This is a genomic window from Amycolatopsis pigmentata, assembly GCF_042684065.1.
In the GTDB taxonomy this organism is placed as follows: Bacteria; Actinomycetota; Actinomycetes; order Mycobacteriales; family Pseudonocardiaceae; genus Amycolatopsis_E; species Amycolatopsis_E pigmentata.
Genome location: NZ_JBHUKR010000006.1, coordinates 394015 through 450171, shown reverse-complemented (window position 1 = coordinate 450171; position 56157 = coordinate 394015). Strand labels below are relative to the sequence as shown.

At 68.5% G+C, this 56157-nt stretch carries 51 protein-coding genes and 1 pseudogene (1 of these 52 only partly in view); 27 read left to right on the top strand and 25 right to left on the bottom strand.

Translation table 11 applies throughout. From position 1 onward, the window contains the following. Window positions 1-683, bottom strand: the 5' portion of a protein-coding gene (locus tag ACFSXZ_RS09945; RefSeq protein WP_378263621.1) for an oxidoreductase. 256 nt of this gene lie to the left of the window's left edge; the window shows 683 of its 939 coding nt (coding positions 1-683); the start codon lies at window positions 681-683; its stop codon lies off the left edge, out of view. 239 nt (window positions 684-922) lie between these two features. Between ACFSXZ_RS09945 and ACFSXZ_RS09940 the strand changes: the two genes are divergently transcribed. The 3 genes from ACFSXZ_RS09940 to ACFSXZ_RS09930 are packed head-to-tail and all read left to right on the top strand — an operon-like array spanning window position 923 to window position 4084. Further along, window positions 923-2038 (top strand): acyl-CoA dehydrogenase family protein, encoded by a 1116-nt coding sequence (locus ACFSXZ_RS09940; protein WP_378263619.1) that lies wholly within the window; start codon window positions 923-925, stop codon window positions 2036-2038. Between the two features lie 13 nt (window positions 2039-2051). Continuing rightward, window positions 2052-2894, top strand: a complete 843-nt coding sequence (locus ACFSXZ_RS09935) for a phosphate/phosphite/phosphonate ABC transporter substrate-binding protein (protein ID WP_378263617.1) — start codon at window positions 2052-2054, stop codon at window positions 2892-2894. Beyond that, window positions 2891-4084 carry a ferritin-like domain-containing protein gene (locus ACFSXZ_RS09930; protein WP_378263615.1) on the top strand — a complete coding sequence of 398 codons (1194 nt, stop codon included), beginning with the start codon at window positions 2891-2893 and terminating at the stop codon, window positions 4082-4084. The genes ACFSXZ_RS09935 and ACFSXZ_RS09930 overlap by 4 nt, the downstream gene beginning before the upstream one ends. Here ACFSXZ_RS09930 and ACFSXZ_RS09925 read toward each other — a convergent pair. Both ACFSXZ_RS09925 and ACFSXZ_RS09920 read right to left on the bottom strand, forming a co-directional pair. Further along, entirely contained in the window at window positions 4077-5180 is a 1104-nt protein-coding gene (locus ACFSXZ_RS09925; RefSeq protein ID WP_378263613.1) for an enolase C-terminal domain-like protein, read from the bottom strand. The genes ACFSXZ_RS09930 and ACFSXZ_RS09925 overlap by 8 nt on opposite strands. Window positions 5181-5294: 114 nt before the next feature. Then, window positions 5295-5555 (bottom strand): YrhK family protein, encoded by a 261-nt coding sequence (locus ACFSXZ_RS09920; RefSeq protein WP_378263611.1) that lies wholly within the window; start codon window positions 5553-5555, stop codon window positions 5295-5297. Between the two features lie 186 nt (window positions 5556-5741). Between ACFSXZ_RS09920 and ACFSXZ_RS09915 the strand changes: the two genes are divergently transcribed. Together ACFSXZ_RS09915 and ACFSXZ_RS09910 are read left to right on the top strand one after the other, a co-directional pair. Then, window positions 5742-6356, top strand: coding sequence for a class I SAM-dependent methyltransferase (locus ACFSXZ_RS09915; protein ID WP_378263609.1), 615 nt, complete (start codon window positions 5742-5744; stop codon window positions 6354-6356). A gap of 30 nt (window positions 6357-6386) precedes the next feature. After that, a complete protein-coding gene (locus tag ACFSXZ_RS09910) occupies window positions 6387-8057 on the top strand; it encodes a phospholipid carrier-dependent glycosyltransferase (protein ID WP_378263606.1) in 1671 nt (556 codons plus the stop codon). A gap of 4 nt (window positions 8058-8061) precedes the next feature. Here the strand turns inward: ACFSXZ_RS09910 and ACFSXZ_RS09905 are convergent, their stop codons facing one another. The 7 genes from ACFSXZ_RS09905 to ACFSXZ_RS09875 form a co-directional block, all read right to left on the bottom strand. Further along, a complete protein-coding gene (locus ACFSXZ_RS09905; RefSeq protein WP_378263604.1) occupies window positions 8062-8853 on the bottom strand; it encodes an SDR family NAD(P)-dependent oxidoreductase in 792 nt (263 codons plus the stop codon). Between the two features lie 64 nt (window positions 8854-8917). Next, the gene (locus tag ACFSXZ_RS09900; RefSeq protein WP_378263602.1) at window positions 8918-9385 is read right to left on the bottom strand and encodes a MarR family winged helix-turn-helix transcriptional regulator; all 468 of its coding nucleotides are present in this window, start codon (window positions 9383-9385) and stop codon (window positions 8918-8920) included. A 224-nt stretch (window positions 9386-9609) separates the two neighbouring features. Then, window positions 9610-10428 (bottom strand): BKACE family enzyme, encoded by an 819-nt coding sequence (locus ACFSXZ_RS09895; RefSeq protein WP_378263600.1) that lies wholly within the window; start codon window positions 10426-10428, stop codon window positions 9610-9612. A 13-nt stretch (window positions 10429-10441) separates the two neighbouring features. Then, entirely contained in the window at window positions 10442-11215 is a 774-nt protein-coding gene (locus ACFSXZ_RS09890) for a cyclase family protein (protein WP_378263598.1), read from the bottom strand. Then, complete coding sequence (locus ACFSXZ_RS09885) at window positions 11212-12225, bottom strand: amidohydrolase family protein (RefSeq protein WP_378263596.1); 1014 nt, start codon at window positions 12223-12225, stop codon at window positions 11212-11214. Before ACFSXZ_RS09885 ends, ACFSXZ_RS09890 begins: the two co-directional genes overlap by 4 nt. Then, window positions 12222-13229, bottom strand: coding sequence for a fumarylacetoacetate hydrolase family protein (locus tag ACFSXZ_RS09880; protein ID WP_378263594.1), 1008 nt, complete (start codon window positions 13227-13229; stop codon window positions 12222-12224). Before ACFSXZ_RS09880 ends, ACFSXZ_RS09885 begins: the two co-directional genes overlap by 4 nt. A 70-nt stretch (window positions 13230-13299) precedes the next feature. Beyond that, window positions 13300-14220: a LysR family transcriptional regulator gene (locus tag ACFSXZ_RS09875; RefSeq protein ID WP_378263592.1), complete on the bottom strand. Its 921-nt coding sequence runs from the start codon at window positions 14218-14220 to the stop codon at window positions 13300-13302. A gap of 165 nt (window positions 14221-14385) precedes the next feature. Between ACFSXZ_RS09875 and ACFSXZ_RS09870 the strand changes: the two genes are divergently transcribed. The 4 genes from ACFSXZ_RS09870 to ACFSXZ_RS09855 all read left to right on the top strand — a co-directional run bounded on the left by ACFSXZ_RS09870 (window position 14386) and on the right by ACFSXZ_RS09855 (window position 18888). Next, the gene (locus ACFSXZ_RS09870) at window positions 14386-15405 is read left to right on the top strand and encodes a VOC family protein (RefSeq protein WP_378263590.1); all 1020 of its coding nucleotides are present in this window, start codon (window positions 14386-14388) and stop codon (window positions 15403-15405) included. 17 nt (window positions 15406-15422) lie between these two features. Then, window positions 15423-16679 (top strand): FAD-dependent oxidoreductase, encoded by a 1257-nt coding sequence (locus ACFSXZ_RS09865; protein ID WP_378263588.1) that lies wholly within the window; start codon window positions 15423-15425, stop codon window positions 16677-16679. Between the two features lie 26 nt (window positions 16680-16705). Beyond that, window positions 16706-17884 carry an amidohydrolase family protein gene (locus ACFSXZ_RS09860; protein ID WP_378263586.1) on the top strand — a complete coding sequence of 393 codons (1179 nt, stop codon included), beginning with the start codon at window positions 16706-16708 and terminating at the stop codon, window positions 17882-17884. A 104-nt stretch (window positions 17885-17988) separates the two neighbouring features. Further along, the gene (locus ACFSXZ_RS09855; protein WP_378263584.1) at window positions 17989-18888 is read left to right on the top strand and encodes an alpha/beta hydrolase; all 900 of its coding nucleotides are present in this window, start codon (window positions 17989-17991) and stop codon (window positions 18886-18888) included. Here ACFSXZ_RS09855 and ACFSXZ_RS09850 read toward each other — a convergent pair whose 3' ends face one another. Next, the gene (locus tag ACFSXZ_RS09850) at window positions 18889-19773 is read right to left on the bottom strand and encodes a LysR family transcriptional regulator (RefSeq protein ID WP_378263582.1); all 885 of its coding nucleotides are present in this window, start codon (window positions 19771-19773) and stop codon (window positions 18889-18891) included. A 166-nt stretch (window positions 19774-19939) separates the two neighbouring features. Here ACFSXZ_RS09850 and ACFSXZ_RS09845 point away from each other — a divergent pair, with 166 nt between their 5' ends. Beyond that, window positions 19940-20668: an SDR family oxidoreductase gene (locus tag ACFSXZ_RS09845; RefSeq protein ID WP_378263580.1), complete on the top strand. Its 729-nt coding sequence runs from the start codon at window positions 19940-19942 to the stop codon at window positions 20666-20668. A 25-nt stretch (window positions 20669-20693) separates the two neighbouring features. Here ACFSXZ_RS09845 and ACFSXZ_RS09840 read toward each other — a convergent pair whose 3' ends face one another. Then, the gene (locus ACFSXZ_RS09840) at window positions 20694-21266 is read right to left on the bottom strand and encodes a TetR/AcrR family transcriptional regulator (RefSeq protein WP_378263578.1); all 573 of its coding nucleotides are present in this window, start codon (window positions 21264-21266) and stop codon (window positions 20694-20696) included. Window positions 21267-21346: 80 nt separating this feature from the next. On the opposite strand from ACFSXZ_RS09840, the gene ACFSXZ_RS09835 reads away from it, so the two are divergent. Further along, a complete protein-coding gene (locus ACFSXZ_RS09835) occupies window positions 21347-22276 on the top strand; it encodes an NADP-dependent oxidoreductase (protein ID WP_378263576.1) in 930 nt (309 codons plus the stop codon). Between the two features lie 99 nt (window positions 22277-22375). Here ACFSXZ_RS09835 and mptB read toward each other — a convergent pair. Beyond that, window positions 22376-23704 (bottom strand): annotated as a pseudogene (mptB, locus tag ACFSXZ_RS09830) (polyprenol phosphomannose-dependent alpha 1,6 mannosyltransferase MptB); the annotation flags it as partial. 111 nt (window positions 23705-23815) lie between these two features. Here mptB and ACFSXZ_RS09825 point away from each other — a divergent pair. From ACFSXZ_RS09825 to ACFSXZ_RS09795, 7 genes are all read left to right on the top strand, one after another. Then, entirely contained in the window at window positions 23816-24475 is a 660-nt protein-coding gene (locus ACFSXZ_RS09825) for a response regulator transcription factor (protein ID WP_378263574.1), read from the top strand. Continuing rightward, complete coding sequence (locus ACFSXZ_RS09820) at window positions 24472-25560, top strand: sensor histidine kinase (protein ID WP_378263572.1); 1089 nt, start codon at window positions 24472-24474, stop codon at window positions 25558-25560. The genes ACFSXZ_RS09825 and ACFSXZ_RS09820 overlap by 4 nt, the downstream gene beginning before the upstream one ends. Before the next feature lie 68 nt (window positions 25561-25628). Next, window positions 25629-26381 (top strand): TetR/AcrR family transcriptional regulator, encoded by a 753-nt coding sequence (locus ACFSXZ_RS09815; protein WP_378263570.1) that lies wholly within the window; start codon window positions 25629-25631, stop codon window positions 26379-26381. 422 nt (window positions 26382-26803) lie between these two features. After that, window positions 26804-28537: a hypothetical protein gene (locus ACFSXZ_RS09810; protein WP_378263568.1), complete on the top strand. Its 1734-nt coding sequence runs from the start codon at window positions 26804-26806 to the stop codon at window positions 28535-28537. 49 nt (window positions 28538-28586) lie between these two features. Beyond that, a complete protein-coding gene (locus ACFSXZ_RS09805; RefSeq protein ID WP_378263566.1) occupies window positions 28587-30377 on the top strand; it encodes a hypothetical protein in 1791 nt (596 codons plus the stop codon). Between the two features lie 37 nt (window positions 30378-30414). Next, window positions 30415-30639 (top strand): hypothetical protein, encoded by a 225-nt coding sequence (locus ACFSXZ_RS09800; RefSeq protein WP_378263564.1) that lies wholly within the window; start codon window positions 30415-30417, stop codon window positions 30637-30639. Next, a complete protein-coding gene (locus tag ACFSXZ_RS09795; protein WP_378263562.1) occupies window positions 30636-31898 on the top strand; it encodes a CHAT domain-containing protein in 1263 nt (420 codons plus the stop codon). Before ACFSXZ_RS09800 ends, ACFSXZ_RS09795 begins: the two co-directional genes overlap by 4 nt. Before the next feature lie 10 nt (window positions 31899-31908). Here the strand turns inward: ACFSXZ_RS09795 and ACFSXZ_RS09790 are convergent, their stop codons facing one another. Continuing rightward, window positions 31909-32307, bottom strand: a complete 399-nt coding sequence (locus ACFSXZ_RS09790; protein ID WP_378263560.1) for a hypothetical protein — start codon at window positions 32305-32307, stop codon at window positions 31909-31911. A gap of 49 nt (window positions 32308-32356) precedes the next feature. On the opposite strand from ACFSXZ_RS09790, the gene ACFSXZ_RS09785 reads away from it, so the two are divergent. The 3 genes from ACFSXZ_RS09785 to ACFSXZ_RS09775 all read left to right on the top strand — a co-directional run bounded on the left by ACFSXZ_RS09785 (window position 32357) and on the right by ACFSXZ_RS09775 (window position 38695). Next, entirely contained in the window at window positions 32357-37180 is a 4824-nt protein-coding gene (locus ACFSXZ_RS09785) for a hypothetical protein (protein WP_378263558.1), read from the top strand. Then, window positions 37164-37787, top strand: a complete 624-nt coding sequence (locus tag ACFSXZ_RS09780) for a hypothetical protein (RefSeq protein ID WP_378263556.1) — start codon at window positions 37164-37166, stop codon at window positions 37785-37787. The genes ACFSXZ_RS09785 and ACFSXZ_RS09780 overlap by 17 nt, the downstream gene beginning before the upstream one ends. A gap of 80 nt (window positions 37788-37867) precedes the next feature. Next, on the top strand, window positions 37868-38695 hold the full coding sequence (locus ACFSXZ_RS09775) for an FAS1-like dehydratase domain-containing protein (protein ID WP_378263554.1): 828 nt from the start codon (window positions 37868-37870) through the stop codon (window positions 38693-38695). A 24-nt stretch (window positions 38696-38719) separates the two neighbouring features. Here ACFSXZ_RS09775 and ACFSXZ_RS09770 read toward each other — a convergent pair whose 3' ends face one another. The 3 genes from ACFSXZ_RS09770 to trxA form a co-directional block, all read right to left on the bottom strand. Next, on the bottom strand, window positions 38720-39709 hold the full coding sequence (locus tag ACFSXZ_RS09770) for a cation diffusion facilitator family transporter (RefSeq protein ID WP_378263552.1): 990 nt from the start codon (window positions 39707-39709) through the stop codon (window positions 38720-38722). 108 nt (window positions 39710-39817) lie between these two features. After that, window positions 39818-40435, bottom strand: a complete 618-nt coding sequence (locus tag ACFSXZ_RS09765) for a cation transporter (RefSeq protein WP_378263549.1) — start codon at window positions 40433-40435, stop codon at window positions 39818-39820. A 168-nt stretch (window positions 40436-40603) separates the two neighbouring features. After that, a complete protein-coding gene (gene trxA / locus ACFSXZ_RS09760; RefSeq protein ID WP_378263547.1) occupies window positions 40604-40966 on the bottom strand; it encodes a thioredoxin in 363 nt (120 codons plus the stop codon). Window positions 40967-41056: 90 nt separating this feature from the next. On the opposite strand from trxA, the gene ACFSXZ_RS09755 reads away from it, so the two are divergent. After that, the gene (locus tag ACFSXZ_RS09755; protein ID WP_378263545.1) at window positions 41057-41446 is read left to right on the top strand and encodes a DUF302 domain-containing protein; all 390 of its coding nucleotides are present in this window, start codon (window positions 41057-41059) and stop codon (window positions 41444-41446) included. Window positions 41447-41615: 169 nt separating this feature from the next. Here the strand turns inward: ACFSXZ_RS09755 and ACFSXZ_RS09750 are convergent, their stop codons facing one another. From ACFSXZ_RS09750 to ACFSXZ_RS09730, 5 genes are all read right to left on the bottom strand, one after another. Next, complete coding sequence (locus ACFSXZ_RS09750) at window positions 41616-42188, bottom strand: TetR/AcrR family transcriptional regulator (protein WP_378263543.1); 573 nt, start codon at window positions 42186-42188, stop codon at window positions 41616-41618. A gap of 291 nt (window positions 42189-42479) precedes the next feature. Further along, window positions 42480-43445: a caspase, EACC1-associated type gene (locus tag ACFSXZ_RS09745; protein ID WP_378263541.1), complete on the bottom strand. Its 966-nt coding sequence runs from the start codon at window positions 43443-43445 to the stop codon at window positions 42480-42482. Continuing rightward, entirely contained in the window at window positions 43432-43785 is a 354-nt protein-coding gene (locus ACFSXZ_RS09740; RefSeq protein WP_378263539.1) for an effector-associated constant component EACC1, read from the bottom strand. The genes ACFSXZ_RS09745 and ACFSXZ_RS09740 overlap by 14 nt, the downstream gene beginning before the upstream one ends. Before the next feature lie 81 nt (window positions 43786-43866). After that, the gene (locus ACFSXZ_RS09735) at window positions 43867-44697 is read right to left on the bottom strand and encodes a hypothetical protein (protein ID WP_378263537.1); all 831 of its coding nucleotides are present in this window, start codon (window positions 44695-44697) and stop codon (window positions 43867-43869) included. A gap of 87 nt (window positions 44698-44784) precedes the next feature. After that, a complete protein-coding gene (locus ACFSXZ_RS09730) occupies window positions 44785-45003 on the bottom strand; it encodes a hypothetical protein (protein WP_378263535.1) in 219 nt (72 codons plus the stop codon). Here ACFSXZ_RS09730 and ACFSXZ_RS09725 point away from each other — a divergent pair. Further along, window positions 45002-46495, top strand: a complete 1494-nt coding sequence (locus ACFSXZ_RS09725) for a carboxylesterase/lipase family protein (RefSeq protein ID WP_378263533.1) — start codon at window positions 45002-45004, stop codon at window positions 46493-46495. The two genes, ACFSXZ_RS09730 and ACFSXZ_RS09725, sit on opposite strands and share 2 nt — an antisense overlap. A gap of 111 nt (window positions 46496-46606) precedes the next feature. Beyond that, window positions 46607-49336, top strand: coding sequence for a helix-turn-helix transcriptional regulator (locus ACFSXZ_RS09720; RefSeq protein WP_378263531.1), 2730 nt, complete (start codon window positions 46607-46609; stop codon window positions 49334-49336). Here the strand turns inward: ACFSXZ_RS09720 and ACFSXZ_RS09715 are convergent. From ACFSXZ_RS09715 to ACFSXZ_RS09705, 3 genes are all read right to left on the bottom strand, one after another. Continuing rightward, entirely contained in the window at window positions 49305-50753 is a 1449-nt protein-coding gene (locus ACFSXZ_RS09715; RefSeq protein WP_378263529.1) for a M81 family metallopeptidase, read from the bottom strand. The genes ACFSXZ_RS09720 and ACFSXZ_RS09715 overlap by 32 nt on opposite strands. A 69-nt stretch (window positions 50754-50822) precedes the next feature. Beyond that, window positions 50823-52487 carry a dihydroxy-acid dehydratase gene (ilvD, locus tag ACFSXZ_RS09710; protein ID WP_378263527.1) on the bottom strand — a complete coding sequence of 555 codons (1665 nt, stop codon included), beginning with the start codon at window positions 52485-52487 and terminating at the stop codon, window positions 50823-50825. Further along, on the bottom strand, window positions 52487-53866 hold the full coding sequence (locus ACFSXZ_RS09705) for an FAD-dependent oxidoreductase (protein WP_378263525.1): 1380 nt from the start codon (window positions 53864-53866) through the stop codon (window positions 52487-52489). The genes ilvD and ACFSXZ_RS09705 overlap by 1 nt, the downstream gene beginning before the upstream one ends. Before the next feature lie 67 nt (window positions 53867-53933). Between ACFSXZ_RS09705 and ACFSXZ_RS09700 the strand changes: the two genes are divergently transcribed. From ACFSXZ_RS09700 to ACFSXZ_RS09690, 3 genes are all read left to right on the top strand, one after another. Then, window positions 53934-54572 carry a GntR family transcriptional regulator gene (locus ACFSXZ_RS09700; protein ID WP_378263523.1) on the top strand — a complete coding sequence of 213 codons (639 nt, stop codon included), beginning with the start codon at window positions 53934-53936 and terminating at the stop codon, window positions 54570-54572. A gap of 96 nt (window positions 54573-54668) precedes the next feature. Beyond that, window positions 54669-55607 (top strand): MBL fold metallo-hydrolase, encoded by a 939-nt coding sequence (locus ACFSXZ_RS09695; RefSeq protein ID WP_378263521.1) that lies wholly within the window; start codon window positions 54669-54671, stop codon window positions 55605-55607. A 28-nt stretch (window positions 55608-55635) separates the two neighbouring features. Further along, window positions 55636-56151: an SRPBCC family protein gene (locus tag ACFSXZ_RS09690; RefSeq protein ID WP_378263519.1), complete on the top strand. Its 516-nt coding sequence runs from the start codon at window positions 55636-55638 to the stop codon at window positions 56149-56151. Window positions 56152-56157 lie beyond the last annotated feature (6 nt).

The window sequence follows — 56157 nt, the reverse complement described above, 5'->3', positions numbered from 1 at the left end:
ACGCGCAGGAAACCACCACTGTTGCGGCCGAATTCGGTGGAGGCGGCGCCGGGGTGTGCCGCGACAGCGATCGCCCGCTTCCCCTCCGCCGCCAACCGTCGTTGAAGTTCGAAAGTGAACAGGACATTGGCGAGCTTCGACTGCGAGTACGCGCTCCAGCGGCTGTAGCGGCGCCGTGCGTAAGCTAGGTCGTCGAGATCCAGCCGGCCCATTTCGTGGTTTCCGCTGCTGACCGTGACAACTCGTCCGGTGGGAGCCGCCAACACACTCCGCAACAACAAGCCGGTGAAGGCAAAGGGTCCCAGCTGATTGGTGACGAAGGTTCGCTCCGTCCCATCGACCAGGGTCAGGGTGCCGAACGAGGCCCCGGCATTGTTGATCAGCAGGTCGATCCGGTCGAACTCGGCGCCGATCCTCGCCGCCGCCGCACGGACGGACGGCGCGGACGCCAGGTCCAACTCGACCGTCCGCAATTCGGCATCCGGCACGGTCGCGCGGATCAGGTCGCAGGCCGCGGCCGCTTTGGCGAGGTTCCGGCATGCCAAGACAACTTGTGCGCCCCGCTCGGCGAGAAGCCTCGCGGTCTCGAATCCGACTCCGGAATTCGCGCCGGTCACCACCGCGATGCGACCTCGCTGATCGGTGATGTCGGCTGCCGTCCATCTCGAGGTCGGCCTCGTCATGAATCGCTCCCCGGGGATACGCGCAACGAGCGTATTCTGCCTCCACCTCCGCGCCGATGTCCGGGAGGGTATCGACGGGTATCAGGGCGAATTGCGTCACTGGGCCGGCGCGACGCGATCGACACCGCGGCGACACCGCCCGGCTGGTCGAGACTGCCGCGCGGCTACCGGTTTGGGCCGGTCAAGCCCGGGTACTCAAGATCGGTTCTCTCGGTTCCCATTCCAGGGGTGGTGGCGTTTTGGCGTATTCCGTCCGTCTTGGCCAGGTCATCGATCAGGTAGTGGCTCCACGCGCCGTGGAGGTGGATCGCTCGGGACGATTTCCGCGCGATGCGGTGACGGCACTCGGTGACGCGAAGTTGCTGGGCCTGCTCAGCCCGGCCGAAGACGGCGGTGGCGGTGAGAGCCTGGACGCGGCGGCGCAGGTGATCGAGCGGCTGGCCGGGGTTTGCGGGTCGACGGCGATGGTCGTGGTCATGCATTACGCGGCGGCCGCCGTACTGGAAGCGCATGGCTCCCCCGAGGTACGGCGGGCGATCGGCGAAAACCGGCACCTGTGCACCCTGGCGTTCTCCGAATTCGGGTCACGCAGCCATTTCTGGGCTCCCGTGGGTACGGCCAAACGGCACGACGGCCATATCGTCCTCGACGGTTCGAAAAGCTGGGTCACCGCGGCCGGCGAGGCCGACAGTTACGTGTGGTCGAGTCTTCCGGTGGGCGACAGCGGCCGGATGACGTTGTGGCATCTGCCGAAGGACACGCCGGGTTTGACCACACGCGGCGAGTTCGACGGCCTCGGTCTCCGGGGGAACGCCTCCAGCCCGATGACCGCCGAAGGCGTCGAAGTACCGGCCGACGCGATGCTGGGCACCGATGGTGACGGTCTCGACATCGCGTTGGCTACCGCACTGCCACGGTTCCTGGTCCTCAACGCGGCGTTCTGCCTCGGCCTCATGGAGGCGTTGCTGGCCGACGCGAAGGCTCATCTGAGCCGGACGAAGCTGTCCCACCTGGATCAGACGCTTGCCGAGCAGGCAGGCCGCCGAGGCGAGTTCGCCCGGCTGCACACCCGCACCGCCGAGGTGCGGCTCTTCCTGCGAGACACCCTCGACGCGCTCGCCTACGGGCGGGAAGACGCCATGCTGCGCGTGCTCCAGGTCAAACTCGTCGCCGGCGAAGCCGCCGCCGAGGTCGCGGACGGGGTCATGCGCCTGTGCGGCGGTACGGCATTGCTCCGGGACACGGGCATCGAGCGGCGGTTCCGCGATTCACTGGCCGCGCGGGTGATGGCTCCGACGAGCGAGGCGTTGCGGGATTTCACCGGGCGCGCCCTGCTCGGCCTGCCGTTGTTCTGACCGAGGAGGACCTGTGACTTTGCTGATGGGCGGGGTCGCCTACGACCCCAAGGTGGTCACCATCTGGACCGGCTTCCGGGACTGGTTGCGCCAGGCCGGGCTGCCGTTCGATTTCGTCCTGTACTCCAACTACGAACGACAGGTCGAAGATCTTGTCGCCGGAGCGATCCACGCCGCGTGGAACTCGCCGCTGGCCTGGGTCCGCGCTCGCCGGATGGCCGGGGAACGGGTCAGGCCGCTCCTCATGCGTGACACCGACCAGGACTTGACCTCGGTTGTCGTCGTCCGCTCCGACTCTCCCTTCCAGCGACTCGCCGATCTCAAGGGCCACACCGTCGCGACCGGCGCGCTCGACTCGCCGCAAGCCACGCTCGTCCCCGGTTCTTTCTTGCGGCACAACGGACTTCCCCCCGGTGAGGCGGTCACCATCCGCAGGTTCGACATCGGGATCGGTTTGCACGGCGACCACATCGGCGGGGAACGCGAAGCCGCGCGGGCGATGCTGGCCGGTGAGACCGACGCCGCGACGATCATCGACGCGAACCATCTGCTGTTCGTCAACGAAGGCACGGTGCCACCGGGAAGCACCCGTGTGCTCGCCTCCACCGACCCCTACGACCACTGCAACATGACCGTCGTCGACACCGCGCCACCGGATCTCGTCGAGCGTTTCGGGCAACTGCTGTTCTCGATGTCCTACGGCGATCCCGGTCTACGGCCCCTGCTGGACCTGGAGGGCCTCAAAAAATGGGTGCCCGGCCGCACCACCGGTTACGGGGCACTGGAAAGCGAAGTGGATGCCACCGGCTTCTACTCCGCGGACGGCGCCGTGACGGCAGCGGACTACCAACCGTGACAGAAGTTCTCGACCTCGGATGGTTGTCGTTCGAACAGGGCGCGCATCTCCTTCTGCGGCGAGCGCTCGACTCGCTCCGGCCCGGTGAGCACCTCGCCGTCACGGGCGGAGATCCGGCGCTCCTGCCGCATCTTCGTGCCTGGTGCCGGAACCAGGGTCATCACGCCCGGTCCGTCGAGGACGAGCCCGGGATCAAGGCACACGTCATCCGGGGCACGGCGGACGACGACCGGTGGGCCGGTGCCGAACGCGCCGGCCGTCCCGGTCCCGGCGGCATCGCGGCCTCCGCGCCCCGGCACTGGGGCCTGGCCGCCCGCGGCGCGCTCGTCGAGCCCGGCGGTCCCGAAGCACCCTTCGACCTCACCGACCGGGACCTGGTCTGGGCCGAGGTGGCACCCGCGCTCTACCGGCACGCCGCGTCCGCCCAATGGGACCCGGAAACCGCGGTGGCCTGGGACGCCGAATTCACCCTGCCCGGCGAAATCGAGCATGCCGTGGTGCAGGTGATGACCTACCTGGTGGAAAACGAACAGGCCGCGCTGGTGATCCCGGCCAGGCTGCTGACCCGGATTCACCCCCACTTCCGCGAGGTCATGCAGTTGCTCGCGGTGCAGGCCGCCGACGAGGCACGGCACGTCGAAGTCTTCACCCGGCGCGCGCTGCTGCGCGGCGACGAAATGGGCACCTCCTCCGCCGGAGGCCGCCATTCCCTGGCCACCCTGCTCACCGAACCCGACTTCTCCCTGGCCTCCTTCCTGTTGTCCGTACTGGGGGAAGGCACCTTCCTCAACCTGCTCGACTTCCTCGAAACGCACGCTCCGGACCCGGTCACGCGGCAGGCGACCGCCCTCGCCCGCAGGGACGAGGCCAGGCACGTCGCTTTCGGTGTCGCGCACCTGCACCACCTCGGCACCGTCGACCCGGGGCTGCGCGGACGGTTGCGCGCCGCGATCGAACGGCGTCACGATGCCCTGCTCGACACCGCGGGACTCAATTCGAGTGTCTTCGACTCGCTGGTCGTCCTCGCCGCCGGAGCCTGGACCCCCGAGGCGATCAGCCGTGGCTGGCAGGCCGTCGGCCGCCTTCAGTCCGAAATGGACGACGGTCGCCAACGGCGGTTGGCACACCTGGGTTTCCCCGCCGACGAGGCGGCGGAACTGTCCCGTTTGCACACTCGGAACTTCATGTAGTGCCGGGATATACGCGGTAACGTTCGACGTCGGGCCATTTGACCGTCAGTCCCAGGCCCGGCCGCGCGGGGTCCGGACGCAGGGCACCGCCCTTGGGCGAAAGCGTTCCGTCGAACACCAGGGATTCGAGCCGGACGTGATCGTGGAAGTATTCGAGATGACGCAGGCGGCGCACCGCGCAGAACGCATGCGCCGAAACCGCGGGGGCGCAGTGCGCGGACAGGTCGATCTGGTGCGCGGCCGACAACCCGGACACCGTCAGCACTCCCGTGATGCCACCACATCGCGTGACATCCGCCTGCAGGCAGTCCACCGCACCGAGCAGGTTGGTGAAATCCCGCGGGACGAACGCGTATTCGCCCGCCGCGATCTCTATCCCACCGGGTCCGCGCTCGCGCACCAACCGAAGACCGTCCAGTTCCCCCGAACTCACCGGCTCCTCGAACCAGGTCACACCCCACTCGTCGTGGAATCGCCGCGCCCAGTACAACGCCTCTTTCGGGGTCAACGCCCCGTTGGCGTCGACGAAGAGTTGCGACTCTTCCCCGATCGCGTCCCGGACCGCCGAGAGGCGTCCGGGGTCGGCGGCGGGTTCGCGGCTCGTCTTCAGCTTGACCCGGCCGATGCCCTGCCCGACCCAGCCACCAAGCTGCTCGCCCAGCCGCCGGAGCGGGTAGTTGGTGAACCCGCCGCTGCCGTAGACCGGCACCTCGTCGTGGAATCGCGGCAACACCGCCGCCAGGGGTTGACCGGCCAGCCGCGCCTTCAGATCCCACAACGCCACGTCGACGGCCGAAACCGCCATCGCACCGAGTCCCGGCCGCCCGGCGTTGCGGATCGCCGTGAACATCTTTTCGGTCACCGCGGGCGGCGACAGGACGTCCGCGCCGAGCACCAGCGGTGACAGCTTCGACTCGATGAACGAGGCCACCGAGACGTCACCGTAGGTGTAACCCAGCCCGGTCTCCCCTTCGCTGTGCACCCGCACCAGCACCATCGTGGTCGAGTCCCAGGTCAGCGTGCCGTCTTGTTCGACGCCGTCAGGGCCGTCCGTGGGCACCGTGAAGGCGTGGATGTCGACCTGGTCGACCTTCATCGATTCACCCGCTTCCTCCTGTGCCGATCGTTACCAATCCGACTACAGCCACGGCGGAAATGGTTCTCTGCGAACAGATTGGTCGCCTACCGTCTCCGCCTACTTCTGGTCGGATTAGTAACCGGCGAAGGCCTCGCGGTCCTGCCGGGGCCGGCCGGGCGCCCCGTTGAGCCGGTGCCGTTCGTAGATGTACACGGCCTGGCCGACGGCCCCGAGCATCATGCCGAACGATCCGGCGATGAACAGCCAGATGGCGATCATCTCCAGCGCCGACCACAGGAACAACACGCTGCCGACAAAGAAGATGACGTTCCCCACCACCCCGATGGCCAGGTGCACCGCCGGGAACTCACGAACGAATGTCCGTGGTGTCATGGTTCTCCTCTCGCGAACACGCCGGTGGCCGGCGTTCTGCTTCCGGGGTACCCGCGATGGCGAGATTTCCACTCGTGCATACAGCAACTTTTGTCGCGTACAGGGTCAGACGTCCTTCTCCGCGCCGAGGACGCGGCGAAGCACTACGCTTGCCACCACGATCACAGGAGGCAGGGTGAGGCAAGGGTGAGTTCCTTCGACGAGAAGGCCGCGACCTGGGACGACGAAGGCAGGATCGAACGTGCCCGGGTGCTGGCCGCGGCCGTCCGCCGGGCCGTGGCCCTGACCGGATCGACGCGTCTCTTCGAGTACGGAGCCGGCACCGGGCTCGTCTCCCAGGAACTCGCCCCCGGCGTCGGTGCGATCACGCTCGCGGACCCGTCGGCGGGCATGCGAGAGGTCATGCAGGACAAGGTGGCGAAGGGAACCCTGCCCGCGACCACGCGCGTCTGGGACTTGGACCTCTCCGCCGGAAGCGTCCCCGACGAACACTTCGACGTGGTCGTCACGGTGATGGCCCTGCACCACATCCCGGACCTGACACCGGTGTTCGACGGCTTCGCGCGGCTTCTGGACGACCGCGGACATCTGTGCGTGATCGACCTCGTCCAGGAGGACGGCTCGTTCCACGACGACCCCGACTTCCACGGCCACCACGGTTTCGACACCCGTGATCTGTCCGTCAAGCTGGAAGCGGCCGGGTTCACCGATGTCCGCGTCGAGCAGATCTACGAAGTGGCCAAGGCCGGAGCCACCTATCCGCTCTTCCTGGCCACCTGCACGAAGCCTGCCCGGCCCTGAGCGGCCTTCGCACGGAAAGACCTCGGGGTATTGCCCCCTCTAAGCCCGTTACCCAGCACCGAGGACACACCGGCGGACGGCGGACGTCCGCCGGGCCGGCCCCGGCGGTGGCCGTTCGCGCTCGTCGTGATCGCGCTCCTCGCCCAGATGGCGGTCGCCATGATCACCACGGCCGTCGAGCAGACCCCGACCATCGACGAGCCGGTCTACCTGGGCACGGCGGTGGTCTACCTGGAGCAGCACAGCGTGCGCTACAACACCGAGCATCCTCCGCTGGGCAAGCTGATCATCGCCGCTGGGCTGGCCCCCGCCGCGCCGCATCTGGACCCCGCCTTCGCGGGCGACCAGACCCAACTCGGCCGGCACGTGCTGTACGAGTCCGGCAACGATCCGGGACGGTTACTCCTGCTGGCGAGGCTGCCGATGATCGTGCTCACCCTGCTGTTCGGCGTGGTCGTCTTCGCGTTCGCCCGCGATCTGGCCGGCCCGGTCGGCGGGTCGGTGGCACTCGCCCTGTACGCGTTCTCTCCCGACCTCATCGCGCACGGGTCACTGGCCACGCTCGATGTGCCGGTGGCCGGTTTTCTCCTGACCTCGGTCTGGCTGCTGTGGCGGGCCCGGCGCCGCCCCGCCCTCTACCTTCCCCTTGCCGGACTTGCCCTCGGCGCGGCCGTCGCCACGAAGATGATCGCGCTGGCCGCGGTCCCGGTGCTGGTACTCCTGGCCGTGCTGTCCGTGTGGCACGCCCGCCGCCCGCGCGACCCCAGGATCGCCCGGGTTCTCGGAGCCGGTGTGGCGGCGGCCGCGGGCATGGCGCTGATCGCGGTCGCCGTGGTGTGGGCGTCCTATCTTGCCGTGGATCCGCGGATGCGCTGGGCGACACCGCAGGGCCTTCCGGCCGCTCAGGGCGTGCGCGCGCTCGTCGACCGGCTGCCGTTCCCCGCACCGTACCGGGCCGGAATCCATGTGCAGTTCGGCTTCGAGAACGAGTTGTGGGACGGCTTCCTGTTCGGCCGGCACTACGTCGGTTCGCTTTGGTACTACCTGCCGGCCGCGCTGCTGGTGAAGACCCCGTTGGGCACGCTGGCGCTGTGGCTGGCGGGCGTCATCGTGATGGTGTCCGTCCCCCGGCTACGCCCGGCGGCACTCTACGTACTCGTTCCCGCCGCCGTGCTGATGGCCGCGGCCATGACCGGCAACCGCGACCTCGGCGTCCGGTACGCGCTGTTCATACCGATGTTTCTGGCTGTCGCGGCGGCTGGAGTAGTCGCCCTACACCGACGGTGGGCGACCGTCGCCGCGGCCGTCCTGGTCGTCTTCGTCGCGGTCAGTTCGCTGCGGACATTCCCGTACTACCTGCCGTACTCCAACGAGGCATTCGGCGGCCCAGCGAACACCCATCTGCTCCTGTCCGACTCGAACGTCGACTGGGGCCAGGACCTGGGGAGGCTGGCAAACCGACTGAGGCAGCAGTACCCCGGCGAGCGGATCTGGCTGGTCTACAAAGGCAGCGGCCTACCGTCCTACTACGGCATCGACGCCGCCGACCCGCTCACCGCGCCATCCGACCAGGTGCGCGGACTGCTCGTCGTGTCGGACTCCGCCATCGTGAAGGCCGATGACCACCTTCACGCGCTGATCGACGGCAGCACGCCGGTCGACGAGGTCGGCCACTCCATCACGATCTTTCACCGGCCCTGACCGGTCACAAAGCGAGGGCGGAGGTCAGTCCGCCGTCGATCAGGATGTCCGTGCCGGTCACGAAGGCGGACAGGTCGCTCGCGAGGTAGAGAACGGCGTTGGCGATGTCCTCCGGGGTGCCCACCGTGCGCAGCGGGGTGCGGCCGGCGACGTGATCACGCTGATCGTCGTCGGAGAGGTTGTCCCGCGTCATGCCGGTCAGGACCATTCCCGGGCTCACCGAGTTGACCCGGACACCGTCGGGCCCGAGTTCACCGGCGAGTTGCCGCGAGAGGGCCAGAATCGCACCTTTCGTGGCCGTGTAGGCCGGGAACGCGATGCCGATATGTCCCATCATCGAGGATATCTGGATCACGCTGCCCGGACGGTTCAGGCGAGGGACAGCGGCCTTGAGCACGTTGAAGTACCCCGTCAGGTTCACCGCCAGCACACGATCCCAATCGTGGCCGGTGGTCGTCGCGAGCGAGTCCGGCGCCATGATTCCCGCCGAGTTGACGACTATGTCGAGGCTTTCGTCGCTCAGGACGCTCTCGATCGCGCCATAGTCGGAAACATCGACTGTCTCGACGTCGAACCCCAGCTCCGAAACCCGGAGAGCGGCGGCCTTCGTCTCCGAAAGACCCTCTTCGTTGATATCAAGGGCAAGAACCGAAGCGCCAGCTTTCGCCAGGACGACGGCGGCCGCCCGCCCGATGCCGGACCCGGCCCCCGTCACCACGGCCCGACGGCCGCCAAGGCTGATGACTTCGACCAGGGATTCATGGACCGTCCGCGGACGGTTCTCCGTTGTGACCACGACGGAAGCTTAACACAACATCTTGTTTCAACAAGGTCTTGTCATTACCCGCCTCAGCTGACGTCTACCGTTTGAGGCGGAGCAGCTCGCGGCTTTCGACGAGCAGCTCGCGCAGGGCTTCGTGGTTCTTCTTGCCAAGGATTCCGACGAGCTGCTCGTCGACGGAACGTTCGCGCTCGAAGGCATGTTCGGCCATGGTCCGGCCCTCGCCCGTAAGGTGCAGACCGACACCGCGGCCCGATTTCAGGCGGCGTTCGATCAACCCGATCTTCTCGAGGCGGGCAACGATCTGGCTGATGGCCTGCTGGGTTCTCGGCATGCGGCGGGAAATCTCGGTGACGGTGATGCCGGGTTCGGCGTAGACGGCCATGAGCATCCCGCTCGACGCCGTGGTGATCGGCAGATCAGCGAGCCGCGCTTCGCCCAAGAGCTCGACGTACGCCGAAACTTCCCACAACAGGTCGCTGAGCATCGCGCTGCCGGTCCCTGGGGTAGGCAGCGAAGTGGCTGCTGTCTCATCCTCACGGGTCATGCTGTTGCCTCCGCGATCTTGCGCGCCCCCGCGATCGTGTCGACAGGGCGCTCCTCCCCAGCACACGTCAGGTCAGACTGATGGGCGCCCTGCCGCCCCGATAGCGGCAAGAAAAGGCGCGCTTTGTAGGCACCTTGACAGCCGCGGGTTGGCACAAGGGGTGTCATGCGTGGACGGTACCTTCTCGGCGTCCGGTGGCGGCGAGGCGAGGGGACCCGAGCGAGTCAGCGGACAGGAAGGTTCAGGATCTTTTCGGCTTCGTCCGGGCCGGCGATGGAGAGATCGAGGTCGTGGGCGAGGCGGATCGCGCGTTCGACCAGGGGCAGGTTTCCGGGACTGAGTTCGCCTTTTCGCACATACAAGGCGTCTTCCAGGCCTGCGCGGGCGTTGCCACCGAGGGCGAGGCCCATCGCGGTCAGAGCGAGATTGGAGCGCCCGATGGCGATCACCTGCCAGACCGCGTTTTCCGGTAAACGGCGGACCAGCGTGAGGAGGTTGTCAGGGGTCGCTGCCATGCCACCGGCGACGCCCAGGACGATCGAGAACTGCATCGGCTGGTCATCGAGGAGGCCTTCGTCGCGCAGCCGCAGACAGGCATCGAGGTGGCCGGTGTCATAGATTTCCAGTTCAGGTTTCACGTCGAGTTCGCGCATGCGAGCGGCGAGCCGGCGCACTTCGGCCGGTGGGTTGCGGAATTCGCCGCCGCCGAAGCTCATGCTGCACGGGTTGAGGGTGGCCATGCGTGGCCGAAGTTCGACCAGCGCCGCGCGTGGCCCGAACGGCACGTCGAGGCCGACGCCGGTGGAGAGCTGGATCAGGATGGGGCAGCGCTCCGCGATCAGGTCCATGGTCCGGCGCGCGATACCGGGATCGGCGGTGGGACGGCCGTGTTCGTCGCGAAGGTGGATATGGGCGACGGCGGCACCGGCCCGGGAGGCGGCGGCGACGGCCGCGGCGATTTCTTCGGGTTGCGTCGGCAGATGCGGGTTGTCGGCCTTGGACGCGATCGGTCCGGTGGGCGCGACGGTGATCACTACGCTCATCGCGGGATCTACCTCATTCGTCGAAAATGGCGACGGCACGGGTCCAGCCCGCCGAGGCGGCGTGGATCTTCACCGGGAAACAGGCGATGCGGAAACCGTCGGCGGGCAAGGATTCGAGATTGTGCAGCTTTTCCAGATGGCAGTAGCCGATCTCCCGTCCGGCGCGATGTCCCTCCCAGATGACGGAGGGATCACCATCCCGCGCGAACCGGGCCGCGGTGTGGACGAAAGGCGCGTCCCAGCTCCACGCGTCGGTGCCGGTGAGCCGGACGCCGCGTTCCAGCAGATAGAGAGTCGCTTCTCGGCCGATGCCGCAACCAGAGGTGACGTAGTCGTCGAGGCCGTAACGCGCGCCGGCGGCGGTGTTGACGACGACGATCTCGAGTGGGCGCAACCGGTGTCCGATGCGTGCCAACTCGGACTCGACATCGGCGGCGGTCACCACGTAACCGTCGTCGAAGTGCCGGAAATCGAGTTTCACGGCCGGCCGCAGGCACCATTCGAGCGGCACCTCGTCGATCGTGATGGCCGGCGCACCGCCGTCCATGACGCTCGAGTAGTGATAGGGCGCGTCGAGATGCGTGCCGTTGTGGGTGGTGATCCGCACCCGTTCGATCGCCCATCCTTCACGATCGGGCAGGTCGTCGACGCTCGCACCGGGGAAGAACGCGACGACGTCTTCCGCCGTGTCCGCGTGGTCGTAGTAGTCGATTTCGGGCAGATGACCGGGCGGGTCCGAAGCGATGCCCGCCCGCAAGGGAACCGAGATATCGACAATCCTGGTCATTGGTCCATACCTCCGACAGACTGGGGCGCCAGCAGCGCCACGACATTGCCACCCGCTATGGCGGCACGCGCGACCGGGGCGAGTGCCGCCAGCTTCGCCACCGGATCCCTGACCCCCATGTCGAACGGGTAGTCACTGCCGAGCAGCACCCGGTCCGCCCCTGCCACGGCTACCAAGTGTCGCAGGGCGTCTTCGGTGTAGACCAGCGAATCGAAATAGAACCGGTCGAGGTATTCGCTGGGCGGACGGCTCATGGTCCGGCTTTCCGGCCGCGCCTGGTAGGCGTGGTCGGCCCGGCCCAGGTAGTGAGGGAGGTACCCGCCTCCGTGGGCTCCGCAGACCCGGAGCCCGGGATGCCGGTCCAGTACTCCGCCGAAAACGAGGTGTGCCAAGGCGATCGTGGTTTCCAGGGGCTGGCCGATGATGTTGCCGAGATAGAACGAGGACAGGCGGCCGTCGGGACCGCGACCCCAGGGATGCACGAACACCAGGGCGCCGAGCCGTGCGGCGGTGGCCCAGAAATCATCCAGTGCCGGATGCGAGAATTCGTGGTCGCCGGCGGCGCTGCCGATCTGCACGCCGCGCATGCCCAGCACGGTGACGGCATACTCCAGTTGTTCGGCCGCCAGACCGGGATGCTGGAGCGACACGGTCGCCAGTCCGGCCAGCCTGCCCGGCGCGCGGTCGATCACCGCGGCGAGCCCGGCGTTCGCGGTGGCGACGATGTCGCGCGCGAGCGCGGTATCGGCCCAGTAGTGATACTGGGTGGGCGAAATGCTGACGACCTGAATGTCCACTCCCGACTCGTCCATCAGGGAAAGCCGGAGGTCCGTGTCGGTCAACGGACCGAGCCAGTCCTCGCGGAACCGTCGTGCGTTGATCTCCAGCGATTCGGCTCCGAACTGCCGTCGTTGCTCGTCCTGTTCGGCGGCGAACCCGGCGTGGCCGTCGACCAGGTGCGTGACTTCGGGGATCAGGGCGTGGGCGTGGATGTCGATGATCGGTGTCATCCGGCGACGCACCGGTTTCGTTGCGTGCCCAGCCCGGTGATCTCACTCTCGAGCAGATCTCCCGGCTGGAGGTACCGGCCGTGGTGCGCGCCGTTTCCCGCGGGGCTGCCGGTGATGAGCAGATCACCGGGGCGCAGCTCGGTGAACGTGGAAACGTATTCGATGAGTCGTGCGACATCGAAAATCATGTCGCTGGTCCGGCCGTTTTGCATGACCTCGCCGTTGAGCCGGAGGACCAGGCCGAGGTCGGCGGGGTCGACGAAAGCCGCGGGGACGACGTACGGCCCGGTGGGAAAGAAGGTGGGGGCGTTCTTGCTCGCCAGCCAGTCACTGCCGATGCCGGGAATGTCGGGCCGGAAGACCAGATCACGGGCGGTGATGTCGTTGACGATGGTGTATCCGGCGACGTGGTCGAACGCCCTGTCACGCGGCACATGACGGCCGGTCCGTCCGATCACGACACCGAGTTCGACCTCCCAGTCGTGCTGGGTCCCGTACTCGGGCAGGATGACGTCGTCGTAGGGCCCGCAAATCGCGGACGGGAGTCCGACGAAGGCATACGGCCTGCCCTGCGCGGCGCGTTCGTCCATGGCCGCCGCCGCGCGCGAGCGCAGCGTTTCCTTGTCTTCGCCGGGCTGTTGTTCGATCTGCTGGGCGACGACCAGTTCGATCACGTGCTCGCGATAGTTGGCGCCACTGCAGAAAAGTCCGCCCGGTACGACCGGCGCGTGGGTATGGAGTTCGTCGACGGGCACGCCGTCTTCGCCGTGGTCCTCCGACCAGTTCGACAGGGTGTCGACCAGTCGGTCCCAGTCGTCGAACATCGCGAGCCCCGCGGCCGGTGTGTCCTGAAGCGGCACTACGCGACCGCGAAGGCTGAGGCCGTCGAAGGGCCGCTGCCCGTCCCGGCTGAACCGGCCGAGTGCGAAGGGTGGCTCTGCGGAGAAATCCACGATGAGGTCCTCGATATCTTTCCCGTGCCGCTCCGACGGCGGCCGGGTCATGACGCTAAGGCCCGCTCCTTCCCGCCCGGAAATGGTTCATGTCAATGCGGCCCATCGACGACCTCGATGCTCAGGCCAGGTGAGCGGCGAGTTGGGTGATACGTGACCGGAGCCACCGGTGGGCGGGGTCCTCGGTGTGGCGCGCGTTCCAGTACATGGCTTCCACGACGGGACGCAGCGGAACGGGCGGTTCCATCATCCTGATCCCGGTGTAGTCGGCGATACTGCGGCCGAGCCGCTCCTGGACCAGACTCACCAGCCTCGTGCCGGCGAGCAGGAACGGGGTGATCATGAAGCTCTGGGTGCGCACCTCGATACTGAACTCGATCCCGGACTCCGCCATTTCGATTTCGGCGAGCGACTGCAACGGCCCGATGCTGTAGGACAGGTAATGCAGCTTGCGGAAGTCCTCGGGCGTGACGCGCTCGCCCACCTCGGGGTTGTCGCGGTCGCAGGCCAGCAGGAACCGCTCGCTGAAGAGCCGGGTGTGCGGAAAGGGCTGCTCCCCCACCACCGCGGTCGGCATGATCAGCATGTCGACCTGGCCCCGTCGCAACTGATCGGCGAAGTCCGGCGCCACCGGCACGATGTTGACCCGCACACCGGGCGCCTCCACGGCGAGTCTGGCGAACAGCGGGCGCAGCAGCACCAGACCGACGTAATCGCTGGCCACGACGGTGAACGAACGATGATCCGTGGACGGATCGAAGGTGGCCCGGGATCCCATGACGGCCTCGACCGCGACGATGGCGTCGCGCACCGGCTGAACCAGCGACGCCGCCAGCGGCGTGGCCACCATCCCGCGGCCCTGTTTGACCAGCAACGGATCGCCGAAGTGTTTGCGCAGGCGCGCCAGCGACGCGCTCATCGCCGGCTGTCCCACCGAGGTGCGCTCCGCGGCACGGGTCACGTTGCACTCGGCAAGCAGGGCGTCGAGCGCCACCAGCAGGTTGAGGTCGATTCCGCTGAGCGCCATGGCCGGGGTTCCCATCGATGATCGTGATACAGGCGATCGATACTAATCGTTTCCGGTGCTGCCACAACCCGCTTAACTTCTCGTCAGCGGTGTCCACCCGGCTCTGTTACGGCCGAACCTGCCAGTCCCGCCGACCTCATTAACAATGCCCCACGAAATGCCGAACGGAGACGTCAGAACATGACCAACCTGCTGGGCCACCTCATTTCGCTGGAAATCACCAGCCCCGACGTGGCCGCCTCCACCGCCTTCTACGAACGGAAGTTCGGTCTGCGCGTGGTCGACCGCGTCGGCGAGAAGGTGTACCTGCGGTGCTGGGGCGACTACTACCGCCACAGCGTGGTCATCGCGCCGGGCGCCGAGCCCGGCCTTGCGAACATGACGTGGCGCACCGCGGACGACGCCGCGCTCGACGAACTCGCCCGCCGCGTCGAAGAAGCAGGCGTCGCCGGCGAATGGCGCACGGACGAGCAGGCGCAGGGCCGTACCTACAGCTTCGTGGGTCCCTACGGTCATCGGATGAGCCTCGTCTGGGACGTGACCGATTACCAGGCCGAACCGGGCTTCGAATCCACCTATCCCGACCGGCCGGAACGGCGCAGCAGCCACGCCGCGGCGCCGCGTTTCCTCGACCACATCACCATCGCGGCCTCGGACGTGCGCGGTTTCGCCGGCTGGTACTCCGATGTCCTCGGGTTCCGGGTCATGGCCTACACCGACCTGGAAGAAGCACCCGTGACGGTGTTCTCCGTCCTCACCACCAACGAGAAGTCCCATGACCTCGGGATCGTGCTCGACACTTCCCCGACGCCGGGGCGGGTGCACCACATCGCCTTCTGGTCAGACCATCCCGAAGACCTGATCCGTGCCGCGGACGTCCTGGTCGAGAACGGGACCCCCATCGAGTACGGCCCGTCGATCCACGGCATCGGCGAGCAGTCCTACCTGTACTTCCGGGAGCCGAGCACGTTGCGGGTCGAACTCAACTCCGGCGGATACCGCAACTATGTCCCGGACTGGAACCCGCGGACCTGGGTTCCCTCGCAGGGCTCGAACAACTTCTACCGCAACTGGGACATGCCCGACTCGATGATGGAGGCGTTCCCCGCCGCAGCCGGCCTCACCGCGACCGAGGACGGCGCGCCTCCCGCCATGCGTGACGCGCTGGCAAACCCCTGGGCCGGCACCAAGAAACCGTAGGAAGCAGGAACCGGACAATGACGTTCACCGGCTACACCAACAAGACCCCGTCGCCGAACCCGGCACTCCGCGGGAAACGCGTCGCGATCGTCGGCGCCGGGCCTGGCGGCCTTTCCGCGGGCATCGCGCTGCGCCAGGCGGGTTTCGACGTCAAGATCTTCGAACGGCACGACTCGGTCGCGGGGGTCGGCGGGGCGATTCTGCTCAACGCCATCGGCATCCATATCCTGCGCGGTTACGGCATCGCGGTCGACGACATCTACACCGCGAGCGTGGCACGGTTCAAAAGCCACGACGGTGTGCAGCGGGTGTTGTGGCGGACGGAACAGGAACTGCTCGACAAGGCCCGGGTGCCGGGGTGGATCTCCGGCATGATGCGCTCGGAAGTCTACGATCGCATGCTCACCGTCGTGCCCGACGGCATGATCGTCACGGGCCACGAGTTCACCCGTTTCTCCGATGCCGGGGACGAGGTCGTCCTGCATTTCGCGAACGGCGCGAGCTACCGTGCCGATCTGCTCATCGGCGCCGACGGCATAGATTCCCGGGCCCGCCTGCAGATGTTCGGTGGTGGCGAGGCGAAGCATCTGGGTATCGCGGTGTATCTCGGCTGGTGCGAAATCGACGGTCCGTCGCGGGATGAAATGGTGCTTCGGCACAGCGACCTTTACCAACTCGGGTACGCACCACTTCGGTACCGCGACAAGGACTGCTTCGAGTGGTGGTTCGTCGAGCCGTGCACCCCCACTCAGCAAGCCCCGGAAGACCCGCTGAGCTATATCAAGGAACGGATCTCCGACTTCGAAAGTCCGGTGATGGACATCGTGGGCGCGACGGATCCCGACCATGCCCTGTTCCGGTGGGTGGTGAAGTACCGGGACCCGTTGAAGACCTGGACCCAGGGCCGGGTCACCCTGCTCGGTGACGCATGCCATCCCACTTCGCCTTACGCGGGCTACGGAGCCGGAATGGCGATCGAGGACGGGTTCTTCCTCGGCCGGTACCTCGCGGGAGCAAACCTGTCCGACCCGTCCGAACTGGCGGCCGGACTCGGGAAATACGAGGAACAACGGCTCGAGTACACCAACAAGATGACCGCCTTCGCGCGGCTGCTCGGCAAGGTGTTCCACGAATGGCCGAAGCCCTTGCGTAAATTCCGCGACTTCATGATGAACCACACCGGTATCCCCGACAAGCAGATCAGCGACGGCTACACCAAGGACGGCCAGTCGCTGCTGAAGGCGATTCTGGAAGCCGAGCGGCAGAGCCGGTGACCACCGGAGAAGAGGAGACCACGGAAATGGACGAGAGACCGGACCTTTCCCGTCGGAGAGTGCTGGCCGGAGCCGCCTCGGGCGCGGCTCTTCTCACGGTGGGGAACGCGTTGCCGGCTTCCGCGAACGCCGCGCCACCGCCCGCTCACGGGCTACCGAAGGAAAACTGGCGCATCGACACTCACGCGCATTATTATCCCGACGAGTACTACGCCTACCTGGACCGCGTCGGCCGGCTCGCCGGCACTGTGTCCGTGGTGGGGCCCTGGTCGGTCGACGCCCATCTGGCCTTCATGGACCAGTACCACATCCAGGCGAGCGTCCTGTCCTTCGGCGACCCCCAGGTCGCGCTGGGCACGGTGGCGGACCGCCGGGCCGTCGCCCGCCTGTCCAACGACTACGGCCACGAACTCGTGCGGACCCGGGGGGACCGGTTCGGGATCTTCGCGGTCACCCCGATGCCGGACGTCGAAGGCGCGGTGTCCGAAGTGGACCGTGCGCTGGACGATCTCCGGCTCGACGGGATCTGCCTTCTCACCAACTACCAGGGATCCTACCTGGGAGATCCGGCGTTCAAACCCCTTTATCAGGTCCTCGACGACCATGGCGCCTACGTCTTCGTCCATCCGACCGGTCCGGCGGTCAACCCGGCACCCGGTCTCCAGTACGGCCCGAACATTCCGTCGCAGAACTTCGTCTTCGAATACACCTGGGATTCGACCCGCACGATCACCAGCCTGATCTACAACGGTGTCATCCGTGACTACCCGGCCATCCGCTGGCACTTCGTCCACTGTGGCGGGACCCTGCCCTTCCTCGCTTACCGTCTCGCGACGCTGCACGCGTTCTACACGCCGTTCAACGACGTACTGCCGGAAGGCCCGCTCACCTACATTTCCCGGCTCTACTTCGACGACGCGCAGGCATTCACCAGCGCCCAGTTGGAGCCCTTGAAGTCACTCGTCCCCGCCGACCACATCATGTTCGGCAGCGACTGGCCGCCGGTCCACAACCTGTTCGCGGCCGACAACGCCCAGAAGATGCCGTTCCTCGAAGGAAAACTGCCGCTTCCCGCGGCGGCGGACCCCGAGCCTCCCGTCGACGATGTCTACACGCCACACGAGCGGATCGCGCTCGAGCGGACGAACGCGCTCGCCCAGCTGCCGAGGCTTCGCGCACGCGTCCCGCAGCTCAAGCCGAGGTGACTCGCGGTCACACGACAGCTCACGGTGATGCGTACGACTGTATGCCTCTAGCGTACAATCGTACGCATCATCAGGTGGCACCAGGAAGTCCGAAGGAGACGACGATGAGCAGGGAGCAACGCGCGAAGATCGACGCGATGTTGCGGCAGCCGCGACCCGAGGGGCCTCGGTCGGTGGAGGAGATCCGCGCCGGATTCGAGGCCATGATGGCCACGATGATCGTGCCGGAAGCGATCCGCACCGGGAGCGCCACGCTGGGCGAACGCCCCGCAGTACTCGTCGAACCCATCGAAGCCGCGAACCCCGGGACGATTCTGTACTTCCACGGCGGTGCCTACGTCTTCGGCTCGCCCGCCACAGCCATGCCGGTGACCGGCAACCTCGTGGTCAAGACCGGGTTCAAGGCTTTCTCACTGGACTACCGGCTGGCCCCCGAACACCCCTTCCCGGCCGCGATCGAGGACGCGCTGAGCGCCTACCGCGAACTGCTCGATGGCGGGGAAGACCCGGCGGCGATCGCGTTCGCCGGGGACTCGGCCGGCGGCGGGCTGACCGTGACCACCTGCCTCGCCGCCCGCGACGCGGGCCTGCCCATGCCGGCCGCGATCGTGGCGTTCTCTCCCGGGCTCGACATGACGCGGACCGGCGAGAGCATGATCACCAAGGCGGACGTCGATCCGTTGCTGACGCCCGAGGGCATACGGCACACCGGCTCCCTGTACCTGGCGGGTCAGGATCCGCGCCAGCCCTTGCTCAGCCCGGCCGTCCTCGCCGATCCGACCGGCCTGCCGCCCATGCTCCTGCAGGTCGGTACCAACGAAATCGTCCTGGACGACGCCACGCGCATGGCCGGGCGGGCGAGGGCCGCCGGAGTCGACGTCATCCTGGACGTCACCGCCGGCGTACCGCACGTGTTCCAGGCGTTCGCGGGCGTCCTCGACGAGGCCGACGAGGCGTTGGATCGCGCGGCCTTCTTCCTCCGCCAGCGCGTCCGCACCCGGTGATCAGGGTGCTTCGGTGAGATGGGTCCGGGCCACCTCGCCGAAGGCGTCGACCAGGGGGTTATGGTCGCTCGCGCGGGTGGCCAGCACGACCTGGCACGGATCGATCCCGGTGACGGGTACGGTCGCGAGGTCCGCGCGGAGAGTGCTCCGGCGGTCGCCGACCGGCAGAATGGCGATCGCGTAACCCTCGGCGACGAGTTCGAGCTTGTCCTCGAAGCTGTCATCGATACCGGGCCCCGCCGGTATCGGGCGGGGGTCCGGGTCCGGATCGAGGCGCCGGGACGTTCCCCAGATCGTGGGCGAGCCGCCGCAGGGGACGAGTTCGTCGTCGGCAAGGTCGTCGAGGTCGACGGATTCCTTGCCCGCCAACCGATGCGACGCCGGTATGACGAGCACCCGCGATTCCGCGTAGAGAACCGTCATGCGCAATTGGTCCGCCGGAAACGGCAACGGCGTCCGAGTGACGAGGGCGTCCACTCGGCGCTCAAGCAGGGCATGCGCGCCCTGCCAGGTCAAATGGCGGGCGCGGACCCGGGCGTCAGGGTGACGGCGGCGCAGTTCTCGCACTGCCGGCGCGATGACCAGGTCCGCGACGTACCCGATCGTGATCTCCCGCGGAGGCGCGGCCGCACGCGCGGTGATCCTCGCCCTGTGTGCCGTGTGCAGCAGTGCCCGCGCTTCCGGCAGGAACGCCCGGCCCGCTTCGGTGAGCCGGCTGCCCTGGGGACCGCGGTCGAACAGGCGCACGCCCAACTGGTCCTCCAGACGCTGGATCTGGCGGCTGAGCGATGGCTGGGCCAGATGCAAGGCGCTGGCGGCGCGGCCGAAGTTCCGGTGCTCCGCGACGACCGTGAAGTACCGCACCAGCCGCAAGTCGAGGTCCATGTGCGCCGACTCTACGCGTCATGCGTGTCCGGTATGGCGAGATACGGTACAGGTCTTGGACACCTGCCTTGGATTGTTCTTGACTCGGGATTGTCCGCGCCGGCACCGAACTACGCCGGCGGCAGAACCGATCGTGAATCGCCGGAAAGAGAGCAGGAACGTCCGAATGAGCAGTTTCGACGGAAAGAACGTTGTGGTCACGGGGGGTAGCAGTGGTATCGGCTTCGCCACCGCGAAACTACTGGTGGACGGTGGCGCTCGCGTACTGATCACCGGTCGCGACCAGGCCAAGCTCGATTCGGCTCGCGAGCGGCTTGGGGAAAACGCCGTGGCCGTCCGCTGTGACGTGGCTTCGCTTTCCGATCTGGATCTTCTCGCCCAGCGGTCGGGGGAAGAATTCGGTGTGCTGCACGCCTTGTTCGTCAATGCCGGCGTGAGCCGGTTCGTGCCCTTCGAGTCGATGTCCGAGCGGGTGTACGACGAGTTGCTGACGATCAACGCCAAGGGCGCCTTTTTCACGGTGCAGAAACTCGCCCCGCTACTGGCCGAGGGTAGTGGCGTCGTGCTCACCACCTCGGTCGTCAACGTGATCGGCCTTCCGCTGCTCGGCGCTTACGCGGCCAGCAAAGCGGCACTGCGCTCGATGGCCCGGAGTATGGCCCGTGAACTGCTCCCGCGGAACATCCGTGTGAACGCGGTCAGTCCCGGTCCGATCGATACCGGAATTACCGAGATACCCAGGGAAGGAGCCGGGCAGATCAAGCCGGAAATGATTCCCCTGTCACGATTCGGCGACCCCGGCGAGGTCGCGAAAGCGGTCGCGTTCCTCGCCTTCGACGCCACTTACACCACCGGCGCCGAACTTCCCGTGGACGGCGGCGGCTCCCAGCTCTGAGCTTCGCTTTCCGAGAGCGATTTCCTCAGGCGAGCGAGGCGGTCGTCGCGCGTACTTCGTCGAGTGTCCGGCTTGCGAGGTCACCGAACTCCTCGTGGTTGGCCGGGTCGCTCCAGCGCTCGTAGGCGATGCTCCAGGCGAGCGCGCCCAGCTCGGCAGCCACGGACGCGGCCAACGCCGGGACGCCACGGCGTGTGAGCGCCTCGATCATCGAGTCGATGAGCCGCAGGCCCTTCAATGCCTCGCGCTCCCGCAGTTCGGGGTTGGCCGCGATCACCGCCCGCCTCCGGGCGCCGAACTCGCGACGGTCGGCCCTGAACGCTTCCCTCCCGATCGTGTCCAGGGCATGAGCCACCGCCTCCAGCGGAGTGGCTCCGTCCGGCGCGGCGGCGATCCCCTTGTCGACCAGGTTGCTCATCGTGTCGCCGCCGAAGAGAACCTCGCGCTTGTCCGGGAAATGCCGGAAGAAGGTGCTCTTGGTCAACCCGGCACGCTCGGCGATCTCGACCACCGTCGTGTTCTCGTAGCCCCGCTCGGCGAACAGCTCCAGCGCGGCGACGGCGAGTCGCTCCGAGGCATTGGGTTCCCATCGCGCCATGCGGACAGCATACGGCACCAAGTCCCGTCACCCGTGTATGGTGACAAGACAAAGTCCCGTCACTTGCTGTGGAGGCCCCCGTGAGCCGAACCGTCATCTACGAAACCTTCGGCGGCCCCGAAGTCCTGGAATTGCGAGAGATCCCCGAGCCGCACGCCGGCCCAGGCGAGGTCCGCGTCCGCGTCACGGCCGCCGGCCTCAACCCGATGGACTGGGCTATCGCTTCGATGCCCCAACTCGCCGCGCAGTTCGGCGTCACCGTGCCCTCCGGCTTCGGCTACGACTTCGCCGGCGTGGTCGACGAGGTCGGCGACGGCGCGCGGGGTTTCGCCGTGGGCGACCGGGTCTTCGGCGGCGCGCTGGGCAGGGCCGTCGCCGACTTCGTGGTGATGACCACACCCGTCCACGGACAACAACCGCTCTGGCACACACCGGAGGGCGTCAGTGACGAGGTCGCGGCCACGGTTCCGGTGGCGGGCGCGACGGCCGCCGCCGCGCTGGCGGCGATCGGCCTGCGCTCCGGGGACACCGTCCTGATCGGCGGCGCGGCGGGCGGTGTGGGCGTGTTCGCCGTGCAGCTCGCCAAACTCGCCGGCGCCAGGGTGATCGGCACCGCGTCGGAGGGCACTTTCGACTTCCTGCGCCAGTTCGGTGCCGAGCCCATCGCCTACGGCGCCGGACTAGCCGACCGGGTGCAAGCCGTTGCCCCCAACGGCATCACGGCGGCAACCGACCTGTTCGGCACCGAAACCGCCGAGACCGCGCTCGCGCTCGGGGTTCCGCCCGAGCGGATCTCCACCGTCGCCGCGGGGCCCAACCCACCCGGTGGCGTACGCGCGACCGGCGGCATCGACGCGGCCCCCGACACCATGGAACGGATCACCGAGGCGATCGTCACCGGCAAGATCACCGTGCCCATCGCCGCGAGCTTCCCCCTCGAGAAGATCGGCGATGCCGTGGCGCTGCAAGCCGGACGCCACGTCCACGGCAAGGTCGTCATCACGCTCTGACCCCGCTCCCCCGGCCGGAATCCGCCGAGTAGCGAGGCCGACGAAAGCCGAAGCCACGAGCGCGGCTCCGAATCCCCAGGGAGGCAGGAGGGTCTTCCCGTCGGGATGGGTACTCAGCGTGAGCCACACCGCCGTCGCCACCGCGGAGGCGATGCGGGTGGCGGGCCAGGTGGCCGCCACACCGAGCGCCAACGGCCAGGTGAAATACCACGGAAGTGCCACTGGAGCGAGGATGACCGTGACCAGTAATGCCCACGCCGCGCCGCGGACGGCGGGGGCACCACCTCCCCGGGAACGCCACCACAACCGGACAACCACCACACCGAGCAGCCCCAAGCCTGCCGACCGGAATTCCGGGAGCAGCCGAGCCGGTTCGATGTCGGCGACCGTGCTCAGCCCGGCACCGGTGAGTTTGCCCAGCGCGGTCGGCAACGACAGCCAGGGTTCGAGGCCCAGGTTGCCGTCCAGGGCGGTGATCCAGCTCAGGCCGACGCCCGCCAGGAGTGTCCACATCCCGAAGACGGTGACCACGACAGCCACCGCTGCCGCCGTCACGCGGAGGAGATTCCTTGGCGTGGTACGACTTCCCGGCGACAAGTGCGCCGCCCACACCGACACCAGGAAGGGCAGTACCACCGCCGCGGGCGCTTTCACCGCGGCGGCCGTCGCGACCAGTGCGAAGCCACGCACCGGAGCGCGGTCGAGCACGAGCACCGTGCCCGTGGTCAGCAGTCCGATCATCAACAGGTCGTTGTGCCCGCCGGCCACCAGGTGCAGCAGGACCAGCGGGTTCGCCACACCGATCCACAGCGCGCACTCCGGTCGCGCCCCGAGATGCCGGCACAGCCGGGGCGACGCGCGGCACAGCAACACCAGTCCGGTGGCGATCACGGCCCTGGTCAACAGTGCTCCCGGGATCGGATTGTCACCCGTAACGCCCACGACACCCTTCATGATGAGGATGAACAGCGGGCCGTACGGCGAGGGGACGAACATCCATCCGCCTGCGGCTTTGCCGGTGATCGCGCTGGGTGCCAACTCCGCGGGGACGTTCGTGTAGGGATCCAGTCCCGCGTGCGCGACCGCTCCCTGCGCGAGGTAGGTGTAGAGGTCGGTGCTGAACAACGGCGGAGCGAGCAACAGCGGCGCGGACCACGCGCCGATCGCGCGCACCACGTCGCGCGTATCCGCCCGGCCCGTCCACGCGGCGTGTCCTAAGTGGACCCACGCGGACAGCATCGAAGCGACTCCGAGGTAGAGGACCGCGGTCGCCGTCCACGCGCCGAGCGCGATCAGCGCGGATCCCGCCAAGCCGAGCGGTACCACACTTCTCGGAGCCGCGTTTCGAAAACGGCCGAGACAGCGGATCGGCGAAAACCGGCGGGATCGAACAAAGGCGTGAACGATGTTCCGCTCGACCGAGAACATGCGGAAGGTCTACCTTGACGTTGGTTTCCAGCCGCTAAGAGCGACGTTTAACTCGCCTTTATCCGGCGGGCTATAGATAGTGGGGGTCGTTTGCGCGGGGTAGGGAGCCTGATGCGGATACTCGTGGCCGAGGATGAGAAGCTGCTGGCCGACTCGGTCGCCGAGGGGCTGCGGCACCTGGGCATGGCGGTGGATGTCTGTTACGACGGCGACAGCGCGCTCGAACGGGTCATGACGCATCGGTACGACGTCGTGGTGCTCGACCGGGACCTGCCCCTCGTGCACGGCGACGACGTCTGCCGGAAGATCGCGGGAGGCGACGGCGAGACCCGGGTGATCATGCTCACCGCGGCGGCCGGTATCCGCGACCGGGTGGACGGGCTCGGCCTCGGCGCGGACGACTACCTCACCAAACCCTTCGCCTTCGCCGAGTTGGTCGCCAGGGTGCACGCCCTGGCCCGGCGCGCGCGCCCCGCGCTGCCGCCGGTGCTGGATCGCGCCGGCGTACGGCTCGATCCGCTCAAGCGGTTCGCCTCGCGGGACGGCCGGCCGCTCGCGTTGTCGCCGAAGGAATTCGCCGTGCTCGAGGTGCTGATGCGGGCCGAGGGACGGGTGGTCAGCCCGGAAGAACTGTTGGAGAAGGCATGGGACGAACACGCCGACCCGTTCACGAACACGGTGCGGGTGACGGTGATGACCTTGCGGCGAAAGCTCGGCGATCCGGCGGTGATCTTCACCGTTCCTGGCGCGGGCTACCGGCTCGGTACTTGACCCGGTCGCGAGCCTCCCTGCGTGGCCGGGTCGAACTGGTGGCGGCCGGCGCCTTGCTGTGCGGACTGGTGCTCGCGTATCCGGCGGTCACCGGCGTTCAGATCGTGCTCGGATCGTTCGTCGCCGACGAGATCTGCCCCTCACATACCTACTGCGGCAACCCTTGGCCGGCGGTCGGGTGGCTGGCCGGGCTCGTCACCCTGACTGGTCTGGTCCTCTGGGGGCGCCGCGCGGTGGCGAGATGGGCGGTGCGGCCGTTGCCCGACATGGCCACGACCATCGGCCAACTCGGACCGCGGAACCTGGGCCAGCGCCTGCGGCTGGACGACGTCGACGAGGAACTCCGTGTCCTCGCCTCCGCCGTCAACGACATGCTGAACCGGGTGGCGGCCGGATTCGAGGGGCAGCGCCGGTTCGCCTCCAACGCCTCGCACGAGCTGCGCACCCCGCTCGCGGTGCAGCGAACACTGGTCGAGGTCGCCATGATCACCGGAGACGGCAAGGATCCGGAGGTCAACCGGCTGGCCAAGCAGTTGCTGGTGGTCAACGAGCGCAACGAGCGGCTGATCGAGGGGCTGCTCGTACTGGCCGAGGCCGACCGAGGACTGCCCGGCACCGTTCCCGTGCGCCTGGACGAACTGGCCGCGTCCGTGCTCACCGCGTACGCGGACCGGCTCGCCGAGCACGACCTGACTCTTCACCGTGACCTGACCCCACGGACCGTGCGCGGAGATCCGGTGCTGCTGGAGCGCATGATCGGGAACCTGGTGCACAACGCGATCAAATACAACGATCCCGGCGGCCGGATCGAGGTGGTGGTCGCCGACGAGCCCGCGTTCTCGGTGCACAACACCGGTCAGCGGGTTCCCGCCGAGTCCGTCACGGCCTTGTTCGAACCCTTTCGCCGTCTCTCCGCGGACCGGACGAACCACCGTGACGGCGCGGGGCTGGGACTGTCCATCGTCCGATCGATCGCCACGGCACACGGCGGCACCGCCGCGGCGGCACCCGGCGACGAAGGCGGCCTGCGCGTGACCGTAAGCCTGCCGCTGATCAGCCCCGAAAGCAGCGCCGAAAACGAGTAGTGGTCTTCAGGCGGACGAACTAAGTTTCGTCCTGCGAACTTAGTTTTCGGCGAGGTAGGCTCGGCCGCATGCCAGGTGATCCGAAACAGCGCCGGGCCGCGCGGCACGCGCAGCCGGCCCCCACGCGGCAGAAGCCCCGGAAAGCGCCGATCACCGTCGAAAGGATCACCGACGCCGCGCTCGAGGTCGTTGCCACCCAGGGTTATGAAGCCCTGACCATGCGCAGCGTCGCCAGCGTACTCGACACGGGACCGGCCTCGCTGTATGCGCACGTCGTGAACAAGGCCGACATCGACGAACTGATCATCGGGCGGCTTTGCGGCCGGCTGGTCCTGCCCGAACCCGATCCGGCGACATGGCGCGAGCAGATTCTCGACGTCTGCGCCCAGATCCGCGACCAGTACCTGGCCTATCCCGGTATCTCCCAGGCCGCGCTGGCCATGTTCTCCACCAACCTCGACGTGCTGCGCGTCAACGAAGGAATGCTGACCATCCTTCTCGCCGGTGGCATCGAGCCTCAGACCGCGGCCTGGGCGATCGACGCCCTTTCGCTCTACGTCAGCGCTTACACGCTGGAGATCTCACTGGTCTCACAACGGCAAAGCCGGCAGGACGACGAATGGGTCGTCAGCCGCGACGAACTGGTGCGCCGATTCGCCGCGCTCCCCGCGGACCGGTTCCCGCACACCAAACGCTATGCGGCAGAACTGACCTCCGGCACCGGACACGAACGGTTCGACTTCACCCTCGGGCTGATCATCGACAACCTCCCCCGGCGCCGGACCACCCCCGCGGCCGGCTCCGCATCTTTGTCTACTTAAGACGGTCCATTCAGGACTGAAGAGCTGATATCGGCCGGTGGGCATCGCGACCCGGGCCCGGACCGCTGGCTTGATCGCCGATCCCATCGGCTTCTTCGGTCTTCACACCGTGCGTGGCCGACAACCGGAGGCCCCGGTGAACCACGCGAAGATGGCGTCACCGGCCGGGCCGGACTCCCCGCGGCGCAGGGGATCCCGGCCGCGACAGGGCCGCGCGGCGTGCACGAATGGCGTCGGTAGATCGTGACTCCGGACCGAACCGGGCTACGCCAACTCGGTGGTCCAGCTCGCCGAATCCCGTACTAGTACGAAGTCTTCCCGCGCGCCGTGTAACAGAGTGTATCCCGCAAGCGACCCACAGGCGCATCAAAGTGGCTCGTTCCGCGGAACCGCGGCCGCTCGACAAAGGGGGTTCGGACCATATGTGGACGCCGAAGGATCTGTTGGCCGCGATACGGCGTTTGTTCACCACCGGAACCGATTCGGCGCCGGCGGAGCCCGCCTATCACCGGCACCCCAGGGGTGAGGTGTACGCGCGGGCGGCACCGGAGACCGTGCGCATCGTCGAGACCTATTACTACACCCAGGACATCTCCCGGAACCGGGAACTCAACTCCGACCCGACCCAGCCGCCCAAGGGCCGCGTGACGGTGGTCGTGCCCTACGACGGCGATCATTTCTTCACCCGGCAGGCGAAGGATGACGTAGCGGGCCAGATTCCGCCGTACAATCCCGAGCCGATCAACGCGTTGGTGGGCCATGTCGTGCTGGCCAACTGCGGGAGAACGGATTTCCGGCTCGCCGGCAACCGCATCGGGGACACCACCGCCCTGCCGATCCGGGTGCCCGTGTCCGACCCGCGGGTCCCGCCTGGCTACGACCATCTCATCAACGATCTCGGGAGCTGTGTGCTCACCCATGAGTACGCACCGGACCCGAGCCGTCCGGAGATCATGCCGGTCGACGTCTCGATCGAACTGCGTGATCCGGACAGCGCGGATTTCCTGGAGATCACCGGAGTCGACGACGTGAAGGCCGAGGTGGTCGCGGCGAAACTGCGGACGCAGCGGGCTTTCCAGCCGTACCTGGAGTTGCGGGTCCGGGTCGAGGTGCAGGTCACGGGTGAAGAACTCGACGAGCTCCCCGATTCCTCGGTGTCGATCGAATGGCCGACCGTGACGTCGCCGAGCTTCTTCAGTCTCCGGGTGTCCGGAAAGGACCATCCGATCCGCTACAACCCGGCCAGCCGTTGCATCGAATGGCGTGATGTCCCGTTGACCGCGGTCCAGCCCAAAGGCGTCAACCAGGCGGAGGACCAGGCCGAAGACAAGGCGCGGAGCGAGGATGACGAGCCGTCCGGGAAACCCGATGCCGACGAGCCGGAGCCGCACGAGGCAGTGGGGGACGCGGAGCCGGACGACGACGAGGAAGGCAACGAGGACAGCGACGAGGACGAGGCCGCCGACCTCCCCGAGGGAAACCGGACCGACGCCAGGGACGACGACGAGGCCGACGAATCCGGCTCGGCCGTCCGGACCTACTCGAGTCCTGTCATGTCCCTGCTCGTCCAGCAGCCGGGCGAGATCTACCGAGAGGAAAAGCTGAAAGCCAGGGTCGATGTGCGGATACCGCGGCTGTTGTCCGGGATGACGGCCCGGCTTTACGACGGGACCGGCCGGCGCTCGAAGGACTACGCGCCGGAGGTGACGAGCGAGGTCTCGACCACGATCGAGATGACCCTCGGCGACGCGTTCGCCGACCGGGTGGTCTCGACCTCCCAGCACCTCCACTTCGACGAGGTCCTGCTGAACTCGGCCCGCGTCGGCGACATCAAGAACGCGCTGACCGCCGATGGTTTCGAGCACTATTTCGAGCGTCAGGTCAGCCAGGACCCGGACGTCCGGATGTTGTTCTACCGCAGGCGCGAGGGTGCCGACATCCTGGAGGTGGGCTATCTCCTGGAAGGCACGCGATACACCACCGAACGCGAGACGGTGGTGGGCGGCGAAACGTTCACCACCTCATTGGACAGCGGTGACCTGACGGTCCACAGCTACGGGACCCTGCGCCGGAGCAGCCGGGAGATCACCCGGGCGATGAACCGGCTGCACCAGGTCCTCCGGACCCAGTTCACCCATGTCCGGGTACGCCGATGACCCGGATTCCGCCGAGAGGGATCCCTGCCGTGAAAAGAGGACCACTGCCGTGAATACGGAATGGAAGCCACGCGCCCCCAGCGCGCACTGCTACGAGTGCGGATCGATGGACGTCGTCGCCGTGTGCCATCACTGTGGCCGGCCGATGTGCCGGGAGCACGGCGTGTCCGCCGAGGTGGCGCAGCGGAGCACCGAGTTCACCGGTCTGAACCTGGACAACGTCACGGCCTGGCACTGCACCGAGCACGACCACACGGTCGACGGCGGTCTGCGCTGGCTGATGATCTCCGGGGCCGCCGCCGCGGTGCTCGGCATCATCTTCCTGGTGGGCACCGCCTACTGGGTAGGCGGTTCACTCGCCGGCGCGGGCGGGGCCGGCGCGACCCTCGGCTACGTGATCAGCCACCGCCGCCGGAGCCGGGCGACCCATGCCCGCCCGCCGTTCCCTCTGGTGCCGACCATCGAGTCGATCAGCCTGACCGAGAGCGTGCACGCCGACATCCGCTTCGACGAGGTCGCGGGCTACCAGGTTAAGAAGCTGCCCGCCACTGGCAGGCTCACGGTGGACATGCTCCTTCGTCAGGCCGATCGCGACCGGCTGGACCGCTACCGGGAGAAGTACCGCCTGGCCGCGGAGGAGCCGGTGCCGGTCTCGATCGGCTTCGTCATGCTGCGGGGACCGGTCGGGCTGGAGTTCGACAACCGCCACGCCACGGTGCCGGTGTTCGCGTTGCCGAGCAGGGTGTCCGACCTGCCGTTCCTGGCCTCCGGCGGCGCACGCGACCGCCGCTACCAGATCGATCTCACCCACCACCTGCGCCCGGGCCTGGAGATCGATTCGATTCCGCTCTGGCTCACGCCGGCGCTGGTCGCCGAGTCCGACCGGCGGACCCTGGAACTGGATGTCGGTTGGGACAAGGACTTCGGGTACGAGGACAGGGCGCTGGAGATCGACCGCGTGAACGAGATCCGGTTGATCGCCCCGGTCGGCTGGGGCGCCGTCCGCGCCATCGAACTGGACGAGGGTGTCCAGGCGAGTCGCCGCTCGTTCGGCCGGAAACCCGATCCCGACGATCCGGACGAGGTCGTGCATCTGATCAGGATGTCCGACCTCCGGCTGCCGAAGGCGGTGAAGGAGCGGTGCCGGCTGCGGGTGGTCGTCCACTTCGAAGGCCGCGTCGAAACGGCCGATTCGATCCGGGGCAGCATCGACCTGCGGTTCCGGCACGCGTTGTCCGGCGTGTCCGAGGTTCAGGTCTATCACGCGCTGGGCGGGCCACGGCGCCCGCCGCGCGGCGGAACCACCGCGACCGGCCGGAAGAGCGGGATAGCCACCACGCTGACGGCCGACTTCTCGTTGAGCCTGGCCAAGGTCCGCTACCAGGACGCGCTCATGGTGCCGGATCCACGGGAGCCCACCAGCGACTCGAAACTGATGGAACTGGAAGGTGTCATCCCCGATCACCGGACGGTCGCCGCCCTCACGGATGCCCTCAGTGACAACAACTGTTACGTGAAGCGGGTGGTCGAGAACCCGGGCAGCAACGGACCCAGTGTCGACGAGGTCCGCCGGTACTGGGACATCAGCGGCCGCTACTACGAACGCCTTTTCCCGATCGAATTCCGCATCACGTTGACCGGTAACGAGTTCCGCGCCGACGGCGACCCGGTGAGGGGCAACACGACCGTCGCCGTGGCCGTACGCGGCGTCTACACCGACGACCCTCGTGTCACGGAGGAGCCGGGCATGCAGCAGATCATCAAGAACACGTGGAAGAACCTGTGCGCGCAGACGCGCAGGGCGCTGGAGGAAAGCAAGGCGTCGCGGCAGTTGGGCTGAGGCGAACGCGAACTCGGCGAGGAAACGGGGAGGAAAAATGGAGTGGCGTTGCGCCGAGTGCGGCGAGCCCGAGTCCGGTAAGAACAAGGCCCTCGTGGTGTGCCACCACTGTGGGAAGTTGCTGTGCCTGGACGATCGGATTTCGGCGCGAAACGATGTCTTCGAAGGCGATGACGAGACCGCCAACGTCGCCTACCACTGCACGGACTGCTACGAAACGCACCACAAGGTTTCCGAGTCGGGCCAGGGGCAACCGGAATGATCGAAGTCACCCTGTCGCCGCGGCGGATCCAGGCCGGTCAGGACACCGAGGTCACCGTCACGTTGACCAACGTGGGCGAGGGCGTCTGCCGGAACGTGGTGTTCCACCTCGATCTGCCCTGGCAGATCATCCGGTTGTCCGGCAACGGACAGATCGAGACCGACCGCTTGCCGGCGGGCGCCAGCGTGCGCGGATCGCTGCGGGTACGGGCCGACGACGTGGGCAGTTGGCCGGTCCACAGCAGCAATTTCTCCTACCGCAACCGGTACGGCTCGACGGTCCGGAACGACGACTACACCGACCTGTTGATCGTCGAGCCGGTGGTCCGGGTCGAGGCGCCGCCGCCCCGGCTCAAGGCGGAGGTGGTGGACGGCATCCTCGAGCCGGACCGGTGGGGCGCCTTCCGGATCCGGTTGTCCAACATCGGGGACACCGCCGTCCGGGATGTCAGCATGGTCGTGCGCGGACCACTCCGGTTCGACGACACACGGCCGCGGTGGCTGCCGTCGTTGCTTCCGGGCGACTCCGTCGACTTCCCGTTCGACGTCCTGCCGAACGAGACCGGTTCCGTGCCGGTCCACATCGAACTGACCGGTGGCTACGGCCAGCAGGACCAGTCCGTACAACTGCAGTGGGCCAAGAAGGTCACCGTCGGTTCGGCCGCCGCCGTCCGGCCGTCCGGCCCGTCGACCGTTCTCTACGTGTCGGCCAACCCGGTCCACACCCAGTTGACGTACGCGGCTGCCGAGGCGCGGGAGATCCGAAAGGAACTGGCCGTGAATCCGGCGTTCCGCATGGAGGAGCGAGGGGCGATCGGTCCCAGGGAACTGACCGGCGCACTGCACAACCTGCACCCGCGCATCGTGCATCTGGCCGCGCACGGGGCGGAGGGCTACCTCTACCTCGAGCGCGAGAAGGGGCACCCGCATCCCGTGACGCCACGGGCCGTGGCGGGACTGTTCAGCGAGACCACGGACTACGTCGAGTGTGTGATCGCCGGAGCCTGCGACAGCGAACCGCTCGCCCAGGAGGTCCGCCGATACGTCGACTACGTCATCGCGGTCCACGACAACCTGCCCAGCGATGTCGCGATCGCGTTCAGCATCGGTTTCTACCAGGCGCTGGCCGCCGGGGAGCCGATCGAGAAGGCATACCGGTTCGGCGGCAGTCAGGTCCACCTGCAACTCGGTGACGACTTCGAGGACCATCCGGTGCGGTTGTACACGCGGGTCGGTGGCGCCCATGCCGGTTCGCGCTAGCCGGCGCCGGTCAGGCGCCGTCGGAACCGAGGTCGGTCATCGGCCTGCCGAACAACGCGCACCACGGTCGCTGGCCGGGCGAGGGCGCGGCCCTGTGGTCGCACAGCCCACCGGGGCACGCGAAACCGGTGCGGTCCGGGTCGAGCGGCGACGGCCACGCGCCGTCCGCCCGCGTGCCGTCCCGCCAGGTCATGAACCGTTCTTCACCGGCGCGGTCGGCCAGTTCGCCGAGCAGCATGTCCCACAGCACCATCCGCCGCTCACCATTCCGGGTGCGTTCGACCAGCTTCGCCAGTCGTTCTTCGTAGCCGTACTCGGTGGCCCGGTCCTGGAGGCCGGGGAACTCGTCGCAGATCCGCGCCCACGCGGCCGGCACATCGGCGTGCGGGCTCCGGTCGCCGCCGGTCATGGTCCTGTCCTCGACTGTCGCATCACGCCCATCGTATTCGGGAACGTCCATGGCCGGGCCTGAAGTCACCTTCGGCGATGTCGACCTGGACGAACAGCGGCGCGCCGACGTGCGGGGCGCGCTGCGGCGAATCCGGTCCGACTCGGTGTCCGGTGCCTGGCCGAGCCGGGTCGACCACATCGAGGTGACCGGCGTGCTGGCGGGTGGACGCAGCGGCGCGTTGGTGCTCGACATCGTGGTGTATTCCGGAAGCGTGCGGCTGGCCCGGGTCGCCAAGATCGACTCACCGGCGGAACTCGCCGCGGAATGGCGGTCCTACCTCGCACTCGTCAAGCCGGACGCGACGATCTTCTTCGCCCCGATCGTGGCCGCGACCGAAGACGTCGTCACTCCGCCGGACGCCGGCTGGGGGCCCGGTGCCGTCGTGTACGACCATGCCACGCAGTTCACCGGAGGGCGGGGAGAACCGCCGCGCAGCCTGGAGGATGTGGTCCGCGCGGCCCGTACCGGTTCGGCCGAAGACCTCGACCACGTTCTGCGGATCATCCAGAAACTGTTGCGTGGTGCGGCAAGCGTGCTCTACGACCGGCACGCGGAGCGAGAGGAGTACCCGTCGACGCTGCGCCCGATGAATCTCGCGCTCGGCCCGAATGTCGTCCTTTCGGTCGACGAGCATGATCCGCTCCCCGGTTCCGCGCCACGGCTGCCTGACGACGTCCTGCTGTCCCGGACCGTCGGTGGCCCACGGACGGCACAACTCGTCGCGGGCGAAAACATCGTGCTGGCCAATCTGCGGCCGGACCCGCGTGGCCGCCCCGGGTTCGCGCGCGGCGACCACATCGACGTGGCGATTCGTCCGGCCGATGCCCGCACCCGGCCGCCCGTTTTCGCCGTGCGAGGGCAAGTGGTCCAGACCAGAGGGGCGGCGGTCCGCGCGCGGATGGTGGCCGCGCTGGAGGAACTGGGCCCGGTGGCGACCTCGGACGATGGCTGGGTGGTGGCAGGCACCGAGATGGACTGTCCTTTCGGGATGGTGCTGGACGTGCTCACCCGGCCCGCCCGTGGCCGCGTCCGGTCCGTGGTGCACGGTGACCTGAACCCGCGCAACATCCTCCTCGTCGAGGATCAGCCGATCCTCATCGACTACGCGCACACCGCGGCGGGCCAGCCACAGCAGGCGGATTTCTGCTGGCTGGAGATCGGACTGCTGCGGGAAGTTTTCGCCGATCTCGACTTCCCCGCGCTGCTCGCGTTGCAGCGGTGGCTCGCGCTGGCATCGCGGGTGCTGGACCACGCGCCGGAGGCCGACGCCGTGTCCGTGTTGACGACCGTGGTCGCCCGGCGAGCACCGGAACTCGCGATGCCTTTCCAGGTACTGCTGGCGGTCAGGCGGTGCGGACGTCCGCCCCGCCCGGTGTGGGCGGGTTTGCCGTGGCATCAGGACTATCTCGAACAGTCACTGCTCGCGGCGCACCGCGCGGCCAAGTGGGCGGACGAGGACCAGACACCGGCGCGGCTGCGGGCGACGGTGGCCGTCGCGGCGGTCGCGACCGAGCACCTCGGTGGGGCCGACGGGTTCGCCCGCTGGACCGATGCCGATCTGGCGGCGGCCATCGCGGGCGTGGCGCCCGTACTGCGGTTCACCGACGACGGCGCGATCCGCCTGGTGCGGGACCTGGCGGTCGCGATGTCGACGGTCGACGGCGCGACCGAAGCCGTGCTCACCGACGTGCGTGAACGGGTGGTCCGGACAAGGTGCGCGGAGCGCGTGCGAAGCCTGCTGGTCGCGTGGACGGGGCACGACGAGTACGTCGCGCTGACGGCGAACCGCGCGTCCGACGCGGCCGAGGTGTTCTCCCACATCGCGGCCGAACCTGCGGCCGTCCTCTGTGGTGCCTCCGGCAGCGGCAAGTCCACCGTCCTGTGCGAGGCTTGCTATCGGCTGGCCGTCGCGGTGCTCGATCTGCCCACCTTCGACGCCGACGATCCAGGATCGCTCGCGGTCCGGGTGCCGGTTCCGGTCGACGCCGAACGGCTGGCCGGGCTCTGCGCGGCCGACGACGATCCGATCACGGTGGCGGCCGCCGTCCTGGCGGGCTCGGGACTCGATGGCGCCGTGGAGCCCGCGCTCGTCCTGGGTGTGCCCTACTTCCTGATCGACGATGTCGACCGGCTCGGTTCCGACGCGCGGCGGTCGGTGCTGTCCTGGTTGTCCGGGCTGCGGCGGCGGTATCCCCGGGTCCGTGTGCTCGCGGTCCAACGTCAACCGGACCAACCGCCGGAATTCGCGTCGGCCGTCCTGTGGCTGCGGGATCTCGATGTGGCCGGCATGCGCGCGTTGCTGCACGGCGCGCTGGCCGGGACGACGGTTCGCGGTACGACCATCGAACGGCTGCTGCGAATCCTGTTGACGGAGCCGGAATGGCAGCAGGTGCACCCGCGACGGCCGGGCGTGCTCGCGCTGGTGGCACGGGCCGTTCATCGGTCCGGGGTGCCCGATGGGGCGTTCGCACCCGGTGACATCCTCGCCGAACAGTGGCTGGGCACGGGTACCGCCGGTGCGCCGAAGGCCGAGGACCTGGCGCTGGTCTGCGAACGGATCGCCGTCCGGTCGATCGAGGAACGCGCCGATACCGTCCCGCTGAAATCCCGGTCCTGGCCCGGAATTCCCGATCCGGACAGCCTGCTGGACCATCTCGCCGGCCGGGACGTGCTGCGGTGCTCCGATGGTGAGGTCGGTTTCCCGGACCAGACCCATCGGGACTACTTCGCCGCCTGCGCGCTCCGCCGGAAGCTGCCTGCGGCGCCGGTGGATCTGGTCCGGCGGTTGTCCTGGCACAGCGCTTTGCGCGTCTTCGTGACGCTCCCGGGAGTCGCCGACGCGCGGGAGGTGGTGCTCGACTTGGTGCGGGCGGCGTGTCGCACGGCGCCGAAACTCGCCGCCCAGCTGATCAACGACGCCCGGGTCGACGACGACATCGTCGCGCCCTTCGTGGCTTCGTGCCGCGAGGTGCTGACCAGCGACTACTCCGTCGCCCACGAGATCGCCGAGGCATCGGACGCGTTGGGCGCGTTGGCCGGAACGGCCGGCCTGGACGCGCTCCGTTCGGTCGTGACCGATGCCGCGTGCCGGCCGGACATCCGCGCGGCGGCACTGCACGCCGTCGCCGCTCACCTCCGCCGGTCCGCCCTCGGTGGCAGGCGGTGGGCCGGCGGGATCGCGCGCCTGCTCGCCGAACCGTGCCCGGTACCGCTGCGCGTGGCGGCGCTGGAGGTGATCGCGGCGGATGGCCTGCGCGGCTTGGAGTTGTACGTCGGCAGGTGCATCACCCCGACCGAGCCGTGGCCGGTGGTGCGTGCCGCCGTCACCACCCTGCGGGCACTGGGAATCGCGCTGCCCGAACCGTTGACCGATGTCGTCCAGGTCGCCTGCCGGCGGCGGCTGGCGGACGTGGACCAGGCACTGAGCGGGCCGATCGTTCCCGGTGAGGCGAGCGAATACCGGACCGAACGCGCCGAGCTTCTCGCCATGCTGTCGGGCCCGGACGCGGTGGCGACGCTGCTGGCCCATCGATTCGACTTCCTGGCCGGTCACCGTCCGGCCGCCGCGCTGGACGACGTGTCCCGGCTTGACCCGCCGCCCGAACCCCGGCCGGAGTACTGGGACATCCTCGTCGGCGACACGACGCCGGAGGTGTGGGTGCGGACCGCCGTCGCCGGTGAGCCGCTGGACGCCGCCGCGGCGGCGCACCGGCTGCTCCGGGACACACCGGACCAAGCGGTCCGCGTCCTCACCCGAATCGACGCGACCGCGCCCACGTCCCGGGTGCTGATCGCTTCGGACATGCTGCGCGCGGCCGGTACCGGTGGACTGGACCATGCGGAAAGCCTGTTCCGCGAGCTGATGGACACCGTCGACGAGGACCGGCTCACCGGCGCCGCCGCGGTGCTGTGCGCGATCTGTTCCGTGCGACCCGAATCAGGCGTCCGGCTGGCGTGGTCCACGGCCGGGCTACTGGCCGAGCGCGATCTGGCGGCGCGGCACCGATGGCCGTGGGTGGCCGCGCTGACCCGGTGCCGAGGCGATGCCGCCGTACTGTCGAACCTGATCGAAGCGGGCGACGACACCGCCGTGCTCGCCGAGACCGCCTTGGCCAGCCGGGACTTTCCCCGCCACTGCCACACCGGCCCCGCCCTGTCGTTCGGCCGGGCCGCTCGGCAACGGCTGCTCGATCGCGCCCCGGCCGAGGGCGGCGCCGACTGGGAAGCCGCCCGGTGGGCGTTGGCGGCCGCGAACATGGACCTGGTGGAGGCACTGCCGACGCTGCGTGCCGTGGCGACGCGCATGGCCGGTGCGCCCGCCGTCGCCACGATCGGAACAGTCCATAGTGGACAGATATCCTGGGCACCCCTCGCGGATGTCCTCGCGGTACTCGGCTACCTGGCCCGCCGAGCCTTCGACCTGCGGGCGACGGTCCACGTCGACCGGGAACCGGACGAGGTCCACCGGCTGGTGTCCGATCTGGAAACCCGCGAAGCGCACCACAGCGTCCGCACCGGGCGCGCGGTCGCGCTGGCCTATCTCGGCGACTGCGTGCCGCTGGTGCACGCGATCGTCGCCGACCCGTCACTGTACGAACTCGGCCGCAACGCCCTCGCGGCGTGGGCACCGTATCCGCACACGCCTCGGTCACTACGCACGGAGGTGGCGCTTGCCGAGTGGCTGGCCGGTCTCCGCGACCGGCCCGCGCTGCCCGCCGGCGCGCGCCGGGCACTGACCCGGCTGACCCACGAGGCAGAGCTCAGGTCAGGAGTGCTTTTCCCCCAAGGAGAACCGGACACGTCAGGAAAATCCCATGAGCACATGTGCTAACTGCGGCAAGGCGATCACCCCGGCCGGCAAGCGTTTCTGTCAGTACTGCGGCGCTCCGGCCGGCCAGAAGCCGGCGAAGTCGTCACCCCTCCCGATCGTCCGTCTGGACCAGCTGGAACGGACACCGAACCGGCGGCTGGTCGTCGGCGGCGCGGTCGCGGCGGTCGTGGTGATCGTGACGGTGATCGTGGTGGTCCTCAGCCGACCGCACACGACTCCGGATTCGTCGATCGGGTCGGGCGGTGACAGCGGTTCGCTCAGTACGACAACGGCCGAATCGTCATCAGTGTCCACAACGGACACTTCATCCTCCGGAGACAACGAGCCCGCGGCGGTCGTCCGGGACTACTACACCGCCGTCAACAACCGCGACTACCAGACGGCGTGGCAACTCGGCGGCGTCAACCTCGGCAAGTCCTACTCGGTGTTCGTCGACGGTTACGCGACGACGGTCAAAGACGATCTCACCGTGCTCGACACCTACGGTGACACGGTCGACGTGGAGCTGAGCGTCCTGTGGAGCGACGGAACGACGCACGAGTACCGGGGCAGCTACACCGTGTCGAACGGCCAGATCACCAGCGGCACCCTGCGAAAGATCTCGTGACCGTCGAGCGCTGCTTCCACGACGCACCGCCGCGGTCTCCCGGGAGGAAGGGATAATCGCGGTGTGAAGGACAAGCCGAAATGAGCGAGTTCGCCGAACGCACCGAACTGCTGGTGCCCGAACCCGCCCACGCGCTGGGCGCCCTGCTCGAGGTACCGGTGCCCGACCTCACCCGTGAGGGCCTGCCCCCGCTCTGGCACTGGGTCTATCTGCTCGACCGGCCCCCGCAGGCCGACCTGGGCGCCGACGGCCACCCCGTCCGCGGCACCATCCCGGCACCGCCCGGCCCCGGCCTGCGCCGCATGTGGGCAGGCGGTCAGGTTCGCACCCACGGGCCGCTGCGCTGTGGCGAACCCGCCACCCGGCGCACCGAAGTTCTGTCCATAAAGGACAAACAGGGTCGCACGGGGCCAGTGACGTTCGTCGTGGTCGGACACCGGATCACCCAGCTTGGACGGCTCGTGGTCGACGAGCGGCAAGACCTCGTCTACCGGGCACCGGCCGAGGAGGGACGCGAATCCGAGCCCGCCGGCGAAGGCCCGGAGGTTCCGCCCGCCGAGGACGAGTGGGGCATCGACGTCACCCCCACCCTGTTGTTCCGGTTCTCCGCGCTCACCTACAACGCCCACCGCATCCACTACGACCGCGACTACGTCCGCGACGTCGAAGGCTACCCCGGCCTGCTCACGCACGGCCCCTTACAGGCACTGGCCATGGCCGAGGCCGCCCGCGCTCAGGGCCGTTTCGCCGGGAACCTGTCCTTCGACTACCGGCTCACCGCTCCCCTGTTCGACCACCAGGGCCTCATCGTCCGCGCGACGCCCGACGGGAACACGATCACCACCGCCGTCCGCGATGTCCACGGACGACAGACCGCTCAGGGCAGTCTCACCACGATCGGGGACTGAGCGAAGAAACCACCGGAGCGCAGCTCACGATTGGTCCCCGGCCCGGCCAGGCCAAGGCAGTCCCGCGGGGGCGCCGCGGTAGGTGGCACCGTGGGGCTCGTCGCAGTGGTCGTCACCGGCCTCGTCGACCCGCAGGTCCGCGGGACCGGCATGGTCGACCTGGAGCGTGGTGTGCTCGATGCGATGCTCGACGGCCAGGAAACCGGCGAGGTCGGCGCGCACGGCGTGACAGTCTCCGCCGGACACGACCAGCACATGGGCCGACAACGCCGGCTGACCGGAAGTGATCTCCCAGACATGCAGGTCGTGCACCTCGGCCACCTGCGGCCTCCGCGCCAGAGCCGCGCCGATGGTCTCCGGGTCCAGCCCGGCCGGTGCGGCCTCGAGGAAGATCCTGCTGGACTCCCGGACCAGACCGAGCCCGGCCCTGCCCATCAGCGCCACGACCACCAGCGAAGCGATGGCGTCCGCGCGGGCGAACCCGGTCAGCACCATCACCAGCCCCGCCACGGCGGTGGCGACGAACGCGAACAGGTCGGTCAGGATGTGCTGGAACGCGCCTTCGACGTTGAGACTGCTCCGGTTCGCCCGGCCGATCATCCAGGTGGCGGCCAGATTCACCACGATGCCGACCAGCGCCACGGCCAGGACGAGCTCGCCGGTGACCTCCGGTGGACTGATCAGCCGGCGAACCGCCTCGTACGCCAGCCAAGCGCCCAGCACCAGCAGTGTGACGCCGTTGGCCTGGGCCGACAGGATCTCGACGCGTTTCCACCCGTAGGTCATCCGCCCCGCCGCGGGACGCACCGCCAGCCGGGCCGCCCACAACGCCAGCGCGATCGCCCCGGCGTCGGTCAGCATGTGGGCCGCGTCCGACAGCAGCGCCAGCGACCCGGCCAGCAGACCGGCGGCCACTTCCCCGGCCATGAACGCCACGATCACCACCAGGGCACCGGTCAGCCACCGCTGGTCGGAGTTCGCCGACGCGTGTCCGTGTCCATGCCCGGCGCTCACATCCGGTCTCCCCCTCGCTTCGGTCAGAGCCATCCACAATATATGCACGTATTGCAATATGTGCAAACCAGGCGGTCGACCGGTACGCACCGTAGTAGGCCGGGAAGATCAGCAGCAGTGCTCGCCGCGCCAGGCCTCCCGGCCCTCCTTCACCGCGACCACGGCGATGACCAGCGCCACCGCCGGGTCGGCCCACGACCAGCCGAACAAGGCGTTGAGCAGCAACCCGATCAGCAGGATGCCGGACAGGTAGGTGCACAGCAGGGTCTGCTTGGAGTCGGCGACCGCGCTGGCCGAGCCCAGCTCCCGCCCGGCGCGGCGCTGGGCGACCGACAGCAGCGGCATGACCAGCAGCGAGACGGCGGCCAGCACGATGCCCACGCCGGAGTGTTCGGCCTGCCCGGCACCGAAGAGCGAGCGGACCGACTCGACGGTGACGTAGAGCGCGAGCGCGAAGAACGAGCCCGCGATCACCTTGAGCGCGGCGCGCTCGCGGGCCTCGGGATCCGAGCCGGAGAACTGCCAGGCCACCGCCGCCGCGGAGGCGACTTCGATGACCGAGTCCAGCCCGAACCCGATCAGCGCGGTCGAGTCGGCGGTGGTACCCGCCGAGATCGCCACGATCGCCTCGATGATGTTGTAGGTGATCGTGGCCGCGACCAGCAGCCGCACCCGCCGCGAGAGCACGGCGCGGCGCAGGGCCTCACCGCGGTCCACAACCACCATTCCACTGTACTGTCGCCGACCGGAAGCTCCGGGGTCACCAAGGCGCTGATCGGCTTCAGGCGAGGGTGAGGATCAGTTTCTGCAACGGTGCCCGGTCGGCCCCGGCCTCCGGTGAGCCCGCTCGCTCGTCCGCTTCGAGCTTCACCGGAGCTCCTCGCTTCCCCCGGTTCAGGCCTGCTCGGCCGCGACCTGCCTGCGCACCTCGTCCATATCGACCGTGCGTGCCTGCTCGATCAGTTGCTCCAGCGCCTGCTCCGGCAACGCGCCCGGCTGCGCGTACAGCACCACACCGTCACGCACGATCATCAGCGTCGGGATCGAGGAGATCCCGAACGCGCCGGCCAACTCGGGCTGCGCCTCCGTGTCCACCTTGCCGAACACGACATTGCCGTGCTTCTCCGAAGCCCGCTCGTAGACCGGGGCGAACATGCGGCACGGACCACACCACGACGCCCAGAAGTCCAGCAGCACCATGCCGTCGGTCCCGACGACATCGTCGAAGGTGTCCTTGGTCAGCTCCACGGTTGCCATATCTCTCTCCTGTACATACCGGCGGGGGTATCTTGAAGACAGAACGCGGAGAGCCGTGAACTCATTCCCCGGCGACGAAAAGGAGGCGCGATGCACATCGGCATCAGCGTGCGGGTCACGCTCCCCTTCGACCAGGCCGTCGAGCGGACCCGTGCCGCGCTCAAGGAGCAGGGTTTCGGCGTGCTGACCGAGATCGACGTCCAGCAGACCCTGCGGGAAAAGCTCGGCGAGGAAACCGAACGCTACCTCATCCACGGCGCGTGCAACCCATCACTCGCCCACCGCGCCCTCGACGTCGACCGCCGGATCGGCCTGCTCCTGCCGTGCAACGTGGTGGTCCGCGAGGGTGCGCAGGCCACGATCGTCGAGGCGCTGGACCCGGAGATCATGGTCCGCGCCACGGGTGAGCCGGGATTCGAACCGGTGGCGACCGAGGCCGCCGCCCGGTTACGCAAGGCCCTCGACACGATCGCCTCCTGAACGCACAAGCCAAGACTCGCAGTCGCGGGTCGGGAAGTTGCCGACCAGCCACACGTTCGCCCAGATCGAGCGCTCGGCGACGATCAGGAGGACCCCGAGGGTGCCGATAGCGCGGAGCAGCGTCCGTTCCGCCGGGCGGAGACGTCGCTGAGACCGTCGATGCGGGCGGTCATCGGTTCGTCTCGGTGGTGATGTGCGCGAACAGGCCCGGTTGTATCCGGGTGCGGACACCCTCGGCCCACCCCGCGTCGACCTGGTCGACGTCCATCGCGGCGCCGGCGTTGAGCAGCATCCCGAACGCGAGGAACGTCTTCACGGTCACCGGGTCCAGGCCGGTGCCGTCCTCGGCCGCGCCCCACATCCGCGCGAAACACGACCGCACCGCATCCCGCACCTCCGGGTCACCACACGCGGCGAAACCCTGAAGCTGCAACAACAACCCGGTCCGATCGGCCAGCAGGTCGAAGTACTGCGCGCCCATCGCCGAGAGCGCATCCAGCCCGGTCTTCCCCTCGGCCACCTCCCGCATCTGGTCGCCGACGCGCTCGAACGCCGCCTGGATCAGCTCCAGGAACAGGGCTTTCTTCGTCCCGAACATCCGGAAGACATAGGCCTGCGTGATCCCCGCGGCCTTCGCGATCGCCTCCGTCGACGCCCCGTGCAACCCGTGTTCCGCGAACTCCTCCGCCGCGATGGCCAGCACCTGCGCACGGCGTTCCGTTCCCCTCATCCGTCCAGCCACGGGGACGAAGTTACCAGTTACTAACTACTAACGGACCCCAGGGCAGGGTGACATTTCACTTCCAGGACGTGAGATACGCCGACCCGCCTCGACCTTGCACGGGGCCGCAGGCATACGCGCCGGCCCAGCCGGCGGCGACAAGCCCGTCATAGACATCGGACTCAGACGAGAGGTCGGTGCGCAGACTGGTCGTCCAGATGATGAAGTTGCCGATGTGGCGGAAGGCGCCGCCCTCCCCCGTCTTCGGATCTATCTTGTTTTCCTCAGCGCACGGAACATGTCCCACCCCGTTCAGGGGGCATCAGAGCGTTTGAAGAACGAGAACACCAAGACGGCCAGAATTCCGAGCGTGCCAAGGATTCCGCCGGCCGTCGCGTACTTTCTCCGGTGTCGCCGGTCTATCCGTAAGGAAAACCCGTTCGAGGAAGGCTCGTTCCGCTCAGGCCCTTCACATTGCCCGCGCTCAGTCCGCATGTGCTGTGTTGCGGCCTGGTGGGTGTTGCGCGCGATGACGAACTGGTCCGCATCGTGCCGTACGGAGCGCGTGGGCCGTGGCCTTCGGGCACTCGCCAATGCTTCCGCGGTGGCTGTGAAGACGGCTCCAAGGGAGAGCCCCGCGCCTTCGCGAGGCAAACCGGCCTCGATCGTGTCGACCAAATGCTTCGTGAAGTAGGTCTGTACAGGCGCTCCCGGCTCGCCGGGTTCGAACCAACCCGTGTAGTAGGGCTCACAGGCCGCCATGGTGAACGCGCCGGTCCCCGCCGTCCGGTCCATGATCTCGGCTGCGGTGCCGGACAGTGCCTGCCCGGATTTCGTCGCGATTCCCGAGTAGCAGCAGTCAAGGATCACGATCTTCGTTTCCGCGTCGCACGCGAGAAGTGCCTGCCGGACATGCCGGAACTGCAGACCCGCCGTCAAGCGCAGCGACGAAGCTTCGTAAGGGGACTCGCCCAGCGCCAGGCACAGTTCATCGTCATAGATTTGGCCGTGCCCCACGAAATAGAACAGCGCCACATCGGTGATTCCCTGGTAGAGCCGCATAAGGCGGTGGGGAAGGTTTCCGCACTCACGTTCGTTGCCGATGACCTCGACGCGGTCCTCAGGCCAGCCGCACAGCGGCCCGGTCAGCAGATCGGTCATCCGGCCGAGGCTGTTGCGGGCGGCGGGATCGACCGACTCCAAATACTTGTAGTCCCAGGTACCGATGAGCGCGGCGCGCGAGTCGGCGTAGACGTGCAGTGGGTCAGCGCTCGTCATCGAGCAGCTTCTTCAGGATGGGCAGGACCTCCTCCACATTGGTGGCCTCGATGCTCACCTTCTGCCCACGTGCGGTGGCGTCGATGCGGATGCCGGAGCGGCGCGAGCGGATGAACTCGGGCAGCGTCTTGATCGCCGAGCTCAGCACGGTGCTGCTCGCCAACACGGTCAGCACCTCGATGACGCCGAGTTCGCCGCGTGTCGAGCGCGGCGCGGTCAGTTGCGCATCCAGCCCCGGCCGCTGTGCGCGCAGCCATGTGCGCAGCGCCGTAAGGTCGGCCGGGTCGGACGCCTCGAATACGAGCCGTGTCGTACCGCGCGGATCCCCCACTGAAGCCATAACGTCCCCCTCTTCCCTTGCCGGAGGTCACATTGTTTCAGGCAACGGCCCAGGGGTGCGTCGTAACGGCCGTGGGAGTGTTCACGACCTCGAGACCGTGGCTTGGTGGAGGGCCACCGTGCCGTCGGCAGCCGAAGTCTCTGACCATTTGCCGGAGTCCGCGGTCCAGGTGCGCCCGTCGACGGTGACGCTGTCCACGCCCAGTCCGGCCGCGTGTGCGACCAGCCAGCTGCCGATGGCCCAGTCCCGGGCCAGGTTGTGCGGTCCGCTGAGCTTGCCGGTGCCCCATTCGGCATCCGCGGTCCGGGCCAGATCGGCGGTGGGCCCGGTGATGGTCAGGTCGTGACAGCTCAGTGTGGCGGGGGCCTCCCCGGTGAGGGCCACCGCGATGGCCCGCGCCTCGTCTTCCCACTGGGCATAGGCCTGCGGTGCGGCCGAGTGCTGAACCAGTTGGGCGGCTTGGGTGACGCTGAGCTGGGTCCAGCCGGCTTGTGCGCTCAGGTGCCGGTAGAACGCTGTGGAAGCGGCGACCGGGTCGGTGATCTGCGCGTAGGTGCCCCAGCCCTGGCTCGGTCGTTGCTGGAAGAGGCCCGCCGAATCCCGGTCACCGCCGGGCAGATTGACCAGCCTCGACTCCTGGAGCGCGGTCGCCAAGGCGACCGAGACCGCATGGTCGGGCATGCCCATCTTGGCGCCCACCGCCGCGATGGTCGCGGCGTTGCCGGCCTGTTCCGGGGTGAGCTCGAAGGCCCCGGCGGCCGGGTCTGTCGACATCGCACCGGCGTCACTGACCACGGCGACCACGCACCCCGGCGACGGCTTGACCGGCCGACGGGTCGCCCACCACACGACGACGCCGCCCAGCACGACGAGCACAGTCACCAGCGCAACGCCTCGCAGGACATTCCGCACCGTGTTCTCCCGACCCCAGATCAGCTTGCCGCGTCGGTAAGACGTACTGGCCGGGCGGACGTTGCGTTCTCCCTGCGCGTACCTAAGCTACGGCATGATCACGGCGCTCGCGCGTCCCTGGGGGCGGCCGCTCAGTGAGGACCGTTCTTGACCTAGCCCGAGGGCGAACGCGATGTGCCGGCGGCGGTCGGTGCAGTCGCCCGACGGATACCGGTGCCCGCGCAGGCGGAGCACCATCTTCCACGCGGCCGGCTCCGCCGCCCCGCCGTAGGGGAAGAACGCACGAAAGGTGCAAGGGAATCTCATGACTCGCCAGTCCGGCCCGGTTGTGCGCACCGCGCAGGGCGCGGTGCAGGGCTCGTTGGAGGAGAACGTCTTCGTCTTCCGCGGCATGCCTTATGCCGCGCCTCCGCTGGGCGCGGACCGTTTCGCGGCGCCCCGGCCGCATCCGTCCTGGGACGGGGTGCGCGATGCCACCGCGTTCGGGCCAACCGCGCCGCAAGCCGAGCGCGACCTGGGCGACCTGGACATGTCGCCCTACTTCGGTTCCGGCTGGATCCAGGGCGAGGACTACCTGACCGTGAACGTGTGGACCCCGCACTCCGCCGCGGCGAATCTGCCGGTCATGGTCTTCGTCCACGGTGGTGGGTTCGTCGCCGGGTCAGCCCGTGCGGACCTCTACGACGGCAGTGCCTTCGCGCGCGACGGCATGGTCCTGGTGACGTTGAACTACCGGTTGGGCATCGTGGGGTTCCTCGACCTGCCCGGAGCGCCCGCCAACCGGGGCCTGCTGGACGTTCTCCAGGCACTGCGGTGGGTCCAGGAGAACATCCGGCAGTTCGGCGGAGATCCGGACAGGGTTACCGTGTTCGGCCAGTCCGCCGGCGCGACCATCGTGGGCGCGCTGGTGGCGAGTCCCGAGGCGCGGGGGCTGTTCAGCCGCGCGATCGTGCAGAGCGGGAGCGGCCTCGGAGCCTTCACGACGGAACAGGCCCTCCGGGTGACCCGAGCGGCCGCCGAAACGCTGGGCGTTCGACCGCACGCCGCCACGTTCGCCGCCATCCCCGACGAACGTCTGGTCGCGGCCGCGTCGCGGTTGGCCGGCCTCGACCTGCGGACCGGCACCCACCACGATCCCTTGATCGGCCTGAGCGCGTTCAGCCTGGTGCTGGACGAGCAGCCCGCCCATGCGGTGGCCGCCGGCCGAGGGACCGAGGTCGACCTGCTGATCGGCGTCAACACCGAAGAAGGCAACCTTTACCTGGCTCCGCCCGGCACCTACGCCACCTCCACCACCGCGGACGTGCACGCCGCCGCGGAACGGTCCCATTTCGCGCCCGCTTCGCTCGTGGATACCTACCGAAAAGCACGGCCTGAGGCCCCTGACGGCGCCGTGCGCTCGGCGATCATGGGCGACGCCCTGTTCGGCGCGGGCAGTTGGGCCCTGACCGAGGCGCACGCCGCGCGGTATCCGCGGTCGGGCACCTACAACTATGCGTTCGCTTGGCGCTCCGGGGCCCTCAACGGCGAGCTGGGTGCGGCGCACACCGTGGAGTTGCCCTTCGTCTTCGATGTGGTGGCTCTGCCACGACTGCACGGCGCGAAAGCACTCCTCGGTCCGGGAGACCCGCCTCCCGATTTGGCCCGCCGAATGCACGGGGCCTGGATCGACTTCGCGGAGACCGGCTCACCGGGCTGGGACCGCTACGACCCCGCCCGCCGGGTCACGATGATCATCGACACGGAATGGAGGCAGGTGGAAGACCATCGCGCCGCGGAACGGCAGGCCTGGAACTGAAGCCGCCCGGCGTCGGCCGCGGGTACGGTGGTGGAAAATCCGAAGACGCCCTTGTTGGAGATCGCAGTGTCAGTCCCCGCAGCGTCTTGGGGCGACCAGCCAGGTTCGTCCATGCTGGTGGGACGCGACGCCGAGCTGGCACGCCTGACCGAGGCGGTAGGGTCCGCGCCCACCGGAGACAGGGCGATCATCGTCACCGGCGATCCGGGATCGGGTAAGAGCTCCCTGCTGGGCGCTGCCGCGCAGTACGCCCGGAACCTCGGACAGAAGGTCCTCCACGCCATCGGCAGCGAGTCCGAGACGCATCTGGCCTTCGCCGGTCTCCATCAGTTGCTGCGCCCGGTGCTCGCCGAGGCGGACAGTCTGCTGGAGGGCCAGCGGGCGACCTTGCTGGGTGCGGTCGGAGCGCGCCCCCTGCCCGGTTCGCCTGCTCCGTGGGACGTGGGCATCGCGGTCCTGACGCTCCTTTCGGATCTGGCGGAACGCACCCCTCTGTGTGTCGTCGTCGACGACGTGCAGTGGATGGACCGCGCCTTTCTGGACGTGCTGTCCTTTGTCGCCCGCCGGCTGGAGAACGAGCCGGTCACTCTGCTGGTCGGTGCGCGCGGCAGTGACCCCTTGCCTGGTCTGGACCAGTTACCCCAGAGGGTCACGCTGGGCCCACTCGACGACACCGCGGCGATGCGGGTACTGGCCGCGCAGCCGGTCACCCTCACGGCCTGGGTTCGCCAGCAAGTACTCGACCAAGCCGCCGGCAACCCGCTGGCCCTTCGCGAACTGGCACGGGCCGCGGCGGCGGACCCAGCGGTGCTGCAGGGCGGATCGGTGACCGGACCGTTGCCGGCAAGCGAGCGTCTGGAGAGCATCTTCGCCGGTCACCTCGACGAACTCCCGGAAGCTTCCCGTCAAGCGCTGGTGCTGCTGGCGGCCGCCGATACCGCTGATCCGGCCCGTCACGTTTCCGCGGTGCTGCCCGGCACGGACGACGTCTGGCTGCCGGCGCAGCGCAGGGGGCTGGTGCGCCGGGCCGGTGACCGGATCGTGTTCCGCCACCCACTCGTCCGGTCGGCCGCCTACCACCGGTCCTCCTTCGAGAACCGGCGCTCGGCGCATCTGCGGCTGGCCGCGGCGATGGAGGACGAACCTGATCGCCGAGCCTGGCATCTCGCGGCCACGACCTTCGGGCCGGACGCCGAGATCGCCGCGGAGCTGGAACGGACCGCCGAGCGCGCCCGGCGCCGTGGCGGTCATGCGGCGGCAGGCGCGGCCCTGGAACGCGCGGCCTCGCTCACCACCGACCGGGCGGACGCCGCACGGCTACTCGTCGCCGCCGCCGAAGCCGTCATTTTCACCGGGGACCTCGGCTGGGTGGAAAGGCTGTCCGCGAAAGTGCGCTCGCTCAGCGAGGACCCGGCTCTTCTGCGTGCCACCGATCTGCTCGTGGGCGAGTTGACGGCCCTCACTGCGCACCACGGCATGGCCTTTTCAGTCCTGTCGCGGATCGCGCGGGGGCAGGTGGACACCGACCCCGCGGCCGCGCTGGCGACCCTCTCCTGGGCCGCCGTCGTCTGTTTCTATTCGGGTAGCGAGGCGCAACGCCTGGAGGTTCAGACCCTCCTGGCCGGCCTGCCATCCCAGACCGATGACGTGGCGGCCCGTTGGACCGCCACCGTCGTGGAGCCCTTTCGCGACCGCGCCGCCGTGGCGGCCCGGTTGCCCTCCCTCATCGCTGAAGCAGGAAGTCAGCCCGACCGTCTGATCATGATGGCGATCGTGGCGTGGCTGCTGGACGAGCCGGTGCTCGCCGTCCGTGCCTTCGACGACGCGCTGGCCTTGTGGCGGACCAGAGGGCCGCTGCCCAACGGACTGGGCTGCGCAGCCGCGCTGGCCTATTGGGAACGCGGACACTGGTCCCAGGCGCGCGCCGTGTGTGACACCGTCGCCGCGCTCGGACAGGTGACCGGTCTGGTTCACGCCGTGGCGTGCGCGGATGCCGTGAAGGCCATGGTGTCCGCGCCGCAGGGCGAAACCGCCCGCGCACGCCGTCTCGCCGAACAGACACTGGAATCCATCGACCCGGACGTGAGTCGTTCCGTGGCCGCCTACGCGCGCCGGGCGCTCGGAGCGGCGGCGACGGTGGAAGGCGACTACGAAACGGCTTACCGGCACTACCGGCTGCTGTTCGACACTGACGGCACGGCCACCCATTACCACGCCTGCTACCCGGCTGTCGCCGAACTCGCCGCCGCGGCGGCACGAACCGGTCACGCCGGGGAGGCCGCCTTGATCGTCGAGCGGTCCGCGAAGCAGGTGGGCGAGGACGTCTCCCCGCGACTGGCGGCGGTGTTCAGCCGGGCCCGTGCCCTGCTGGCCGATCCGCAGGACGCCGAGCCCCACTTCAAAGATGCCCTCGCGGACGCGGCGCTCGCCCCGTGGCCGTTCGAGCGGGCCCAGACGCTCCTGGAGTACGCCGAATGGATGCGCCGCCGACGCCGGATCGCCGAGGCAAGGCCACTGCTCATCTCCGCGCTGGAGGTGTTCCGCCGCGTCGGTGCCCAGCCTTTCGTCGATCGGGCGGAGGGCGAGCTGAGGGCATCCGGCATGCCCGTCGCCGACGCGATGCCGGATGCGATCGCCGGCCTGAGCCCTCAGCAACGGCAGATCATCCGGCTCGCCGCCCAGGGGCTGACGAACCGGGAGATCGGGGACCGGCTGTTCTTGTCCCCCCGCACCGTCGGTTCGCACCTGTACCGGACGTTCCCGAAGCTGGGCATCACGGCACGCGCTCAGCTCCGTGACCTGCTGGCGGTCATGCCGGACGGGACGGCGGGACGGGAGTGACGCTGACCTGGGGCGACAGCCTGGTCCAGGCCAGGTCCGCCGGGTCGGCGGCCATCAACCCGGGAGCCTTCGCGACCAGGATGTGGGCGGCCATGGGGGCGAAGTCACCGCGGAAATGGACGGAGCTCTTGACCACCACGATCCGTTGGCGCTCGGGCTCGATGCCGACCATCCGGAACAGGTTGCGGTCGAACACCTGGGTCCGCCCGGTGGTGACGGCGATCCGCACGGATCCACTGCGCAGGCACGCCGACGGGCCGAGGTCGACGACGTTGCCGTGCATCATCGGCCCGTCGAACCGGCAACGGCCCTCGGACAGGTGCTCCACCACGTACTGGCCGTGCGCCGCGGTGTCACCAGGAACCTCCGGGTCACCGCCGAGATCGAGGGTGATCGTCGCGCCGGTTCCGGCCGCGTGCGCGGCGGCCGCCGCCTCCGGGTCGGTGAACAGGCCGATCGCCGCCGGCCCCGGGTCCGCGGCCAGCAGTGCCTTGAGCATTCCGGTGGTGCGAGCGCTGCCACCGACTCCCGGGTTGTCCTGGGTATCGGCGATGACGACCGGTCCGTCGGCGCTGAGCCGGATCGCCTCGGCGACGGCCCGCCGCGGATCGGGCAGCGAAACCGCCCAGTCCGATGCCAGTCCGGTGACCTGCTCGTGGACCCGGTGGACCCGCTCCGCCATGTCGTCCGCGCCGTAGCCGAACACCACGGGCCCGCAGTCCGGGATGTCGGCGGCCGGGAATCCGGCGGCGAACGACATGCCCTCGGTCAGCCCTCGGTAGACGGTTCCGGCGGGTTCAAGGTCGGTGCAGCCGGCATTGATCGGGATCAGGAACGGCACCCGCCGCCACTCCGGTTTCAGCTTCTCCCCTGCCAGCCGCCGGGTGAGCAACGCGGCCGCGCGGGCGCCGGTCTGAGCCATGTCGAGGTGCGGGTAGGTGCGGTAGGCGATCAAGGCGTCCGCCGAGGCGAACATCTGCTCGGAGGTGTTGGCGTGCAGATCCAGGCTCGCTACGACCGGCACCTCCTCGCCGACGATCGCGCGCACGCGGCGCAGCAGTTCGCCTTCTCCGTCGTCATAGTGTTCGGTGACCATGGCGCCGTGCAGATCCAGGTACACCGCGTCCGGTTCGGCGGACCGGGCCGCGTCGAGGATCTCCCCGGTAATGCGCTCGTAGGCATCGGCGGTGACCGGTCCCGACGGTGACGCACCCGCCCAGATCACCGGCAGCACGCTCACGTCCCGCATCGCGGTGAGGAAACCTCCGATCGGCACGTTCACGTTCGCCAGGCGCAGCACGTCCTCACCCCGGCACAGAGCCGGAAACCCTTCCCCGTTCTCGAAATTGGCGTAGCCCGCGGGGGTTTTCGCGAAGGTGTTGGTCTCGTGCTGAAAACCCGCGGCCAGGATCTTCATCGTTTCTCCGTTCGGCATGTCGTCGGGTTTCGGCCACGAACCCCGGCTCCGTTGGTGGCGGGAGGATTGTCAGTCCCGGGCCGGGCGGCGCAGGACCGCGCCTTTCTGGATCGGGCCGACCAACACCGCGTACTGCCCCAGCCAGCCACGCTCGGCAGCGGGATCACCGGCGGTGACGGGCTTGCCGTCGCGCACCGGGTCGGCGTCGATCGACCGCGCGTCGAGGTCGATCGAGACGGTGTCTCCGTCCTCGACTCCGGCGAGTGGTCCGCCGTCCGCGGCTTCGGGCATGACCTGTCCCACGACCAGGCCGTGGTTCAACCCGGACAGTTCGCCGTCGGTGACGACGGCGACCCGGCCGCCGAGACCCGCGCCGTTGAGCGCGGCGACGAAGCTCGCGGCGAAGACCGTGCCCGGGCCGCCACGTGGGCCCATGCCGCGCAGGACGATCACGTGCCCCGGCTCGATCCCGCCGTTGCCCAGTGCGGTGATCGCCTCGTCCTCACCGGCGAAGACCTTGGCGGGTCCGGAAAACTGGCGGCGCGCCGAGCCCACCCCGGCGACCTTCACGATCGCGCCGTCGGGTGCCAGCGAGCCACGCAGGATCAGCAGCCCGGGTTCGTCGGCGATCGGTTTCTCCAGCGGATGCACCACATCGCCGTCCGGTTCGGTCGCGCCGGCGATCAGTTCGGCCACGGTGACACCGGCCACCGTCAGCGCGTCGGTGCGTAGTCGCGATTCCAGTGCGCGCAGTACCGTCCGCACTCCGCCGACTCGGTCGAGGTCCCACACCTGGTGCGCGCCATTGGGCCGGATCGCGGCGAGTTGCTTGGCGCCGCGGCCCTTTTCCTCGAACAACGCGACGACATCCAGGTCCAGGCCGGCCTCCGCGGCCACGGCCGTCAGGTGACGCACGCAGTTGACCGAGCCACCCAGCGCCAGCGCGACCTCGACCGCGTTCTCGATGGCGTCGCGGGTCAGCACCTTCCGCGCGGTGAGTCCTTCGCGGACGAGTTCGACCGCGCGCCGTCCCGCGGCTTCGGCACGTTCGAGCATCCGCTCGGAATTCGCGCGCGTCGGCGCCGAACCGGGCATCGTCATGCCCAGGGCTTCCGCGAGCACATGCATGGTGTTCGCCGTCGCCAGGCCCGCGCACACGCCAGGCCCGTCAATCGCCCGGTCCGCCATCTCGCCCAGTTCGGCCACGCTCAACCGTCCACTTGCGACCGCGCCCACCGATTCATAGACCGAGTCGATGTCGATCGAGCAACCGCCGAACGTTCCCCCGCGCTGGTAGCCACCGATGACGATGACCGAGGGGAGATCGAGCCGGGCCGCGGCCATCAGATGGGCCGGCGTCGTCTTGTCGCAGCTCGACAACAACACCATGCCGTCGAGCTGTGCTCCTTCGACGGCGGCTTCGACGTCGTTGACGATCAGGTCCCGGGTCGGCATCAGATAACGCGCCTTGCGGCCCGCGCTGGTCACGAAATCCGACGGCGCGGTCGTCCTGATCTCCAGTGGCAGCCCGCCCGCCTCTTCGATCGCGCCGGCGACGCTCCGGGCCACGTCGTCGAGGTGCGCGAAGCACACCGACAGCTTCGACGAGGTGTTGACGATCGCGATCTTGGGCTTCTGCTGGTCTTCCGCACTGATGCCCATCGCGCTCCACTGCGCCCGGCGTACGGCCCAGCGCGTGGTGCCGGGTTCGAAGTTGCTCCGCAAGGGATTCATCACGAATTCTCCTGTCCGGAAAGGGAAAGAGCGCTTCCGTTCGCCACCATGGCGGACCGGACCTCCCGGCCGTCGACTTCCCGGTAGGCGATGTCCTTGTCGAGTGACAGCGAAGTCGCCACGGCGGCGGCGTGTCCGTACTCGAAGCACTGCGCGGTGACCCGTGCCGAGGCGAGTGCCTCGTGTTCGGCGCTCAAGCAGCGGCCCGCGACGATGATGCCTTCACCGCGCTCGGGCACCAGCGCGCCGTAGGGCACCTCGTAGTAGTCGTCCAGCAGCCAGACCAGCTTCGGCCGGTCGCCGGCGTGCAACTCGATCGGCCAGGGCACCCGGCAGATCCCGTCCCCGCGCTTGCGTGCCGAGAGAACGTCCTCATTGGACAGTCTGTCGGCCCCGGCGATCGTGCGAGTCTGCCGGATCCCGGCCTCGACGCCGGTGTCGACGACGAAAGCGTCTTCACAACCCGGGATCCGTTCGGTCAGCACCCGCGCGTACGACCGAACCTGGCGTCGTCCCAGGATCTCCGCCTCGGTGAAGTCCGCCGGGTCGATCACGTTCAGCATCCGCCCGTCGCGGCCCACCAGCCGGGTCGCGTTGACCATCAGCTCGCCTGGCCGGGGGGTGGTGAAGATCCAGATCTTCTGTCGCGGCAATTCCATGCCCGAGTTCCGCGCCCGGACGATCTCTTCGGTGACGTGCGGGGGACAGATCGTGTCCTCGCCGTAGTACTCGCGGAACCGTTCGACGTCGACATTGCCGAGACGGAAGAACATGGTGGGGTTCTGGATCACGCCGTTGTCGCCGAAGGTGTAGCGATATCCGGCCCGCGCGATGACGGCGGCGTCACCGGAGGCGTCGATCGTCCGGGAGGCGAGAATCATCGCGCGGCCCGCGTTCGACTCGACCACCACGCCTCGGTGCGTCTCGCCATCGAGGACGACACCCGTGACCGCGGTGTGGAACAACACGCGAACACCGGCACGCTCCAGCAGATCGTCGGCGGTTTCCCGCCATACCAGCGGATCGTGCGCGACGGTCCAGGTCTTGCCGTAGACCTGAGGCTCGGTGAGTCCGCCTCGGGCGAGCAACCCGGCCCGGAAACGTTCGGTGAATCCGGCCACCACCTGGCGCGGCTCCCGGTTCTCGTCCGAGGCCAGATACATCCCGCAGATCGTGCCGGACATCCCGGCGACCGCCGCGCCCCCGGCGAACCCGTATTTCTCCACCACGAGCACCGACTTGCCGGCCTCGGCGGCGACGACCGCCGCGGCCACCCCGGCCGCTCCGGCTCCGACCACGAGCACGTCGACCTCGGCCAGCACACCGAGCCCCTGCTCCGGTCCGGACCCGGCGAGGGACCACCGCGATATATCGGTCATGTACTGGTTGTACATCGAGGCCCACGGTAATGTCCAGTGCGAGCGGACAGTGAGCAGGAGGCGACCTGTGGCGAACAAGGCCGATCAGGCCTACGACGTGCTGGAAAGCATGATCACGTTTCAGGATCTCCCGCCCGGGTCCCTGGTGTCGGAGGCCAGGCTGATGGACCGCACCGGGCTCGGCCGCACACCGGTGCGCGAGGCGCTGCAACGGCTGGCGCGGGAGCGCATGGTCGAGATCCACCCGAGCCAGGGCGTGTTCGTCGCGCCCACGTCGATCGAGGCGCAGCTCAAGGTGCTCGAACTACGCCGCTCCATCGAGGACCTCGCGGTGCGCCTCGCCGCGAGCCGGGCCACCGCCGGCCAGCGCGACCACATTCTCGCGCTGGCCGACGTGCTCGCGCAGTTCGACGGTGACGACCCGCGTGAGTTCGGGAATCTGCTCAAGCGGACTCACACCCTGATCGTCGAGGCCGCCCACAACGAGTACCTGTCGGTGGCGATGGCCCCACTGCAAGGTCTCTCCCGGCGATTCTGGTTCGCTCATCTCCGCGACCCGAAAACCGAGCTGCGCAAGGCGGCCGACCTCCACGGCGACATCCTCCGGGCGATCTGCCACGGCGATGAGGCCAAGGCGTCGGAGGCCTCACTCCGGCTGAACGACTACCTGACCGATTTCACCTACCGCACACTGCGGAACCAGTAGTCACCCGTTCTCCGAACCCAGTGCAGTCAGGTGTCCCATACCGCCGCGGGGCGCCCGCCACCAGAGTGGATCGCGTGCGACGACGAAAGGGCACGCATGACCACTTCGAACGGAAACGCCTCGCGGCACCAGGTCACCACGATCGAACTGGGTGACGTCACGATCTCCCGCGTCATAGAGTTCTCCGACACCTCGCCGTTGACACCCGAGGTGTTCCTCCCCAACAGCAAGCCCGAGGAGTGGGAGCGGCACGCCGCCTGGCTGGATCCGCATCACTGGAGCCAGGAAACCGACCTGGTCCGGGTCGCGACGCAGAGTTGGGTACTGCGCAGCGAAGGCAAAGTGATCCTCATCGACACCGGAGCCGGCAATGGCAAGTACCGTCCGCTTCAGCCGATCTGGTCCTACCTGAGTACCGACTACCTCGGCAATCTCGCGGCGGCAGGTGTCCGGCCCGAAGACGTCGATCTGGTCGTCAACACCCATCTGCACGACGATCACGTCGGCTGGAACACCCGGCTGGACGGCCGGGACTGGGTCCCCACCTTCCCCAACGCGACGTATCTCATGCCCAAGCCCGACTTCGAGTACTGGCGGCCGGAGAACCTGCCGAACACCGCCTTCGGCAGGGGTAACCAGAACGTCTACGAGGACAGCGTCGACCCGGTGATCGCGGCCGGCCTCGTCAAGACCTGGGATGACGCTTACCCCATCGACGCCAACCTCCGTCTCGAACTGGCCCCCGGCCACACACCGGGTGCGTCGATCATCCATCTAGAGTCCGGCGGCGACCGGGCGATCTTCGCGGGCGACCTGCTGCACTGCGCGATCCAGATCCACGAGCCGCACATCAACAGTTGCTTCGAGGAGGACGAAGACGCGGCACGCGCGAGCCGGGCACGCATGTTCGCCTATGCGGCCGATCACAACGCCCTCGTGCTGCCCGCTCATCTCCCCGGACACGGAGCCTTCGAGATCCGGCGTAAGGGAAACAGCTTCGAAATCGCGGGCTGGGCGCCCTTTTCGCGCACCTGACCCGAGTCCACCAGCGAAAGGAGCCGCCATGTCCGTCAAATCCACCGAAACTCCGTCGGCATCTCTCGACGTCACTCGCTACCTGTTCACCCGGCAGGCGTGGGTGGCCGCCGGCCCGGCGCAGGTCTACGAACTCATCAGCACGGTGTCGAACATCGGCAAATGGAGCCCGAACGCGATCGAAGCGCGTTACGACGATGGCGCCGGACCGGTGGAGGGAGCCTGGTTCAGCGGACGTAACCGCAGGGCGGGCAACGAGTGGGAAAGCCGTTCTCGGGTCACCAAGGCCGAACCCGGCGTGGAGTTCACGTATGCCGTGCTCGGGTCCGTTCCCGTGCCCATCGTCGAATGGCGCTGGACGTTCAGACCACACGGGTCAGGGACGCTGACCACATTGAGCTGGCGGCTACTGGAGGCTGACCCCGTCCTGGGCAGCACCTACGAGGAACTCGATCAGCTCCGCGACGCCACAGTCGGCAGTGTGGAGGCGACGCTGGCGTCACTGGCGAGTTGGATCGCCGACCAACCGCCGGCCCACCGCTGATCGGGC

Excerpts from the sequence above, each read along its gene's own strand:
- ACFSXZ_RS09705 (WP_378263525.1), bottom strand. The coding sequence starts at position 53,866 with ATGACCGATATATCGCGGTGGTCCCTCGCCGGGTCCGGACCGGAGCAG.
- ACFSXZ_RS09815 (WP_378263570.1), top strand. The coding sequence starts at position 25,629 with ATGCCAGGTGATCCGAAACAGCGCCGGGCCGCGCGGCACGCGCAGCCG.
- ACFSXZ_RS09785 (WP_378263558.1), top strand. The coding sequence starts at position 32,357 with ATGGCCGGGCCTGAAGTCACCTTCGGCGATGTCGACCTGGACGAACAG.
- ACFSXZ_RS09730 (WP_378263535.1), bottom strand. The coding sequence starts at position 45,003 with ATGAGATTCCCTTGCACCTTTCGTGCGTTCTTCCCCTACGGCGGGGCG.
- ACFSXZ_RS09880 (WP_378263594.1), bottom strand. The coding sequence starts at position 13,229 with ATGACCCGGCCGCCGTCGGAGCGGCACGGGAAAGATATCGAGGACCTC.
- ACFSXZ_RS09885 (WP_378263596.1), bottom strand. The coding sequence starts at position 12,225 with ATGACACCGATCATCGACATCCACGCCCACGCCCTGATCCCCGAAGTC.
- ACFSXZ_RS09720 (WP_378263531.1), top strand. The coding sequence starts at position 46,607 with ATGCTGGTGGGACGCGACGCCGAGCTGGCACGCCTGACCGAGGCGGTA.
- ACFSXZ_RS09900 (WP_378263602.1), bottom strand. The coding sequence starts at position 9,385 with ATGACCCGTGAGGATGAGACAGCAGCCACTTCGCTGCCTACCCCAGGG.
- ACFSXZ_RS09850 (WP_378263582.1), bottom strand. The coding sequence starts at position 19,773 with ATGGACCTCGACTTGCGGCTGGTGCGGTACTTCACGGTCGTCGCGGAG.
- ACFSXZ_RS09725 (WP_378263533.1), top strand. The coding sequence starts at position 45,002 with ATGACTCGCCAGTCCGGCCCGGTTGTGCGCACCGCGCAGGGCGCGGTG.
- ACFSXZ_RS09755 (WP_378263545.1), top strand. The coding sequence starts at position 41,057 with ATGCACATCGGCATCAGCGTGCGGGTCACGCTCCCCTTCGACCAGGCC.
- ACFSXZ_RS09690 (WP_378263519.1), top strand. The coding sequence starts at position 55,636 with ATGTCCGTCAAATCCACCGAAACTCCGTCGGCATCTCTCGACGTCACT.
- trxA (WP_378263547.1), bottom strand. The coding sequence starts at position 40,966 with ATGGCAACCGTGGAGCTGACCAAGGACACCTTCGACGATGTCGTCGGG.
- ACFSXZ_RS09745 (WP_378263541.1), bottom strand. The coding sequence starts at position 43,445 with ATGACGAGCGCTGACCCACTGCACGTCTACGCCGACTCGCGCGCCGCG.
- ACFSXZ_RS09875 (WP_378263592.1), bottom strand. The coding sequence starts at position 14,220 with ATGGGAACCCCGGCCATGGCGCTCAGCGGAATCGACCTCAACCTGCTG.
- ACFSXZ_RS09715 (WP_378263529.1), bottom strand. The coding sequence starts at position 50,753 with ATGAAGATCCTGGCCGCGGGTTTTCAGCACGAGACCAACACCTTCGCG.
- ACFSXZ_RS09855 (WP_378263584.1), top strand. The coding sequence starts at position 17,989 with ATGAGCAGGGAGCAACGCGCGAAGATCGACGCGATGTTGCGGCAGCCG.
- ACFSXZ_RS09895 (WP_378263600.1), bottom strand. The coding sequence starts at position 10,428 with ATGAGCGTAGTGATCACCGTCGCGCCCACCGGACCGATCGCGTCCAAG.
- ACFSXZ_RS09795 (WP_378263562.1), top strand. The coding sequence starts at position 30,636 with ATGATCGAAGTCACCCTGTCGCCGCGGCGGATCCAGGCCGGTCAGGAC.
- ACFSXZ_RS09800 (WP_378263564.1), top strand. The coding sequence starts at position 30,415 with ATGGAGTGGCGTTGCGCCGAGTGCGGCGAGCCCGAGTCCGGTAAGAAC.
- ACFSXZ_RS09740 (WP_378263539.1), bottom strand. The coding sequence starts at position 43,785 with ATGGCTTCAGTGGGGGATCCGCGCGGTACGACACGGCTCGTATTCGAG.
- ACFSXZ_RS09765 (WP_378263549.1), bottom strand. The coding sequence starts at position 40,435 with ATGGTGGTTGTGGACCGCGGTGAGGCCCTGCGCCGCGCCGTGCTCTCG.
- ACFSXZ_RS09825 (WP_378263574.1), top strand. The coding sequence starts at position 23,816 with ATGCGGATACTCGTGGCCGAGGATGAGAAGCTGCTGGCCGACTCGGTC.
- ACFSXZ_RS09860 (WP_378263586.1), top strand. The coding sequence starts at position 16,706 with ATGGACGAGAGACCGGACCTTTCCCGTCGGAGAGTGCTGGCCGGAGCC.
- ACFSXZ_RS09890 (WP_378263598.1), bottom strand. The coding sequence starts at position 11,215 with ATGACCAGGATTGTCGATATCTCGGTTCCCTTGCGGGCGGGCATCGCT.
- ACFSXZ_RS09695 (WP_378263521.1), top strand. The coding sequence starts at position 54,669 with ATGACCACTTCGAACGGAAACGCCTCGCGGCACCAGGTCACCACGATC.
- ilvD (WP_378263527.1), bottom strand. The coding sequence starts at position 52,487 with ATGAATCCCTTGCGGAGCAACTTCGAACCCGGCACCACGCGCTGGGCC.
- ACFSXZ_RS09790 (WP_378263560.1), bottom strand. The coding sequence starts at position 32,307 with ATGACCGGCGGCGACCGGAGCCCGCACGCCGATGTGCCGGCCGCGTGG.
- ACFSXZ_RS09920 (WP_378263611.1), bottom strand. The coding sequence starts at position 5,555 with ATGACACCACGGACATTCGTTCGTGAGTTCCCGGCGGTGCACCTGGCC.
- ACFSXZ_RS09865 (WP_378263588.1), top strand. The coding sequence starts at position 15,423 with ATGACGTTCACCGGCTACACCAACAAGACCCCGTCGCCGAACCCGGCA.
- ACFSXZ_RS09870 (WP_378263590.1), top strand. The coding sequence starts at position 14,386 with ATGACCAACCTGCTGGGCCACCTCATTTCGCTGGAAATCACCAGCCCC.
- ACFSXZ_RS09925 (WP_378263613.1), bottom strand. The coding sequence starts at position 5,180 with ATGAAGGTCGACCAGGTCGACATCCACGCCTTCACGGTGCCCACGGAC.
- ACFSXZ_RS09845 (WP_378263580.1), top strand. The coding sequence starts at position 19,940 with ATGAGCAGTTTCGACGGAAAGAACGTTGTGGTCACGGGGGGTAGCAGT.
- ACFSXZ_RS09840 (WP_378263578.1), bottom strand. The coding sequence starts at position 21,266 with ATGGCGCGATGGGAACCCAATGCCTCGGAGCGACTCGCCGTCGCCGCG.
- ACFSXZ_RS09780 (WP_378263556.1), top strand. The coding sequence starts at position 37,164 with ATGAGCACATGTGCTAACTGCGGCAAGGCGATCACCCCGGCCGGCAAG.
- ACFSXZ_RS09775 (WP_378263554.1), top strand. The coding sequence starts at position 37,868 with ATGAGCGAGTTCGCCGAACGCACCGAACTGCTGGTGCCCGAACCCGCC.
- ACFSXZ_RS09810 (WP_378263568.1), top strand. The coding sequence starts at position 26,804 with ATGTGGACGCCGAAGGATCTGTTGGCCGCGATACGGCGTTTGTTCACC.